This window comes from Nonomuraea sp. JJY05, assembly GCF_043496855.1.
Lineage (GTDB): Bacteria > Actinomycetota > Actinomycetes > Streptosporangiales > Streptosporangiaceae > Nonomuraea.
This window is the reverse complement of the sequence record NZ_JBIEIS010000045.1, coordinates 57,672-106,681: the sequence shown is the minus strand read 5'-3', so window position 1 is coordinate 106,681 and position 49,010 is coordinate 57,672. Positions and strand designations below refer to the sequence as shown.

Genomic DNA, 49,010 nt, shown 5'->3' with positions numbered 1-49,010 from the left:
TCCGGCCAGGACCTGGCGCATCCGCTCCAGCCCCGCCTGTGACAGGCCGGGCCGCTCGCGCTCTTCCCAGCGGCCCTTGGTGTCCCAAGCGCCCTTGGTGTCCCAGGTGCCCTTCATGTCCCAGCTCGTGCTCTTGGACATCAGTTATCTCCCCGCGCTGCGTACGGCGTTCCCTGCATGCGAACACTGTACTCACAGGGAACGGTGTACGCAAGAGAAGTACGCGGCGGGGGCGGTCAGGCGGTCCGGAGGCCCGCCGGGCTGAAGATCGACGCGGCGAGGCTCTGGATGAACCGTGCGAGCAGGGCCTCGAGGAGCATCATGGCGGCCTTGGCGAGCAGCGAGGCCAGGAATTCGGACAACTCTCTACCTCTTCATCGAAACTACGCTTCAAGTCAGATTTGGGTAGAAAGATGTATATACGGTGATAATTCGGATGTCCATAGGGTGAACAGCAGATGACTATCCCGGAGCGTTCGACCGCTCGATCCTGGCCGCCACCAGGGCCGTCGCCCCGGCGCAGCCGAGCGCGATGCCCCACGCCAGCGGCCCTACGGGCTGGCAGCCGAAGAGCTGGCTGAGGCCGGGCACGGAGACGATCACGCCCAGCGCCACCAGGGACGACACCGCGGCGAGCACCACCGTGCGATCCCGGCCGCCCAGTGCCAGGGTCTGCAGCAACTGCGCCGCCACGAGGCCGATGAGCCCCACCGTATCGGCCCGCCCCCGGGTGCCGGTCATCCGGGCCAGCACCCAGGACGCGCCCGCCGCCACGGCCGTCGTGATGGCGCGCAGGTAGATGTCCCTGGTCAGCGCGGCGCCCAGCGACGCCTCCGGGCCCTCGGTCAGCAGCTTCTCGGGGCTGCTCGCGGCGCTCGGCGGCCTGATGGCCACCGCCATCGCGGGCAGCATGTCCGTGAGCAGGTTGACCAGCAGCAGCTGGCGGGCGTTGAGCGCGCTGCGCCCGGTGAGCAGGCTGGACCCGAGGGTGAAGGCGATCTCACCGACGTTGCCGCCGAGCAGGATGCCCAGCGCGTCGCGCACGGAGGCCCACATGGCCCGGCCCTCCACGATCGCGTCGATGATCGTCTCGATGCGGTCGTCCACCACGACGATGTCGGCGGCGGCCCTGGTGGCCGGCGCGGCGCGCGACCCGAGGGCGACGCCCACGTCGGCGAGCCGGATCGCGGGCACGTCGTTGGCGCCGTCGCCGGTCACGGCCACGACCTTGCCGGCCTTGCGCCAGCAGGTGACGATCCGGGCCTTGTGCTCGGGCGTGACCCGGGCGAACACCGCCACCTTCGGCAGCTCCTCGGCCAGCGCGTCGTCGTCCAGCTGCTCCAGCTCCGGCCCGGTCATCACGCGCAGGCCGTTGAGGGCGCCGATCTCCGCGGCGATGGCCTCCGCCGTGCTGGGGTGGTCGCCGGTGAGCATGGCGACCCGTACGCCGGCCCGCATCAGGTCCTCCACGCTGCGCTTGGCCGTTGGGCGCACCGGGTCCGCCAGGCCCAGGAACCCGAGGAAGCGCAGGCTCTCGATGCGCGACTCGTCGAGGTCGGCGCGACTGGAGGCCGGGCGCTCGGCGACGGCGAGCACGCGGTAGCCGCGAAGGGCGAGCCGGTCCACCTCCTCCTCCAGCTGCCGCCTCATCCGATCGTCCAGCGGCACGGCCTCCCCGTCGATGACGATGCTCGTCGAACTGGTGAGCACGATCTCGGGAGCGCCCTTGACACTCAGCAGCTGTCCCGCCTCCGACCGGCCGAGCACGGCGTGGTAGCCGCGGGCTGGCTCGAAGGGCAGCTCGTCCACGCGGTGCCACGTACGCAGCCCGTACCTCGGGGTGACGCCGAGCTTGCCGGCGCCCTCCACGATCGCGCGGTCCGTGGGGTGCGGGATGGCCCGCCCGCCCTCGAACCTGGGCCCCGCGCGCAGCGCCGCGCCCACGATGGCGCGCAGCTGTGGCGTGGCCTCCTCCACCGACTGCTCGGTCCGTCCGTCCGACACCCGCCGCAGGCTGATGTGGCCTTCGGTGAGGGTCCCCGTCTTGTCGAAGCAGAGCACGTCCACGCGGCCGAGCGCCTCGATCGTGGACGGGTTGCGCACCAGCGTGTTGTGGGCCGACAGCCGCTTGGCCGAGGCCAGCTCGGCCGCGGTGGCGACGAACGGCAGGCCCTCGGGGACCGCCGCCACCATCATGCTCACCGCCGGGGCCAGCGCCTGCGACAGCGCCGACCCGCGTACCAGCTCGATGACCATCAGGAGGAGGCCGGAACCGAGAGCCGCCGGGAGGATCCGGCGGCTCAGCGCGCGCAGGCGCAGCTCGACCCCGCTCGGTGGCGGGCCCTCCTGGCTGAGCCTGGCGGTCCTGCCCGCCTCGGTGGCCGCTCCGGTGGCCACGACCACGGCGAACCCGTGGCCCGCCGCGACGGTCGTGCCCTCGTAGACCATCGAGGTGCGGTCCGCGACGGCGGGCGCCGCGGTCGGCGTGTCCGTCTTGGTGACGAGCTGCGACTCGCCGGTGAGGGTCGACTCGTCGATCTCCAGCCCGGCCGCCTGGATCAGCCGCCCGTCGGCCGGTACGGCGTCGCCGGCGCGCAGCTCGATCACGTCCCCGGGCACCAGGTCGTCGGCGAAGCCCGCCACGGAGCCCGTGGGACGGTGGATCCGTACCCGGACGGCGGTGGTCTCGGTGAGGCGGTGCAGCGCCCGCGCGACGTTGCGCCGTTGCGCGCCGCCGAGCAGGGCGTCCACCACCATCACGCCGCAGATGAGCACGGCGTCCAGCGCGGAGCCGACCCCGGCCGACACGCCCGCTCCCGCGGCCAGGACCGGGCTCAGCGGGTTGGCCAGCTCGTGCACCGTCGCGCTGACCAGGGATTCGGGGCCGGCCGCCGCGGGCCGCTCCGGGCCCGTCCTGCGGCGCGCGGCCTCCGCCTCGCTCAGCCCTTCGGGCGAGGTGCCGAGCCGGGCCAGGACGTCGCGGGCCGCCATGGCGTGCCAGGGCGTGTGGTCGGCGAGTATCGGCGCGGGCCTGTTCCCGGCGCCGCGTCCGGTCCACTCGCCGACCGTGAGGGCGACGAGCGCCGTGCAGTCGCGGGCCAGGTTGGCGCGTCCGACGGCGATCGCGGCCGGTCCGAGGAGCGCCAGTCCGGTGCCGGCGACCGAGCCGGCGGCCGCCACGAGCACCCCCCGGACGCTCGCCTTCCTGGCCGACGCCAGGCACTGCAGCAGCAGGTGCACGCCTTCGAGACCGCCCATCACATCGGCGTCCCACGGGACCCGCCGTGCCCCCTCGAGCACCCCGATGCCCAGGTCGGCCTGGCGCAGCCCGCTCCGCCCCCGCTGCGAGACCACGGCCACGCCGTGGCCCTCCGCCTGCAGCGCCCGCACGGACGCGCCCAGCCTCTGCCCGTTCTGGACCTCGCGGTCCACGCCCAGCCGCTTGGCGAGGGCGGGATCGCCGCCGGCCAGGACCACCTCACAGGCGCCCCGCGCCGCCGCGACCAGGGCCTCGGCGAGCGGATGCAGCTCGGGGACCAGGTGGACCAGGGCGATCGGAGTCCCGTCGCGTTTCACCATGACGGTGGCAGGGTCCTGGGGCTCGGCGGTCCATCCGTCGCGCTCGCGACGGGCCGAAGGGTCGGCGAGGTCGATCAGCGCGTAGAGCCGGGTGTACAGATCGTCCCTGTCCATGTCGGGGCCGAGCGAGGACACGGCGTCGATCGCCCACGCGCCCGTGGTGAGCAAGCCGGCGTCGAGGACCACGGTGTCGATGCGATCCATGCGGACGAGGACGTCGCGGTTGAGCACGATCATGCCGCGCCCCGCGAGAGCGCGGGCGACGGCGCTGGCGTAGGCCTCCCTGCCGAGGCTCGCGGCCTTGGGGATGCCGGCGATCAGCATGGACAGGCCGCGCTCGCGGTCGCTGCTGAGCACCGTGGTGAGGCCGAGCCCCGCCAGCGACATCGCGCTGGCGGCATCGGCGTAGCGCTCCACGGGCCCGTGGGGGAGCCGGGCCGGGCGCGGCGACGCGGCGGCCCTGGTGTGGCGGTACGCCCCCCTCACGGCCGCGAACTGCTCCTCGCGCTGTTCCCACGCCTTGAGCCCGGCACGCGAGTCGATGTACCGGCCGGCCGCGGCGACCGAGTCGACCAGCAGGGACATGGGCCGCATGGCCAGCGTGTGGGAGACGACCCGGGTCACCGCGACCACCGCGTCCGCGCCGGGCTTGCCGATGCGCTCCTCCAGCTCCCTGCGTACGCGGGGGGTGTGCTCGGCCAGCGTGAGGAGGCCGGGCACGGCCGTGGACAGCCGCGGGACGCCGGCCAGCCGGCCGGCCAGGGCGAGCCCGGTGCCGGCCAGGTGCAGGCCGAGGCTGATCAGGGCGCGGTCCCGCTGCTCGGCGCCGTCCCGGGCGGGGGCGGCGGCGCCGTCCCCGTCCTCGTCGAACTCCTCCACGACGGCCACGAGCTTGTCCATGTCGTCCGTCGTGACGTCGCAGGCCACGAAGACGCTGCCGAGCGCCCCGTTCACCTCGGCGCGCGGCGCTCCCACCGCTTTGAGGCGATCTTCCAGCTCGCGGGCGCGCCGCTCGGTGCGCGGGCCGCCGATGTTGCGCAACTCGATACGAGCTCCGCCCGGGCACGGCTGAACCCGGCGGGAGCGCGGGAGGACGCTCCGCACCGGCTCCGGGAACATGTTCAGCAGCGTGCCAGCGTTGAGCAGGCCGAACAACGCCATGTGGTCTCCCGTCTACGGCGTCGTGGTCACCTGCTCGGTGCGGTGCTCTTTCGCCTGCTTGTCGAGCTCGAGGTCGAGGTGGTCTTCCTGGTGGTGGCGCCGGAGGTCGCGGCCGGCTTGCGCGTGGTGCTTCCCGTGGTGCTTCTCGTGCTGCCGGTCGTGCGGCCGGTCGTGGACGCCGCCGGCTTGGCGGCCGTGCTTGCGGTGGTGCCGCTGGTCGTGCTCCTGCTCGTGCCGGTCGCGCCGCCGGTCGTGGCGGTCCTGCGCCTCGTGGTGGTTCCCGTCGTCGTGGACGGCTTGGCGGCGGTGCTTCTGGTCTTCCGGGTGCCGGTGGTGCCGGTGTCGCCCGCGGTGCCGCCGGTTGTGGCGGCCCTGCGCCTGCCGGTCGTGGTGCCGGTGGTCGTGGTCCCGGCCGTTCCCCGCCGCGTGGCGGTCGTGGCCCGCTTGGTCGTCCCGGTCGTGGTCCGCCTGCTCGGGGTCGTGGTCTCCCCGGCCGCGGGCTCCCTGGCCGGTGTGGTGGTCGGGCGCGGCCGGCCGTACGCGGTCCGCGGCAGTCCCCGCCGCGCGAGCATCGTCCCGGCGCCGATGGCGGCCGCGACGGGCCATTCGAGCACCCCGACCGCGGCGAGCGCGCCGAGCGCTCCGTAGTAGGCCATGCGTTCGGGTGGAGGGAGGAATGTCCGGGCGACGTCGACGTAGTGGCCGAGCTCCTGCTTGCTGACACGTGGCATCGGGATGTTCGGCATGGGGATGCGTGGCATCTGCATCTGCGGCATCTCGATGTGTGGCATTTCTATGTGCGGCATCCGCATTTCGGGCTGCCGGACCTGGATGCCGAGCATCGGCAGGTCCAGGCTGAACCGCTTGGTGCCATTCCCGTCGGGTCCGGCGGTCGTGCGCCCTCGCGGCTGGGTGACGGCCATGATCCCTCCTAGCAGGACGCGAATTCCTCTATATGTCCCTATCCACGGCTCGGGTCCTCTATTCCGGACTAGAGAGATTTGGGGATTTTTGCTGTCCCTTATTTATTCCTTTGGCAAAGCCCAGGTCAGGACGAGGATGATCGTGCGCCCGCGAATCCCTCGACCACGCGGCGGACCTTGCTCACGGCCTCGTGGTCGCCGAGGCGCAGCGCGGTGTTCGCCGCCATGAGCACCGCGTCGATCTGGAAGGCCGCGAGCTCGGCGTCCAGGCCGGCGATCTCGCCGGCGGCCACGGCGTCGCGCAGTTCGCCGGCGATGAGCGCCAGCCAGTCGCGGTGGTGGCCGACGAGCGCGTCGCGCACCGGCCCCGGCCGGCTGTCGAAGTCGGGGAGGTTGGCCGCCCAGAAGCAGCCGCCCGCGAACAGGGGCGTCTCGGCGTAGGAGATCCAGCGCTCGGTCAGCGCGCGCAGCCGGGCCACGCCGTGCGGCACGTCCGAGACGGGCCGGATGACGGCGTCGCGGAACGCCTCGCGCGCCGAGGCGACGGTGGCGAGCTGCAGCTTCTCCTTCGTCCCGAAGAGCGTCGCGACCCCGCTCTTGCTGAGCCCGAGGTCGGTGGCCAGCCGGCCGATGCTGAGCCCGTTTAGCCCTTCCAGCGACGCGACGTCCACGGCATGGCGGGTGATCGTCTGCCTGGCCCGCGCACCGCGCAGGAGGCGCTGGTCGGAGATCGCGGCCGCCGCGGGGGCGGGTTGCTCTAGCTCGCTCATGAGCCCTCATCATGTCACTTGCCTTTAAGTACGAACGATCGTACTTTTTGTTCGTGACTATGACAACAACGCCTCGCACCGTGGCCGCCACGCCATGGGGCGCCGTGTCGATCGTGCTGGTCGGCGCGTTCATGGCCCTTCTGGACTCGTACATCGTCATCGTCGCCGGACCCGCGATCCAGGCCGACCTGGGCGCCTCCGGCGGCGAGCTGCAGTGGATCCTGGTCGGCTACCAGCTCACCTACGCGGTGTTCCTCGTCACCGGAGGCCGGCTCGGCGACCTGTACGGCCGCAAGCGCACGTTCGTCGCCGGCATGGCCCTCTTCACGGTGGCGTCCGTCGCGTGCGCGCTCTCCCCGGTCGCGCCCGTCCTCATCGCGGCCCGTCTCGTCCAGGGCCTGGGCTCCGCGCTGATGCTCCCGCAGGTCTACGCGGTCATCACCGTGCTGGTCCCGGAGCAGGGCAGGCACCGCGCGTACGGGGTGCTCGGAGCCGTCATGGGGCTCGCCACCGTCGCCGGCCAGCTCGTCGGCGGCCTGCTGATCGGCGCCGACCTGCTCGGCTCCGGCTGGCGTCCCGTGTTCTGGATCAACGTCCCGATCGGGCTGGCCACGATCCTGCTAGCGGCCAGGCTCCTGCCGGAGTCACGGGCGCCGCTCGCGCGCCGGCTCGACCTGCCGGGGGTCGTCGTGCTCAGCGTCGCGCTGTTCCTCCTGGCCTTCCCGCTCATCCAGGGGCGCCAGGCGGGATGGCCGTGGTGGACCTGGGCCTGCCTGGCCGCGGCCGTACCCGCCTTCGCCCTCTTCGTCCTCGTCGAGCGCAGGACCGCCAACCCGCTGGTGCGGATCTCCCTGTTCCGCACGCGGTCGTTCGCCGTCGGCATCCCCCTCGTCCTGGCGATCTACGCGCTGCTCTCGTCGTACTACCTCGTGCTGTCGATCTCCCTGCAGGACGGGCTCGGCATGCCGGCTCTCGGGGCGGGGCTGGTGTACGCCCCGGCCGCCCTCACCTTCTTCGTCTTCAGCATGGTCGCCGGCCGGCTCGTGCCCAAGTACGGCCGTCGCGTCCTGGAGATCGGGGCCGTCGTGCTCGCCATCGGGTACGCGACCACCGCGGCCGTGCTGACCGGCGGCCCGCCGTTCACGCCGGCGGTCGTCATCCCGACGCTCATGCTGCAGAGCGTCGGGGGAGGGCTGCTCATCACGCCGTCACTCAACGCGGTGCTGGCCCGGACGGACCCCGCCGACGCGGGCATGGCCTCCGGCGTGCTGTCCAGCGCCCAGCAGGTCGGCAACGCGCTCGGCGTCGCGCTCATCGGAGTCGTGTTCTTCCACGCCTTCGATCCCGCCACCGGAGACCGGGCCGCCGCGGCCGCCCACGCCCTGGCGATGTCCTCGTTGTTCACCTTCGCGGTCGCGACCGTGGCGGCGGTCCTGGTGTACCTGCTGCCCGCGAGGAAGGGCTGACAGGCGTGCTTCGGGAGAGCCCCGAGCACGTCCTCGGCGCGCGTCCACAGCACCGCGCCGACGCGGACCGGGGGCTCCGTGGTCTGCCGCCGGAGCACGCCGGGCGTCACTACTCCGATGTCAGGCGGGCGGGGAAGCCGCCGGTCGCGATGGGGCCCCAGCGGTCGATGCGGATGCGGATCAGCGACTTGTCCTGGCGCCGCATGGCGGCCCGGTACTCGTCCCAGTCGGGGTGCTCGCCGGCGATGCACCGGTAGTACTCGACCAGGGCTTCGAGGGCCTCGGGCATGTCCAGCACCTCCGCCTGCCCGTCGACCTGGACGTAAGGGCCGTTCCAGTCGTCGGACAACACGCAGATGGACACCCGCTGGTCGCGACGGGCGTTGCGGGCCTTGACCCGGTCGGGATAGGTGGAGACCACGATGCGGCCCTCCTCGTCGACCCCGCAGCTGACGGGGGAGAGCTGCGGCCGGCCGTCCTTGCGGGTGGTCGAGAGCAGGCCGTGGTGCCTGGGGCGGAGGAACTCGAGCAGCTCGGGCAGGTCGACGTGGCGTGCGGTGGCGATGTTCGGAGCCATCTCATGTGCCTTTCGGTCATACGAAAACGCTTCGATCCTTTCATCCGGAGCGGCGCCCGCCGGAGCGGGAGGCGTCCCCCGGCGTGATAACCCGCCCGGGCGGGGCATCAGGGGGGCGTCGGGGGAAATCGGGGGGAGTCGGGCATGTGCGGCATCTGCGGCTGGGTGGACTTCGAGCGGGACCTGCTGGGCGAGAGGGCCACCGCGCAGGCCATGACGGACACGATGGCCTGCCGTGGCCCCGACGACCAGGGGCTCTGGATGGCGTCGCACGCCGCCATCGGCCACCGGAGGCTGGCCATCATCGACCTCCCCGGCGGCCGGCAGCCCATGGTCGCCGACGAGGACGGCAGGGAGCCGGCCGTCCTCACCTACAGCGGAGAGGTGTACAACTACCGCGAGCTGCGCGGGGAGCTGGCCGCGCGCGGGCACCGCTTCCGCACCCAGAGCGACACCGAGGTCGTCCTGCGCGCGTACGTCGAGTGGGGCGAGGACCTGGCCGCCCGCCTGAACGGCATGTACGCCTTCGCCGTCTGGGACGCCGAGCGCGAGGAGCTGCTGCTGGTCCGCGACCGCATGGGGATCAAGCCGCTGTACTACTACCCGACCTCCCACGGCGTGCTGTTCGGCTCGGAGCCCAAGGCGATCCTCGCCAACCCGCTCGCTCACCGGGTGCTCGACGCCGACGGGCTCCGCGAGCTGGTGGCGTACGTCAAGACGCCGGAGCACGGGATCTTCAAGGGCATGTACGAGGTGCGCCCCGGCCAGCTCGTCCGGGTGAGCCGCGACGGGTGCAGCAAGCGCCGCTACTGGCAGCTGGAGTCCCGCGAGCACCGGGACGACGTCGACTCCACCGTCAAGACGGTGCGCGACCTGCTGGAGGACATCGTCCACCGCCAGCTCATCAGCGACGTCCCGCTGTGCGCGCTGCTGTCGGGCGGCCTGGACTCCAGCACGATCACCGCGCTCGCCGCCAGGGGCCTGGCTGAGCAGGAGCTGGGGAGGGTCCGCTCGTTCGCCGTGGACTTCGCCGGCTACACCGAGCACTTCAAGCCCGATGCGACCCGTTCGACGCCCGACGCGCCGTACGTCCACGAGGTGGCCGAGCACATCGACGCCGAGCACACCGACATCGTGCTCGACTCGCGGGAGCTGATGAACCCGGCCGTGCGGGCCGCCGTGCTGCGCGCCCGCGACCTGCCGATCGGCATCGGCGACATGGACAGCTCGCTCTACCTGCTGTTCGAGGCGATCAGAGGGCACTCCACGGTGGCGCTGTCCGGGGAGTCGGCCGACGAGGTGTTCGGCGGCTACCGGTGGTTCCACGACCCGGCGGCGGTCGCGGCCGAGACGTTCCCGTGGTTCATCGGCGGCCTCACCGACCGCCTGGGGGTGGAGCAGCTGTTCAAGGAGGACCTGGAGCGCACGCTCGACGTCTGCGGCTATCAGGACGCCAGCTACCGCCAGGCCATGGCCGAGGTGCCCGAGCTGCCCGGCGAGACGGGGCACGAGCGGCGCATGCGCGAGATCAGCTATCTGCACCTCACCCGGTTCGTACAGATCCTGCTCGACCGCAAGGACCGGATGAGCATGGCCGTCGGGCTGGAGGTCCGGGTGCCGTTCTGCGACCACCGGCTGGTGGAGTACGTCTTCAACGCCCCCTGGGCGATGAAGACCTTCGACGGGCGGGAGAAGAGCCTGCTGCGCGCGGCCGCCGCCGACCTGCTGCCCGAGTCCGTGCTCCAGCGGGTCAAGAGCCCCTACCCGGCCACCCAGGATCCGGCCTACGAACAGGCCCTGCGCGACGAGGCCCGCGCCCTGCTCGAGCGCGACACGCCCTGTGCCCAGCTGCTCGATCTGGGCAAGGCGCGTGCGCTCATCGATCGCCCGGTGGGCGACTCCAGCTCCCTCGCCGCCCGCGCCTCGCTGGAGCGGCTGCTGCAGCTCGACGCGTGGCTCAGGGAGTACCGGGTGCACCTCGCCCTCTGACCACGTGCCCGGAGGGGAGGCGGCACGCCGTTCGACGCCCGAGTGAGAGGGGAGCCGCTCGGGACGAAGACGGCGCTACCGGCCGATCAGGAGGCCGGCGTGGGCGTCGGGGTAGGGGTCGGGGTCGGGGTCTCCGAGACCGATGACGTCGGATCGGGGGTCGGTGTCTCGGTGGGGGTTTCCGTCGGTGTCTCGGTCGGGGTCGTGGTCGGCGTCGTGGTCGGTGTCGGGCACGCGGTCGGGGTCTGCCACGCAGGCTGGCCTGGCCACCACTGCCATGCCTGCTTCCAGCCCCTGTACGACCAGATCCGCTTGATGGGCCGCGACAGGTCGTAGACGGTGGCCGCGGTGGCCGCCTGGTCGTCGCCGGTCGCGGTCACCGACACCCAGTCGTCCTGCTTGACCGCGCTGTTGCCGCGGCGCCCGGCGATGGTGTGCGTGTTGTCGTCGATCGCGTACGTGCGCTCGAAGCCGTCCTGGCTCCGCACGGTGATCGAGTCCTCCGCGACGGCGGTTGCCTGCCCGGTCTGGGCGAACAGGGTCACGGTGCCGCAGCCGTCCTTCGTCGCCACCATGAACTCGCCGTGCATGGTCCCGACGAACCCCAGCGGGTTGATCGGCGCGATCTCAGGAGGTGTCGTGGTGGGCGTTTCCGTAGGTGTGTCGGTCGGCGTGTCTGTCGGTGTCTCGGTCGGTGTCGTGGTCGGTGTCGTGGTCGGTGTCGTGGTCGGTGTCTCCGTGGGTGTCTCGCTGATCGTCGGCGTGGGGGTCGGCGTGCCCGTCGGCGTCGTTCCCGATGCCGCCGAGGCGACTCCGATCCCGCCCGTCGTCGCCAGCACGACGGCGGCGGCGACGATCAGCGGGCGTGGGACGCGCCTGCGCGGCCCGTCCGGTTCGAATGACAGTTCCTCGTGTGGTTGGTCAGTTGGTGGCACCTTGTCCTCCACATCGGGTTTGTCCGATTAGAACCCCGACGGACTAAGCCACGTGTAAGCCGGCGCCGGGGGATCCGCCCGCACAGCGCTGCCCACATCCGTTGCCTTCATGCGCCACATAGCGGACACCTCTTCAGATAGTTAGGCATGAAATGCGAATATCAGAGGCGTTTGTCCCTTAAGCGATAGGCGGGAGCATGGCAGACGAACACGGCAGGAAGGCGCTGGTGGTGCGCGGAGGCTGGGAGGGACACGCCCCGGTCGAGGCCACCGAGCTCTTCGTGCCCTTCCTCGAGAAGCACGGGTTCGAGGTGCATCGGGCGGAGTCTCCGGCGCCCTACGCGGACTCCGCGTTCATGTCCGAGATCGACCTCATCGTGCAGTGCTACACGATGGGCACCATCGAGAGAGAGGAGCTGAGCGGGCTGGAGGCCGCGATCCGCGCGGGCACCGGGATGGCCGGCTGGCACGGCGGCATCGCCGACTCCTACCGCAACTCCTCCGACTACCTGCATCTCATCGGCGGGCAGTTCGCCTGCCATCCGGGCAAGGACCCGGCCGAGCGGGAAGGCTCGCAGGCAGACAACTTCGTCCCTTACACCGTCAACATGCTGCCCGAGGCGGCCACGCACCCCATCACCGAGGGGATCGCCGACTTCGACCTCGTCACCGAGCAGTACTGGGTCCTGACCGACGACTACATCGACGTGCTGGCGACGACGACGCAGAAGGTCCGCCCGTGGGATCCCTGGCACCGGGAGGTCACCTCGCCGGCCATCTGGACCCGCCGGTGGGGGAACGGGAAGATCTTCGTCACCACCCCCGGACACAGCCTCGACGTCCTGCACAACGACAGCGTGCGCACCATCATCGAAAGGGGAATGTTGTGGGCCAGCCGGTGAACGTCGGCGTTGTGGGGTGCGGGGCGATCTCGGCCCAGTACTTCCAGACCATCGACCGGCTGCCGCAGCTGCGGCTGGTGGCCGTGGCCGATCTGGACCTTGACCGGGCCCGCGAGGCGGTGCGTCCCTACGCGGGGGTCGACGTGCTGAGCGTGGCGGAGCTGATGGCGGACCCGCGCGTGGACGTCGTGCTCAACCTCACGATCCCCGCCGCCCACGCCGAGGTCGCGCTGCAGGCCATAGCGGCCGGCAAGGACGTCTACTGCGAGAAGCCCCTCGCCGCGACGACCGCGGACGCCGCACGCGTGCTCGAGGCGGCCGACGCGGCGAACGTACGCGTGGGGTGCGCGCCCGACACGGTGCTGGGCACGGGCACGCAGACCGCGCGCAACGCGATCGACGACGGCCTGATCGGCAGGCCGATCGCGGCGACCGCGACGATGATGACACCCGGCCACGAACGCTGGCATCCCAATCCCGACTTCTACTACGTCCCCGGCGGCGGCCCGCTCCTCGACATGGGGCCGTACTACATCACCAGCCTGGTGACGCTGCTCGGGCCGGTGGCGAGCGTCATCGGCGCGGCCAGCCGTACGCGTCCCAAGCGCACGATCGGCTCGGGCCCCCGCCAGGGCGAGGAGATTCCGGTGCTGGTGGACACCCACGTCACCGGGGTGCTCGTGCATGCCTCGGGGGCGCTGTCCACGCTGGTGATGAGCTTCGACGGGGTGGCGACCAAGGCGCCCAACATCGAGGTGCACGGCGAGAAGGGCTCGCTCGTCGTGCCCGACCCCAACCGCTTCGACGGCCAGGTCCTGATCTCGGGCAAGGACGGCTGGCGCGAGCTTCCCGAGGCGGCCGGCTACGTCGGGGCCGGGCGCGGCGTGGGGCTGATCGACTTCGGGGCGACCTCCGCGGACAAGGAGCTCCGCGCGGGCGGCTCGCTGGCCTTCCACGTGCTCGACGTCATGGAGTCGCTGCTGGCCGCGGCGGATTCGGGCTCGGCGGTGAGCGTCGCGAGCACCTGCGAACGGCCTCGTCCCGTGGCTCTCCATCCGGGCGAGTCGTAACAAGAAGCGCCCGACCAGGCGCTCACCGCGAGAACGTGGGCCTCCGCACGTGGTTCGATCACTTCGTGCGGGTGGCCTTCGAGCCCAGCCAGGACACGAACCTGGGCACCGACTCGGCCGCCTGGCTGATCGCGTAGAACAGCCTCGGCGGCACGTGCGGGAGCAGCGCGGAGTGCCGGTGGCCGAGCAGCGTGAACATCTGCCGCGGCGACAGGTCGATGTAGCGCGGCAGGTTCTCGTACCACTGGGCGCTGCGGTGGGCCCCCTTCTGGGTGCCCAGGATCGCGGCCTTGCGGTCGCGCTCGTAGCGGGCGATGGCGGCCGGCAGCGTCGTCTCCTCGTGCAGCGCGTTGACCAGCCCGGCGGCGTCGCCGAGCGCGAGGGCGGTGCCCGCGCCGATGGAGTAGTGCGTGGTGTGCGCGGCGTCCCCGAGCAGGACGACGTTGTCGCGGTACCACGTCCGGCAGGTCAGGGTGCGGAAGTTCAGCCAGTGCGAGCTGCCGTCGGGGTGCGCCCGGCCGATCAGCGGGTGGCCGTCCAGGATCTCGGAGAAGAGCTTCTCCAGGAGGGCCAGGCTGTCGGCCTCGTTCGCCTCGTGGAGCCCGAGCCCTCGCCAGGTCGCGGGGGAGCACTCGACCACGCAGGTGCTGTGCGTCTGGCTGAACCCGTAGCCGTAGCACCAGATCCAGCCGTGCGGGGTGTTCGTGAAGGCGAAGGTGAAGGCCTTGAAGATCTGGGTGGTGCCGAGCCAGGTGTAGTAGTTGTCCCCGACCGCGAACTCGGGGCCGAAGTGGTCGGCGTGCCGCTCGCGCAGCACGCTCTTGACGCCGTCGCCGGCGACGATGAGATCGGCCTCGGGCAGCTCGTGCTCGCCGGTGATCTCGTGCTCGAACTCGACGCGTACGCCGAGCGCGCGGGCCCGTTCGGCGAGGATGTCGAGCAGCAGGTGCCGGCCGATGCCGAAACCCTCGTCCCCGTGATCCACCGTCACCGTCGCGCGGTCGCGGATGTGCGCGACCCAGCTGTCCCAGTGGACCGAGTTCGCGCGGATGGCGCTCGCGGACTCGGGGTCGGCGGCGAGGAGGTAGCCGAGCAGCTCGTCCCAGTAGGTCACACCCCAGCCGTACGTCGATCCGGCCCGGTTTCGCTCGTAGACGGTGATGTCGTGGGACGGGTCCACCCGCTTCATCAGGATGGAGAAGTACAGATTGGCGGGTCCGCCACCGACGCAGGCGACCTTCACAATAGCCCCCGAAATACACAAGGTAACCTATCTGTCACTAAGAGTAACAGGAGCTCGATCGGCTACCGGGGGGCGGGGGCGTTCCAGAGCCGGGCGAGGAACAGGACGAGCGTGTCCGCGACAGAGCTGTCGAGCTCGTCCGGGTGGTCGAGCGCCCATGCGTCGAGGGCGTCGAAGACGCCCGCGGTGGCGACGGCGACCAGCTCGGCGCTGGGGTCCGGGGCGATGAGGCCGATCTTCATGCCGTTCGCGACGAGGTCGCGGATCCACGGATCGCCGCCGGGGCGCGGCTGCCCGGCCAGCACCGCCCGGTCGTCCGGATGCTCGCGCAGGTGCGCCGCCAGCCGGGTCGTGCCCGCCACGAGCTGCCGCCACAACTCCTGCGCGGTCCCCACCTCGCTCCAGGGGCCGAGCGCGGTCAGCGTGCGGGCGGCCGCGTCGGCGACCACCGCGCCGAACAGGTCGTCCTTGCCGTCGAAGTAGTGGTACGCGGAGGTCTTCGAGATGCCCGCCTCGGCGATGATCTGGTTGAACGACGCGGCGTCCTTGCCGTCGCGGGCGAAGTGGGCGCGGGCGACCGCGAGGATGGCGGCCCGGGCGTCGGCCGGCAGCCGGTCGAAGCGGGGAAGTGGCATCGGGTTCCTAGAGGTTGTGGGCGGCCGGCTGCCGGATGGCCGGCGTGCGGCCGACCTGGACCGTCATGATCCAGTGTGCCGCCCACAATAGGAGGGCGATCGCCCCGCCGGCGTATCCGGCCGCCCCGGGGAAGAGGGACAGGATCTGGAACGCGCACCAGCCGTATCCGAGCACCGTCCACTTCCGGACAAATCCGCCCGAGGCGCGCCCGTCGGCGGCCAGCGAGGCGGAGACGGTGCGCACGATGAAGAAGTCCTCGACGAAGTTGTAGGGGATCGCGAACATCCACCACACCGAGGCGGGAGCGGCGGCCCGGGCCGACGGCCGTACGGCCGTCATCGTGCGCTGGAGGGCGCGGCAGTACAGCGCGACGAGGCCGAAGAAGACGGCGACGGCGATCAGGCCGCCGGGCATGCCCAGCGCGGCGATCTCGCCCAGGATGCCGCTTCCCCAGTGCGGCGCCCACAGCGGACAGGTCAGCAGGATCGAGACGAGGACGGTGCCCAGGACCTTGACGATGGCTCGCATGGCGAGAGTGTACTAGTGGTACACACCATCAGTCCACCTCAGAGGATCAGCTCGTACTCGATCTGCTCGATCGGGTTGCCGTCGCCGAAGTCGTGGCCGCGGACGGCGCCCGACTCCGTGAAGCCGCTCTTGGCGTAGAACCGGCGGGACTGGGGCGTGTCACGCAGCGTCCACAGGTGGACCCTCCCGAAGCGCTCCTCGCGGATCCTGTCCAGGGACGCGGCCATCAGGGCGCCCGCGACGCCGGTTCCCCAGCCGTCCGGATGACCGTAGAAGCCGAAGATCTCCGCCGACTCCGGGTGCGCCGGCGAGGAGCCGAAGTAGGAGAACGCCAGCGGTCGCCCGTCCAGCGTGGCCAGCAGGATGGTGTCCTTGGCGTCGGCGAGCACGCCGTGCCACTTGCCGCGCCGGTGGCTCACGGCGTGGTCGAAGAACTTTGTGGGGAAGAAACCGGCATAGGCGACTTTCCAGGACTCGGCGTGGATCTCGCCCACCGCATCCCCGTCGCCGGGAGCCGCCGGGAACACCTTGAATACTCCGTTCATGGAAGAACGGTATGCCTCAGAGGGCGATGAGCTGCTCGCCGCGTGCGACCCTGCGGATGGCGTCGATGAGCTCGTCCGCGGGGCCGTCCTTGGTCAGGAACGCCGACGCCCCGGCGGCCAGCGCGCGCTGCACGTTTCCCGGTCTGGGCAGGCCGGTCAGGATCAGCGTGCGGCAGGCGGGCAACCGCCGGCGTAGCTCGGCGGCGGTGGTGAGCCCGTCCACGTGGGGCAGGCCGATGTCGATCACCGCCACGTCCGGGCGGTGACGCAGGGCGGCGGGCACGACCCGGTCGCCGGAGGCCAGCTCGGCGACCACTTCGAGGTCGTCCTCCAGTTCGAGCAGGGCGACCAGCGTGTCACGCAGGTCGTCCACGTCCTCGGCGACCAGGATCCGCGTCACCGGCGCCCGGCTGGGGCCACCGCCACAGTCCATCGCGCCCTCCACCGGCCCGTGCCGCCCTTGCCCACGCTTCAGTGTTCGCGCATCGCGAGCTCCGCTGCCAGTGCGGCCCGGCACGACCCCGGCATGCGGAACGCATGGGCCGGACCGTGCAGAATGCATGCCGGCCCGGGTCCGGGGCTCACAGCCAGCCGGCCTCCTCGGCGATGCGCGCCGCGTCCACCCGGTTGCGCGCGCCCAGCTTGGTGACCGCCGCCGCGAGGTAGTTGCGTACGGTCCCGTACGACAAGTGCATGTCGGCGGCGATCTCGGCCGCCGAGGCGCCGGCCGCGTGGCGCTTGAGCACCTCGGCCTCCCGGGGCGAGAGCGGGTTGCCGGACGCCTCCAGCGCCGCCAGCGCCAGCTTCGCGTCGATCACGCGCTCGCCCGCGGCCACCCGCCGGATCGCGTCGACCAGCTCCTGCGACGGCGCGTCCTTGACGACGAACCCCGACACGCGCGCGGCCAGCGCCCGCCGCAGCGTCCCCGGCCTGCCCAGACCGGTCAGGATCAGGGTCCGGCACTCCGGCAGGAGGCGGTGCAGCTCCGCGGCCGCGGTGAGCCCGTCGGTGCCGGGCAGGTCGATGTCGATGATCGCCACGTCGGGGCGGTGCCGGAGCGCCGTGGGGACGATCCGGTCGCCGGCGGCCAGCTCGGCGACCACTTCCAGGTCGTCCTCCAGCCCGAGTAAGGCGACCAGGGTGTCACGCAGGATGCGCATGTCCTCGGCGATCAGAATCCGGATCATCTGTCCCTCCCGGAGCAACCACAGCGACCCGGCGCCCTCAACCTAACACTTGCCGCCTCTTGAAGATCGGCACGTGCAGAGTGCACGTCGGACGCGGTGCGAATCCCACGCCGACCTCGTGCCCGCGGCACTGGTCGCGTCCGCCCTGATCGGACGACACTCGGCAGCAGACGCCCTGGCGAGCCAGGCCAAAAGCGACAGGATGCCCGGCTATTCGGACAAGCCGGCCGGTCGCCGCTTGCCCGGTTTCCGGCCTCCGAGCTGAACTGGCACCGGTCGGCCAGGGCGCCACAACCCCCCGTCACGACGCTTAGGAGTCCGGCGATGACTGTTCACGAGCCACCCACCGGCAGGGCGCGCCTGGCCGGGCGATTCATCTGGCACTACATCGAGATGGTCATCGCGATGAGCGTCGGGATGCTGCTGCTCGGCCTGGTGTGGAGCGCGGTCCTGCCGGCGGACACCCGGTTCGACGTCAGCACGTTGCTCATGGCCGCCGACATGACCATCGGCATGGCCGTCTGGATGCGGGTGCGCCGCCACGGCTGGGCCGCCGTCGGCGAGATGAGCCTGGCGATGTTCGCGCCGTTTGTCGTGCTGCTCGTCCCGTACTGGTTCGGCGCGTTGCCGGGCGACCTGGTGACGTCGATCGGGCACACGCTGATGTTCGTCCTCATGGCCGTGGCCATGGTGTGGCGGCGCGCGGAGTACCTCCACCATCACCACCGGCTGCGCGTCCCGTGGAAGTGGGTCAGGAGGGTGGCCCTCGTGCCGGCCGTGCTGCTGATCCCCGCTTCGGTCTCCGCCGTGAACACCATCGGCAAGTTCGGCGACCTGTACCGGGCGCGCTCGGACGCGGTGTCGGCCGAGCCGGTGGCCAGGGCCCATGACCCGGCCAAGCCCACGGTGGCGTTCCTGGTCGGCGGCAAGGGCGCGAACGCGGCCGACCTGCTCGGGCCATACGAGGTGCTGGCGGGCACCGGCCGGGTGAACACCTACGTCGTCTCGGCAGGACCCCGGCTGGTGCCCCTGACCGGCGGCCTGGACATCGTGCCGGACCTGACGTTCGACGAGCTGACGCGGCTCATGGGCGAGCGGAACGACCGCGTCGACGCCGTGGTGATCCCGGCCCTGCAGACGCCCGAACCGGCGGAGTCCGCCTCGATCAGCGCCTGGCTGCGGCAGCAGTCGGCCGCCGGCGCGCTGACCGTCAGCGTCTGCACCGGGGCCCGTACGCTCGCCGCGAGCGGGCTGCTGGACGGCAGGCCCGCGACCTCCCACTGGCTGCGGCTGTCCGCACTGCGGAAGGACTTCGGCGCCGTCAAGTGGACGAGCGGCACGCGGTACGTCGACGACGGCAACGTGATCACCACCGCCGGCGTGCTGTCCGGAATGGACGGCGGCCTGCGGATCATCGAACGGCTGCTCGACGCGGACACCGCGCGTGCGGCGGCGCAGCGGGTCCACTGGCGCCACTACGTTCCCGGCCGCGCCGCGCGGATCCCCGAGTCCGGTCTGGAGCCGTCGGACGTGGTCGTCGCGCTCAACGCCTCCTACCAGACCGGCCCGTCGACCATCGGCGTACAGCTGAGCGAGGGCGTCGGGGAGCTGGAGCTCGCCTCCGCGTTCGTCTCCTACACCGAGCAGTCCATGGTCGGGCGCACCGTCGCGGTCGGCGACGGCGTGGTCCACTCCGAGCACGGCCTGACGTTCGTGCCGCGTTCGACGGTGGCGGCGGCCGGCCTCGACCGCCTCCTCGTGCCGGGGCTGGACGCGGCGCGCCGCCAGACGGCGGCCACCACGGGGCCGCGGCCCGAGTACCTCCACGTCAACCCGGAGTTCGCGTTCGACCCGGTGCTGCGCGACATCGCCCGCACCTACGACGTGCAGACCGCCCGGTTCACCGCCAAGACGCTGGAGTACCCGGTGCTCGACGTCAAGCTGACCGGCAGCGCCTGGCCGTGGTCCGCCACCCTCGTCTTCGTGCTGCTCACCCTGTTGGGCGGCGCCGTCGCCGGCGGGACCGGCATGGTGTTCCGCCGGATCCGGGCCGGCCGGCGCCCGGAACCACTCGACGCGCCGGCCCCCGAGGAGCCGCCGCTCATGACGGCCCCGGCCACACCCGAGCGCTGACCCCCTTTCCGTCCTGGCCGCCGCCGCACCCCGCCCGGCGGCCAGGACGCGTGACTTCGTCGCCGGACGTCACCTCGTTGATCTGTACGGAATTCATGGCCTTCGGCTAGGTTCCGGGTCATGGGGTCGGCGTTCAGGCTCGCGCGCCTTGTCGCGGTCGTCGTCAGTGTCGGGTTCTCCTACGGCGGGTTCATCGGCATCTTCCGGTCCGGCGACATCGCCGGCCAGAAGGCTCTCGGGTGCGGGCTGCTGGTCGGGCTGCTCCTGCTGCACCTCTACAACTGCGTCCGGGCCCCGGACGGGCGCCGGCCGACGGCGTGGCAGTGGACGCTCGCCCTGCAGGCGGTGCTGACCGGCGCCGGGCTGCACCTGTTCGCGAGCACGTGGTACGGCAACACCGGCTTCCTGGCCGCCGCCGTCCTCCTCCTGATCCGCCCGGCCGCGCTCGCCTGGGCGGGATTCGCGGTCATCGTGCTCGCGCAGTTCCTCTCGGGCCTGGAGGTACGCCCCACGGTCTGGGACGCGGCCTACCTGGCCGTCGGGCACACGGCCTTCGTGGGCCTGGCGCTCTACGGCGTCGCCCGGTTCGCCGACCTCGTCAGGGACATGGAGCGGACCAGGACGGCGCTGGCCGACGCCGAGGTCACCCGGGAGCGGCTGGCCTTCGCCCAGCTGCTCAACGAGCGGGTCGGGACGAGCATCGAGGAGGTGGTCCGCCACGGCGACGCCGTCAGGGAGTCGTCCGATCTGCCGGCCGTACGGGAGCGGCTGAGCGCGAGCCTGGCCACCGCCAGGTCGGCGCTGAACGAGACCCGGCTCGTCGCGCACTCCCACCGCGACGGCGCCCCCGCGGGACTGCGGGTGGCCGACGACCTGACCACCACCGTCGTGACCGGGCTCGGCGCGGCCGCCACGCTCCTGATGCTGCTCACCAACCCGGTCAAGTCCATCCTCAAGTCGGACGCGGCCGGCGGCGAGATCGTGCTGTACCTCGGGCTGCTGACCGTCTTCACCGCGCTGTTCCTGTGGTGCTGCCGGATCGGCGACGACGACGGGCGGCCACGCCATTGGCGGCTCGCCCTCGCCGCCGCGTTCGTCGTCGCGCTGGCTCCCGAGATCGTCTTCGAGCGGCCCTTCTGGTACCTCAGCATCTTCCTGCCCGCGCTCACGCTCGTCCTGCTGCGCGGGTGGCTGCGCTGGGCCGTGACGATCCCGCTGGTCGCCCAGGACTTGCTCACGTTCGTGATCTGGGACTTCACGCTCCAGGGCCCGACTCTCGCCGACCAGACGTACCAGATGGTGTGGACCGGCGAGCGCGCGCTCGTCGTCTACGGGTTCGTCCGGATGGCCCGGCTCGCGCGCGAGCTGCGGGCCGCGCGTGCGGAGCTGGCGCGTACGGAGATCGCCCGCGAGCGCCTGCGGTTCGCCCGCGACCTGCACGACCTCTTCGGGTTCAGCCTGTCGGTCATCGTGCTGAAGAGCGAGCTCGCCTTCCGCCTGCTCGGCAAGGACCGGGAGCGGGCCCGGCGGGAGCTGGACGAGGGCCTCGCGGCGGCCCGGCAGGTGCTCGCGGAAATCGGGACCGTCGCGGCGGGCTACCGCGAGATCTCCCTGGAGGACGAGGCCGCATCGGCCAGAGCCGCGCTGGAGACGGCGGGCTTCGCGGTGGACGGGACCGTGGAGGCCCGGCAGCTCACCGCCGAGCAGAACAGCGTCCTCGCGACCGTGCTGCGCGAGGGCGTCACCAACATCCTGCGGCACAGCGACGGCCGCAGCTGCACCCTCGACGCCAGGACCGTCGGCGGCAAGGTGGTGCTGCGTCTGCGGAACGACGGCGTCAGGACGAACGACGTCCCGCCCGGCGCCGGCCTCGACAACCTCAGGCACCGGCTGCGGGCCGTGGGAGGGCTGCTGAGCAGCGAGACCCTGGACGGCTCCTACGTGCTGACCGCGGAGATCCCCGCGGCCGGCTAGATCCAGCCCTCGTCGGTCGCGATGCGGATGGCGTCGACGCGGTTGCGGGCGCCGAGCCGCATGACGGCCGACGACAGATAGTTGCGTACGGTGCCGCGGCTGAGCGACAGCATCCCGGCGATCTCATCGGCCTCCGCCCCGGTCGCGGCCGCCTTCAGCACCTCGGCCTCGCGCTCGGAGAGGGGGCTCTCGGCCGTCTGGAGCGCGATCAGCGCGAGCTGCGGATCCACGACCCGCTCCCCGGCGATCACGCGGCGGATCGCGTCGATGAGCTCGTGGGTGGGCGCGTGCTTGAGCAGGAACCCGGCCGCGCCGGACGCCAGGGCGCGGCGCAGGTAGCCGGGCCGGGCCAGCCCGGACAGCATCACGACCTTGCACGAGGGGAGCTCCTGCCGCAGCCGGTCCGCCCCGGTGAGCCCGTCGAGGCCGGGCAGCTCGATGTCGAGCAGGGCCACGTCGGGCCGGTGCGCGACCGCCGCCGCGACGATCCGGTCGCCCCGCTCGACCTGGGCCACGACCTCGAGATCGTCCTCCAGGTCGAGGACTGCGGAGAGCGTCTCCCTGAGGATCCGCACGTCCTCCGCGATCATGATTCTGATCAATGTGAATCCTTCACACGGGACTCGTGAACCAGGCACTACCGGGCGTTTCCCCGGCACGCGAAGCTCATTACACACCAACCGGAGCCGTCGGATCCGACATCAGGCTCCCGCCCCCCGCAAATCACCAGGAGTCACCATGGGCAAGGTCGTTTCAGTCATCTTCATCTCGATGGACGGCGTCGTCGAGGAGCCCGCCTGGACCGCACCGTTCTGGACCGACGAGCACGGCAAGTTCCAGGCCGGTCAGCTGCACGGGTGCCGCGCCCTGCTGCTCGGCCGCGTCACCTACGACGGCATGTCCGTGGCCTGGCCGGCGATGGAGGAGGCCGGCGAGGACGTGGGCGAGGTGAACAGGATGCCGAAGTACGTGGCCTCCACCACGCTCAAGAACCCGACGTGGAACGCCACCGTCATCGACGGCGACGTCGCCGAGGCCGTGGCCAAGCTGAAGGCCGAGGACGACGGGGACCTCCTCGTCTACGGCAGCGGCGAGCTGGTCAACTGCCTCATCAAGCACGGGCTCCTCGACGAGCTCAAGCTCTTCCTCCACCCGGTCGTGGTGGGCAAGGGCAAGCGGCTGTTCGCCGACGGGATCGACACGACGGCCTGGTGCCTGGCCGGCACCCACACCTTCAGCGGCGGCGCCGTCGTCCTCGACTACCGCCCGGCCCAGCCGCCCGCGGCCTGAGCCGTTCCCGAGCCTGGCCCGCGCGGTCGCCCGAGGTCCAGCGGCACTGGGCGGCGGGCCGCCGTCACCACCCCGCGCTGCGAGTGGGGAACCGTGCGGGCCGGGCGGACCCGGCGGGCGCGGTCGAGGAGTCGCCGGGTGGCGCGCTGTTTCGGCGCGCCACCCGGCCTCAGTGATATCGGTTCAGGCCGAAACTACTGGCGGGCGAGCCGGAACAGCCGCTCGTTGATCTTGTAGTAGAGGTTGCCGAAGCCGTCCGCCGTCAGCCCCTCCACCCCCGACTCCGTCCGCAGCACGGTCACCGCCTTGGTCGCCTTGTCGATCGCGAAGATCTGGTCGCCGGCCGTGCCGTACACGCGGGCCGGGTCCTGGGGCACGGTCAGCAGCACCCCGTCCCGCCAGGCCATGCTGGATTTGGCCGCATAGTCGGGGTCGTCGAACAGCCGCTTGGCGGTGATCGCCTCGGGCCGCGCCGGATCGAGGGTGAGCAGCGTGCCGCCCGCCAGGCCCCACAGCTCGCCGTCCACCACAGCCAGGGCCGTGACGGCCTTGGGTTCCGTCAGCGGGAGCGGATGCGTGCGCACGGCGCCGGTGGCGGGGTCGTAGGAGAACAGCGTGGCCGACGCCCCCGGGGCGTAGACGGGGTCCACGCCCAGGGCGCCGCGCGTGGAGGTACCGCCGAACACCTTGCCGCCGGCGTAGGCCAGCGAGACGACGGCCTGGTCGGGCACGACGCACAGGGTTCGCCCGGCCGTGCCCGGCTTCCAGATGCTGAGTGCGCCGCTGCGTTTGCCGTACTTCGGCACCGTGCCCATGTAGATGGTGCCGTCCGGCCCGCCGGCCAGCGCGTACGGCCGGTCCTGCGGGGGCGGGCCCTTGCCCGGCTCGCAGTCGTCGGCCTTGTCGCCCGCCTCGCCGCCGGTGTACCTGAGCGTGGGCGGCCACGGGCCTCCGGGCTGGTAGCTGTAGAGCCGGGCCGAGGGATAGACGCCGATGTAGAGCAGGCCGTCGTGGGCCAGCAGGCTGTCGGTCTGGTTGAGCCCGTCGAGGGTGAGCCTGTCCGGCTGGTTGTCGTCGTTGTCGCCCCGCAGCGGGTCGTAGACGCCGGTGCCGCCGGTCAGGTAGCCGCCGGTGTAGACGCGGCCGTCGGGTCCCGCGCCGAGCGCGTTGATCGCGGCGGGCAGGATCGGGGTGCCGGCCACGAGGTTGCTGCTCCAGCGGCCGCCGGCGGGCTCGTACTTGAAGATCCTGGTGCCGTCCGTGGCCGCGCCGAGGCCGACCAGCGTGCTGCCCGACCAGGTGTAGCCGGTGACGTCGAGGCCGGGCCGCACGGAGGTGGCCTGCACGGTCCGGGTGGCGATGTCGTAGGAGTGCAGCAGGCCGTCCTTGACGAACCAGACCAGGCCGTCGCGCGCCGGGGAGTGGTGCAGGTCCACGTCGGTGATCGCGGCGTCGGTGGCGGCCGTGTAGGAGCCGTCGGCGTTGCGGATGACGCGCAGGACGAGCAGGGTGCGGTCGATCCAGGCGAACAGCCTGCCGCCCGTCCACGTGAGGCCGCCGACCATGGAGTTGTGGGCGTAGGCCGCGGGAAGGAGGCTGTCCACCCGCTTGGTGGCGTTGTCGTACCTGATCAGGGCCGCGTTCGTGCCGGTGCCGAGATAGGTGGCGTCGGCGGCCGGGTCGTGGGCGAGGCTGCGCACATTCTGGGCGCCGGCCACGACGGGCACGCTGCCGAGCGTGGTGAAAGTGCCGTTCTCGTACTGGAAGTAGCGGCCGTCGTTGTAGGTGCCGCCGTACACCTTCCCGCCCGCTCCCGGCTCCAGGTCCCAGATGAAGGAGTAGCCGCCCTCCGCCCGGCCGAGGTCGGTGATCGTGGACTGGCCGGGGACGTGCCGGTAGAGCTTGGAGTTGGGGTAGGTGCCGAGGTAGACACTGCCGTCGGTGGCGGTGGCCGCCGCCCAGCCGCCGACGGTGGGTGTGGCCACGCTGTCGGGGATGGTGAGCTTCCGGGTCACCTTCTCGGTGGCGACGTCGATGACGGCCAGCTGCGGGTTGACCTCGTAGGTGCCGGTGTAGACGGCGTACGCGCTGCCGCCCGAGAAGGTGGTGGCGTTGGGCACTCTGCTGTTGATCTGCACGCCCAGATCGGTCCGGTCCTTGGTGATCAGCACCTCGTCCCAGTAGGAGGTGGCCACGTCGGCCACGCCCGAGTAGATGAGGGCCGAGACGGTGGCCGTGCCGGCGGGTGCGACGCCCGAGGCCGTGACGCGGTTCCAGCGCCTGCCCGTCGCCGGGGCGTTGGCGCCGCCGGCCAGCAGCTTGCCGGAGGCGTCCCGGAAGCGCAGGTACAGGTACGCGGTGCCGCTTTCGGCCCACACCTGGGCCTGCAGGGTGTAGCGGGTGCCCGCGGTGGCGGGCAGGCCCGGCATGCTCTCCCTGCCGTAGGCGGCGCTCGGATCGGTGTCGGTGATGCGCGCCGTGGTGCGCTCGTCCCAGGTCACGGCCTCGACGCCGCCCGCGGTGTGCGAGCCGCTCCAGCCGTCCAGTCCTTTGTCGAAGCTGTCGTTGGCGATCCGCAGGTCGGCCGCGGTCGCGGGCGTTCCGAGCGGCGCCGCCAGCAGTGCCGTCAGGAGCGTCGCCGCCACCGCCGCGCGCAGGGCCCGCCCGCGCGTGAGCCGGGGCCGCTTCAAGTGAGCCTCCACGGGAATCCGCACGGCACCACCTCCGAGGTCGTGTTCGTTTGTGCTCAATTACGGTCCCGACCGTAACCTTGTGGACGGAGTCCGTCAATGGTGATCGGTGCGCCACGGTCTCAGCAAGGCTTAAGAGAGCGGGCCACAGTCCTCAGCAAGGCTTCATGGGCGCCTCAGCCCCGTCCCAGAGCGGCCCTCGATCGTCTCTGCCATGAGCACGATGACGGTGACAGCGCCTCGGGTTGAGGCGGCAAGGGGGACCCGCCTGGTCGAGGTCGTGGTCCCCGTCCACAACGAACAGCGGGTGCCGGCCGAGAACCGCGGGCTGCGGATCCACGAGGTCCCCGTGGACTGGGTGGACGATCCCGACAGCCGGGTCGACATCGTCAGGACCGCCGCGGACGACCTCAAGGGGATGTGGCGAGTGGCGCGGAACCGGGTGGCACGATGACCGCGGAGCTGCTGGAACGCCCGGTCGATCGCGCCGCGGCCGCCACGGCGCCGAAGGACCCGCGGTGGGCCCGCCCCGCCTTGTGGGGCGTGCTGGCCGTGTCCGCCCTCCTCTACACCTGGGCGCTCGGCCAGAACGGCTACGCCAACACCTACTACGCCGCCGCCGTCTACTCCGGCACCCAGAGCTGGAAGGCGTTCTTCTTCGGAGCCCTGGACTCCGGCTCCTTCATCACCGTCGACAAGCCGCCGCTGGCGCTGTGGGTGATGGGCCTGTCGGCCCGTGTCTTCGGGTTCGGGACGTGGAGCATGCTGCTTCCCCAGGCGATCGCCGGCGTCGCCGCCGTGGGGCTGGTCCATTCGGCGGTACGGCGGGCGCTCGGCTCGCCCGCCGGGGCCCTGATCGCGGCGGCGGTCATGGCGCTCACCCCGATCACCGTGGCCATCAACCGGGACAACAACCCCGACACGATCCTGGTCCTGCTGCTGGTCGCGGCGGCCTGGCTCTGCCTGGAGGCGATCCGCACCGGCCGGACGCGCACGCTGCTGGTCGCGGCCGTGCTGGTCGGGCTGGCGTTCAACACCAAGATGCTCCAGGCGTACCTGGTCGTCCCCGCCTTCGCCGTGGCCTACCTGGTGGCCGCGCCCGGCAGCCTGCAGTGGCGGGCCGGCCGCCTGCTCGCGGCAGGAGCGGCCCTCGTGGCCGCCAGCGGCTGGTGGATGGCGATCGTCGACCTGTGGCCGTCGGACAGCCGGCCGTACATCGGGGGCAGCGAGAACAACACTGTCTGGGACCTGGTCATCGGATACAACGGCCTCGGCCGGATCTTCGGCGCGAGCGGCAACGGCGGCGGCGCGAGCTTCGGCGGCGAGGCCGGGGCCACCCGGCTGTTCAACGACACGATGGCGGGCCAGATCTCGTGGCTGATCCCGTTCGCGGCCCTCGCGCTGGTCGTGGGGATCGCGCTGGTGGGCCGCCGTCCGCGAACCGAGCCGGTCCGGGCCTCCCTGCTGCTGTGGGGCGGCTGGCTCGCGATCCACTTCATGGTGTTCAGCTTCTCCGAGGGCACCTTCCACCCCTACTACGCCACCGCCATGGCCCCGGCGATCGCCGCCCTCACCGGGATCGGCGGGGTGCTGATGTGGCGCGCCCACCGGCGCTCGTCCGCCTGGCGGTGGGCGCTGCCGCTCGGCGTGGCCGTCACCGGGGGCTGGTCGTTCGTGGTGCTCAGCCGTAACGGCGACTTCCTGCCGTGGCTGCCCTGGGTGGTGCTGGGCCTGACCGCGGTGGCGGTGCCGGGGCTGCTGGCGGGCGCGTTCGGGGCCCGGCGGCTGGCCGCGGTGGCCCTGGTCGCCGGGCTGCTCGGCGGCCTGGCCGGGCCCGCGGCGTACGCGGTGACCCCGCTGACCTCGGCCGTCCAGGGCACCAACCCGACGGCGGGGCCGGTCGCGAGCGGCCCCGGCCGGCAGGCGCCCCCGTCCGCCGCGGGCCGTCCTGAAGGCGGCCGCGGGCCCGGTGGCGGGCAGGTGAGCAGCCAGATGATCGCCTACCTGAAGTCCCACCAGGGCGACGCGACGTGGCTGGTGGCCGTCGACAGCGCGCAGAGCGCGTCGTCGATCATCCTGTCCACCGGCGAGGCGGTCATCGCCATGGGCGGCTTCACCGGGAGCGATCCCGCCATGACCGTCGCCAAGCTGAAGGAGTACGTCTCCAGCGGTCAGCTGAAGTACATCCTGATCGGCGGCGACGACGGCCGGAGAGGCACCGACTCCTCGGTGACGGAGTGGGTGAAGGCCAACGGGACCCTGGTGGACGCCTCGGACTACAGCGGCACCGACGGCGGCACCGACGGCGGCGGCCAGGCCCTCTACCGGCTCGACTGATTACACAGGGTTATTTCCGCAGCTAGGGCGGGCACAACGTGAGGAAGTGCCCGCCTGGAGGAGCCCAATGCCGACCCTCGTCCGGTTCACCGCCACCGCTCTGCTGGTCGTGGTCGCCGCTGCCTGCGCCGACTCGCGTACCGCGCCGTCGACGCCTCTGTCGGCGGCGACGGACACGCTGCCACCCACGACGGACACGCCGCCGCCCACGCCGACCGCCTCCATGCGGCCCTCGGCGACCGGGCCGCACCCGGCAGACGGGAGCAGCCTGGCGTCCTGCAAGGACGCCGACTGCGAGGTGGAGGTCCGGGCCGGCGACCGGCTCAGGATCGACAAGCGGTTCGGCGTGCAGCGGCTCACCATCAGCTCACTCGATCCGGACGAGGTCACGATCGCGCTCCTGGGCTTCACCGGCGGGCTGCAGGTCGAGGGGGCGAACGTCAGCATCACCGGCAGCTGCGTCAACGGGCGCTGCCGCGACGAGGGCAAGCTGTCCCTGGCCCCCGGCAGATCCGCCCGCATCAACAACCTGCGGCTGGAGCTGCCCTACCTCTCCGGCGACCACGCCGTTCTGCGCCTCACCCCCAGATGATCGCCGGCCCAGGTCCGTGCCGTCGCGCGTCCCCGGTCGCAGGATGGGTTCCGGTCAGCGGGGCACGAAACCGCGGTAGACGACGCGCCGCCGCCGGAGCACCGGCCACTGCCGCTCGCTGATGCCGCCCAGCACGAGGGCGGTCACCGCGCCGGTGAGGAGAGCGCCCACGAGGACGCTCATGACGAGCATGAAGGCGATTGCCATGACGGACCCCTTCGCGAGGAGTTGAAGCTTAAACTTACCGGCGTGAACAGCGGCCCCACGCGGCCTATTCCCCCCGGGGCGGCCCCGACGAGCGGGCCCGGGCCCGCTCGTACCGCCGACCTGGCCAGGGTCGGGCCTTTCCTCTTTCAGCCTTTTCGGCTTTGGGCGCGCGTGCGTAATGAACGAGTGGCCGCCCCGAAGGCCCCCCGTGACCACCACCTGCCTGACCTGCGACCGGCTATTTCCGGCGGGCGATAATCAGCACCGAAAAGATGCCGCGAACGCCCGCCGGTGAAACTTTCAGTGACCGGGCCGACAAATGTTTGACAACAGATCCCGCACGGCTCACGATCACCTCGAAATGTCGTTCCATGACAAAAGGGGGATCGATGCGTTTTCTGCGGCGCTTATCGGGGATCGTCGTCGCCGGGCTCCTCCTGGCCGCCCTGCCCGCCGGAACGGCCCAGGCGGACGTGCCCCCCGGCTACGCCTGCGCGGTGACCTACGCCAGCACCGGGTGGGGCACCGGGTTCCAGGCCGACGTGACCATCAGCAACACGGGGACTCGTACGTTCAGCCCGTGGATCCTGCAGTTCGTCTTCCCCGGGAGCCAGACCCTCGCCGCCGGCTGGAACGGCACCTTCACCGCGACCCCGCCGAGCGTCCAGGTCACCGGCCCGAGCTATCACAAGAGCATCGATCCCGGCACGAGCTTCGGAATCGGCTTCAACGCGAACGGCGCGAACGACCAGCCCACCAGCTTCACGGTCAACGGCGTCCCCTGCACCGTGTCCTGATGAAAGGGCGATGAGACGCACCGCGCCCCGAGAACTGTGCGCTGTCAGGGCAGGCCGCAGGTCAGGTCGTGCTCCAGCGTGCGGGCGTAGGACTCGACGCCGGCCACGATGTCGATCGTGTCGGGGTCGAGCAGCCACTGGGTCTGCAGGCCGTCGAGTGTCGCGATGATCTCGGCGGCCTTGGCCATGGGGTCGATGTCCTGGCGGGTGAGGCCGGCGGCCTGGGCCGAGCGGATGCTGTCGGCGACGATGGCGCGCATCGCGCGGTAGCGGTCGACGAAGTGCTGATGGCCGGGCGCGCCGGGCTCCAGGCTCTCCGCGACCAGGACGGTGAACAGCTTGGCCAGCCCCGCCCGCTCCTTGTTGCGGCGCGCGAACTCCGGCATGGCCCGCAGCCGCCCGGAGGGCTCCATGCCCAGGAGCTCCATCGCGAACGCCTCGCTGTCGAGGTCACGCCGTTCGATCACGGCCAGGAGCAGCCCCGCCTTGCTGCCGAAGTGATGCAGGAGGCCGGGCTCGCTGATGCCCGCCCGGGCCGCGACGGCGGGGAGCGAGGTGCCTCGGAAGCCGTCGCGCGCGAACATCTCCGCGGCCACGGCGATGATCTCCTCTCGCCGTAAGCGGGCGCGCTCTTGTCTGCTGGGGTCTTGCCTCCTTCGGGCCACGATGTTAAATCTAACCCATCACTTACCGAGTGCTCAGTAAGTGAATTCCCCCAGAAGCAGCGAGGTGTGACTCATGTCTTCGAGGCGCCGACGCATCCCAGGGTTAGTGGCCGCGGGAATCCTGCTGGCCGGGCTGGGCACCTGCCAGCAGGTGCAGGCCGCGCAGCGGGAGCCGGTCATCCTGATTCACGGCTGGAACGGGTCGCCGACCGAGTTCGCCCAGATGGAGGCCGCGCTGGAGCAGGCCGGCCATCCCGCGTACCCGATCGACCTCCCGGGCGAGGAGAACATCGCCAACGCGGGAGCCATCAGGGACCTGGTGGCGCAGGTACGCCAGGAGAACGGCGGCGGGAAGGTCAGCCTCGTCGGGCACAGCATGGGAGGGCTGTCGGCGCGCTATTACCTGAAGTTCCTCGGCGGCGCCGATGCCACGCTGAGCTACGTCTCGATGGGCACCGGGCAGCGCGGCTACTGGCCGGCCTGCCTCCTGCCGGCGAACCAGGGCGGGCAGATGTGCCCCACCGGCACCTTCATCGGCCAGCTCAACAGCGGCGACCCGACGCCCGACCCCGTCCGGTACACGCTGCTGGTGAGCTCGCTCGACGAGACGCGCAACGACGTCATCGACGGCGTGTGGTGCAAGGCCGAGTTCCCCGGGGTGGCGCATGCCGACGAGCCGAAGTCGCAGGTGTTCATCGACGGGGTGATCAGCGCTCTGGACGGGAGCTGCCCGTCCTGACACCGGTACAGCTGGCTGTACCTGAACGCTCCAGCGCACGGGATCGATCAGGATGCCGTTCGCCGACAGGCTTGGTGATGTCCGAAGCGGACGACCCTCACCGAGAAATCAGGAGCGTTTCCCATGTCGCGTACCTCTTCCGAGCCGAAGTCCTCCCGGCGCGTGCGGGTTCTCGCGGCGGCGCTGACGGCGCTGTCGGGGCTGGTCGTGGCGGGGACGCCGGCAGCCGCCGCGGCCACCGGGCTCGACCGCACCGCGAACCTCGTGCGGCAGGGCCCGGACGAGAGCCTGTCCGCCGAGCTGGCCGAGGTGCGGGACGAGCTGAAGCGCAACCACCGGCCCGACGCCGTGCAGAGGAAGCTGGACGGGCTGGTGGAGAAGGACAGGTTCCCGGCGGCGCTGGCCGCGGTGCAGGACGGCAAGGGCCGGACCCGCCACTACACCGCCGGCGTCGCGGATCTGACGACCAAGGAGGAGGTCCCGGTCGACGGCCGGGTGCGGATCGCGAGCAACACCAAGATGTTCACCGCGGTGGCGGTGCTGCAGCTGGTCGGCGAGGGCAAGGTCGATCTGGACGAGCCGATCGAGACGTATCTGCCGAAGGTGGTGCGTGGCAAGGGCATCGACGGCAGGAGGATCACGGTGCGGCAGCTGCTGCAGCACACCAGCGGCCTGCCGAACTACACCCGCTGGATGCCGAGCATCTTCAAGACCCGTGACGTCTACCGCTCGCCCCAGGACCTCCTGGACATGGCGTTCGCGCACAAGGCGTCGTTCGCGCCGGGCACGAGCTGGGAGTACAGCAACACCAACTACGTGCTGGCGGGCCTGCTGATCGAGAAGGTCACCGGCCGTCCGGTGGCCGAGGTGATCACGGATCGCATCATCGAGCCGATCGGGCTGCGTGACACGTACTGGCCGGGCAAGAAGGACAGGACGATCCGCGGGCGTCACCCGCAGGGATACGGGTCGGAGAAGCCCGGCGGCAAGCTGAAGGACATCACGAACCTGGACCCGTCGTGGGGATGGGCGGCCGGCCAGCTGATCGGCACCCCGAGCGACCTCAACCGCTTCATGAGCGCCCTGATGGGCGGCAAGCTGCTCAAGCCGGAGCAGCTGGCGGCCATGAAGCACACGATGAAGGCGCCCGGGTTCCCGGCCGGTTGGGAGTACGGGCTGGGCCTGATGAAGATGCCGCTGAGCTGCGGCGGTGTCATCTGGGGCCACGGTGGCGACATCGACGGCTACGAGACCCGCAATGGAGTGACCGAGGACGGCCGCGCCGCCACCGTCGCCGTCACGGCGCTGCCTCCCACCGAGGAGGCCCATCAGCACGTGATCGAGGCCATGGACACCGCGCTGTGCGCCAAGCGGTAGCCGATCCCTGAGCCGGCCGCCCGGATCCCGTCCGGGCGGCTTTCGTATGCCGGGATTTACCATGGCCCGATCATTCGTGTCAAATTTACCGGCGAGTTTCGTCGGGCGCTGATGAAAGTTTCACGAACGCGAAACTTTACGGCCAGGACATTCGGGCAGGTTGTGCTTGTACAGCGCCTTTTGGACCGATCCTATGAGAAGTGCGACATTGACATACAGTTGAAATCTCAAGTATCTGTTTGGGAGCGCTCCCATATTTTTCAACAGCTAGAAAGGGCATTTGCCGTGGATCTGTTGGACAAGAATCAGGGGCTCTTCCTGGCCCTGTACCGGTTCGTGCTGGGACTGCTGTTCGCCTGCCATGGCGCGGCGACGCTCTTCGACGTGCTGGGCGGGCCGCAGGGCCCGGTGCCCGGCTTCGGGCAATGGCCCGGCTGGTGGGCCGCCGTCATCGAACTGGTCGGCGGCGTCCTGGTGCTGCTCGGGCTGGGCGCCCGAGCAGCCGCCGTCCTCTGCTCGGGCACCATGGCCTACGCCTACTTCGTCGTCCACCAACCTCAGGCGTTGTTCCCGATCGAGAACGGCGGCGAGAAGGCCGCGCTCTTCTGCTGGGGCTTCCTGCTCATCGCCGTCCTCGGACCCGGCCGCTGGGCGCTGTCCACGCTGCTGACGCCCGCGCGGCAGCTCGCCCACGACAGGGCCGAAGTCACTCGGTGAGGAACAGCTCCACGACGGGCACGGCGACGTCGGGGCGCTGCACGGGCAGGTCGAGGGTCAGGACGTCCGGCGTCAGGGCTCCCATCGTGGTGAGACCGGCCTGCTGGCCGGCCTCGATGACCCGAGTGCGGATCTCCGACGCGTCGTGCAGGAACTGGGCGTACTTGACGCGCCCGGCCAGCCCCGGCAGGTGGAGGTGGCCGAACGGCCAGGCGAACAGGTGCAGGTAGAGCCGGTCGCCGCGCTGGGTGTAGCGGCAGTCAGGAGGCGCCGTGAAGCCGCTGGGCCCGCAGCCGTAGATCGAGCGGGCGTTCGGCCGCATCCAGGCGCCGATGTCGGCGAGCGTCCGGCGCGCGCGGGGGTCGATCTGGCCCCGCCCGTCCGGGCCCACGTTGAGCAGCAGGTTGCCGCCCTTGGCGACGCTGTCGACCAGCATCCGTACGAGCAGGTCCGGAGATTTGTAGTCGAGGTTGTCCCGGTCGTATCCCCAGCTGCCGTTGAGCGTCTGGCACGCCTCCCACGGCACCTCCTGGCCGTCGACGACCATCGGCCCGGCGGGCTGGTACTGCTCGGGGGTGACGAAGTCGCCGGGGATGTCGAGCCGGTCGTTGACGATGACGTCCGGCTGGAGCTCTCTGACCATCGCGAGCAGTTCGTCCGAGCGCCAGTCGTCGGCGCCCTTACCACCCCAGTTGCCCGGTCTGCCCCGGTAGGAGAAGTCGAAGAACAGGTAGTCGATCGTGCCGTAACCGGTGAGCAGTTCCCGCACCTGGGCGTGCAGGTAGTCGGCGTACTTGGAGACGTCGCGGCCCGCGGCGGCGGCCTTGTACGCCTCGTCGTCACGCTGGGGGTGCAGCGAGTCGACCGGGAACTCGGGGTGGTGCCAGTCGATCAGCGAGTGGTAGAAGCCGACCTTCAGCCCCTCGGCGCGGACGGCCTCCACGAACGGCGCGATCAGGTCCTTGCCCCAGGGCGTGCGCGTCGCCTTGTAGTCGGTCTGCGCCGAGTCCCACAGGCAGAAGCCGTCGTGGTGCTTGGTCGTGAGGACGATGTAGCGCATGCCGGCCTCCTTGGCCAGCCGCGCCCATTGCACCGGGTCGTACAGGTCGGGGTCGAAGTGGTCGAAGTAGCGCTGGTAGTCCTCGTCGGTCAGGCGCTCGCGGTTCTTCACCCACTCGTGCCGGGCCGCCAGAGAGTAGAGACCCCAGTGCACGAACATGCCGAACCGGGATTCGGCGAACCAGGCGTGGTGCTGCACGATGTTCCTCTTCTTCGAAGATGTCTACCGTCCGCCGAGACCGCTGGTCGCGATCCCGCGTACGAGATGTTTCTGCAGGATGATGAGCAGCGCCGTGGTGGGCGCCATGGAGATCACGGCCGCGGCCATGATGAGGTTCCACTGGGTGCCCTGCTGCCCGAAGAAGAGCTGCAGGCCCAGCGGGACCGTGGCCTTCTCGTCCACCGAGTTGATGATGATCAGCGGCCACAGGAAGCTGTTCCAGTAGTTGATGAACGTGAAGACCGCCAGCACCGCGAGCGCGGGCCTGACCAGCGGCAGCATGATGCTGGTGAAGACGCGCACCGGCCCCGCGCCGTCGAGGCGGGCGCTCTCGGCGAGCTCCTCGGGGATGGTCAGGAAGAACTGGCGCAGCATGAACGTCCCGAAGGCGGTGAACGCCCAGGGGAAGATCAGCGCCTGGAACGAGTCCACCCATCCGAACCAGCGCATCAGCATGAACATCGGCACGACCAGCACTTCCTGGGGAATCATCAAGGTGGCCAGGAAGACCAGGAAGACGCCGTCGCGACCCCGCCAGCGCAACCGCGAGAAAGCGTACGCCGACATGCTCGACGCCACCAGCACCACGACGGTGCCGCAGACGGCGACGGCGAGCCCGTTGACCACGAAACGCGCGAACGGCAGGAACTCGAACGCCTCGGTGTAGTTCTCCCACCGGATCACCGATCCGAACAGGCTCGGCGGCGACCCGAACACCTCGTCGGCGCGCTTCAGCGACGTGGCCACCATGTACACCAGCGGCGAGACGAAGGCGGCGGCCACCAGGTAGAGGGCGGCGTGCGAGACCACCAGCCTGACCCGGCGCGCCCATGGGGAGACCGGGGCGGCGTGCACGTGCTCAGACATCGTAGGTGACCCATCTGCGCTGGCCGGCGAACTGCATCGCGGTCACGCCCAGGATCAGCACGAACAGGATCCAGGCCGCGGCGGAGGCGAGTCCGAACTGGTAGACGGAGAAGCCCTGGTTGTAGACGAACATCATGAGGGTCTCGGTGTCGATGCCGGGCCCGCCGCCGGTCATCAGGAACGGCTGGGTGAAGACCTGGAACGACGTGATGAGCGTCATGGTCGTGGCGAAGAACATCGCCGGAGAGATCATCGGCAGCGTGATGCGGAAGAACAGCCGCCACGGCCCCGCCCCGTCGATCTGCGCCGCCTCCAGGAGCTGGCGCGGGATGGCGTCCAGGGCGGCCGAGAAGACCAGCATGTTGTACCCGAACCCCTGCCACACGCTCATCGCGACGACGGCGAACATGGCCCAGCCCTGCTCGCCGAGGAAGTTCGGCGCGTGCACGCCGGTGGCGGCGTGCAGCGTGCCGTCGATGAACCCGTTGGGCTGGTAGATCATCCGCCAGACGATCGCGTTGGCCACCATGGGGGTGACGACGGGCAGGAAGAACACCACCCGCAGCGCCTGGCGGCCCTTGATCCGCGGTGAGATCCACACCGCCAGCCCCACCGACACGATGAGGTTGAGCGGCAGGTAGAGCACCACGAACAGCAACGTGTTGAACAGCGTCCGCCGGAACACGGGATCGCCGAACAGCGTCACGAAGTTCCCCAGCCCGGTGAAGACGTGCTCGCCCACCGCGGGCCATCGGAAGAAGGCGATCACCAGGGACATCACGATCGGGAAGAGCGTGAACAGCGTCAATCCGATCAGGCTGGGCGCGGCGAACAGGGCGGCGACCCTTCCGTCGCCGCGCAGGCGGCGGGCACGCTGTCCGCGTGCTACCGCCGCGCGCCGGGGTACGGCGTCGTTGTACACGTCACTCCCTGTGGGTGGTTGCGCATGCCCGCTACGCCGGTGCCTGCTGCTGGACCTGCTTGAGGACGTCCGCCGCCGTGCCCTGCCCGTTGAAGACCGGCACGCCGTACTGGGCCAGCAGCTTGGACACCTGATCCCAGTTGGAGGTCGTCCGGAACGGCGTCGCCGAGGCGTTGGCGGCGTCGAGGACCTCCTTGGCGCCCTCGAAGGCGTTCTCGTACCACGTGTTCTGGACGGACTTGCGCGCCGGGTAGGCGCGCCCGATCTTGCCGAGCTGCCCGAGCACGTCGGCGCTGGTCATCACGCTGATCGCCTTGAACGCCTCGTCGGGGTACTGGCACGACTGGGAGATGCCGAAGCCGGAGCCGGCCGAGTAGGTCTTGGACCCGTCGGGACCGGCGGGGATGGTGGCCAGGCCCACGTCGAACTTGGCCTGCTGCTTGAGCGACAGGACGGCCCAGGGCCCGTTCACCTGCATCGCCACGTTGCCGTTGAGGAACTGGGTGTCGGGGAAGTTGTTGTCCACGCCGGGCAGCTTGGGCGCGACCCCGGCCTTGGCGACCAGGTCCGCGTACCACTGGAAGCCGGTCGTCATCGCCTCGGAGGTGAGGGTGAGCTTGCCGGAGGCGTCCAGCGGCTCCGCGCCGGTCCGCGACAGGATCATCGAGAACATCGGCAGGTCGATGGGGTAGGCCACGAAGCCGTACTTGCCGCCGGTGGTCAGCTTCTTGGCCGCCGACTCGAAGTCGGCCATGCTCCAGCCGACCTTCGGCGCCGGCACGCCGGCCGCCTTGAACATGTCCTTGTTGTAGGTGACGATCAGCGAGCCGACGTCGTACGGCAGGGCGTACTGCTTGCCGCCGGAGGCCAGCCCGGCCATGATCGAGGAGTCGAAGTCGCCGGTGTCCAGGCTGTTCTTCTTGATGAGCTCGTCCAGCGGGAGCATTCCGTTGACGTAGCCGCCGGTGCGCAGGCTCTGCATGGAGACGATGCACGGCGCGCTGCCGCCGGCCAGGCGGGTGCCGAGCTTGGTGAAGTAGTCGTTGAACGGAGAGGTCTCCAGCGTGATCTTGATGTTCGGGTACTTCTTGGTGACCTCGTCGGCCACCTTCTGCCAGGCGTCGCGGTCCTCCGTGCCGGAGGCCCACATCGACCAGGTGAGCGTCACCGCTCCGTTGCTCGCCTTGCTGCCGCCTGATGACTGCTGACCGCCGTTGTCCCCGCAACCGGCGGTTAATCCCCCCGCGATGACCACCGCCACGACGACTGCCAATGATCGTCGCCCGCCATGCATCCGCCTGCCCATCGCAGCTCCACTCAATAAGCTCGGGGCCGAGTTAATAATTGTGAAACCTAGGCGTCGCACTCCGTAGTGTCAATGAGATCGAGGTGCAAATATCCGATGACTGCTCGTCGCATCGCCCCTCGTGGCGATCTGACCCGCGTCGAGATCCTGGCTCTGCTCGGCACCGCGGGCGCCCTGGACCGCCGCCAGATAGCGGCTCGCCTGCGGCTCGGCGACGCGACGGTGCACGAGCACACGCGACGGCTGCTGGCCTGCGGTTACCTGCGTACCCTCGCCCCGCAGGCAGGGGTCGTCGGCAGGCCCCGCATCCCGCTCCAGGTCGTGCCGGAGGCCGCCGCGACCCTCGGCGTACGCGTCGCCACCGACCACGTCGTCGCCGTCGTGGCGGGCCTGGACGGTCGTGTGATCACATCCGATGAATCACCCTTCGACTGCCACTCCGACCCCATCCCTCAGCTGCTCGCGGTGATCCACCACCGGCTGGCCGACCCCACCTTGGGGCCCAGGTTGAAGGCCGTGGGAGTGGTCACTCCGTCCTCTGTCGATTCGGCCACCGGCTATATACGGGTATGTCCCCGATTCGGCTGGAGCGAACTTCCTCTCGGCGAACGGCTGCGCGCCGAGCTGCCGATCCCGGTGCTGGTCGACAACGATCTGCGGGCGAGCACCACCGCCGAGCTCCTGTACCGGACGGGCCGCGACCACGACGACTTCCTGGTGCTCGGCATCGGCGACGGGGTGGGGCTCGGCGCGGTCCTGCAGCGGCGGGTGCACCGCGGCCCGAGCGGGCTGTCCGGCGAGTTCGGCCACACGTCGGTCGCCGCCACCGGGCCGCGCTGCGCCTGCGGTGCCCGGGGCTGCCTGGAGACCCTCACCAGCGACGACGGCATCCTGCGCGCCGCCCGCCGCGCGGGACTCGCCGACGCGGCCACCACCATCGAGGAGCTCCGCGCACGATGGGTCTCCGGAGGCGAGCCGGGGCTGGCGGACGTCCTCGCCGGAATCGGCACCGTACTGGGGCGGGCCGTCGCCGGTGTCGTCAACCTGCTCGGCACGCCCACCATCGCGGTCATCGGCGAGAACCACGTCCTCTGGCCGGGGCTGGAGCCAGGGTTCCTCGCCGCGATGCGGACCAGCCAGGTCGCCGCCGCCTACCGCGTTCAGGTGATCGTCCGTCCCTGGAGCGACGCGCAGCACGCGCTCGGCGCCGCCGGCCTGGCCCTCGCGGCCCCGGAAACCCTCGCCTGACCACGGCGAACGGTCAGGAATGGAGAAGCGCCGATCAGCGGGCCGCAACTAGCGTCGTCGCCATGGACTTCACCATTCACCAGACCTTCCTCCCGCACAACGACCCGGAGGCCTCCCTGGCCTTCTACCGCGACACCCTCGGCTTCGAGGTCCGCAACGACGTCGGCGACGGCACGATGCGCTGGATCACGGTCGGCCCCGCCGGCCAGCCCGGCACGTCCGTCGTCCTGCATCCGGCGGGCGCCGAACCCGGCATCACCGACGACGAGCGCCGCACCATCGTCGAGATGATGGCCAAGGGCACCTACGCCCGCATGATCGTGGCCACCGCCGACCTCGACGGCGCCTTCGCGCGGCTGCGGGACGGCGGCGCCGAGGTCGTCCAGGAGCCGACCGAGCAGCCGTGGGGGATCCGCGACTGCGCCTTCCGCGACCCCGCGGGCAACATGATCCGCGTCAACGAGCTGAGCTGAGGGTCGGCGATGACACAGAAGCAGCAGCGCAAGAGCGGTACGCCGGGGCGGATGTCGCGGTGGATCCAGCGGAGGATGAACGCCCGGATGAGCCGCAAGATCCGGCGCGGCCAGGGCTCGTTCATGGGCATGGACGTACTGATCCTGAACACGGTGGGCTGCCGGAGCGGGCAGCCGCGGGAGTCGCCCCTGGCGTGGTTCGCCGACGGCGAGGAGTCCTGGCTGATCGTCGCGTCGGGCGGCGGGAGCCGGCACCCGGACTGGCACGCGAACCTGATGGCGCACCCCGAGCGGGCGTCGGTCGAGTTCCCCGGCCGCGACGCCGTGCCGGTGACGCCGCACCAGCTCGACGGCGCCGACCGCGAGGAGGCCTGGCGGCGCATCACCGCCGCCCAGCCCCGCTACGCCAAGTACCAGGCCAAATCCGACCGGGAATACCCGGTGATCCGGCTCACCCCCCGGTGACCTCACCCTTTGAGGCCGGTGGCCGAGCTGGTTCGGTGATGCGCCGCTGGAAGATCAGGAAGAAGCCCAGGACGGGGATCAGCGACGGCCCCTTCACCGTAGGGAGCGACGGCCGCAAGGTGTCGTGGCGGACGCTGCCCGGCGGGGACGTCGAGCTCGACCTGCGCCGCGGCGAGGAGGTCCTGATCCAGGCCCGGGGCGACGCGGTGATCCGCCCGGTGACCCCGGCGACCCGGGCCCGCTGGGGCCTGCCGGCTTAGGGGCCGGGCCGGCCACATTCCGGGTGGTTCGCCCGTACAATCCCCCTCGGGGGTGGGCGATGGCGACACGTTCCAGGGGCACCACCGCGTTACTCGCCGTCGCGGCGGGAGGGGCTTGGCTGCTGGTCGCCGACGTTCTCGGGGCCGGTCAGGGCGCCATCTGGCGGCACGGCCCGATCATGATGCTCGGCGCGCTGGTCGGCATGTCGTTCCTCGCGGCCGGGGTCGTGGCCTGGCGGGAGCATCCGCGTAACCGGGTCGGTCCGCTCATGGCCGTGCTCGGGCTCGCCTGGATTCCCCAGCAGCTGCTGTTCCTGCCCGGCAGGGATCTGTGGGCGCTGGCGTTGTGCGGCGCGTGGGCGGGGGTCGCCTGCCACCTGTTCCTCGCCTTCCCCACCGGCAGGCTGGGCCTCGTGTCGTACCGGGTGGTGACCGGCCTGGCGTACGCCGCCGCTCTCCTGCTGCCCTCGGCCCAGGCCCTCACCTACCTCCCGCTGCCCCCGCCGCTCTGGCATTTCGCCGCCGCGCTCGATGCCTCGTCCTGGCAGGCGACCGTCCTGTTCGCCGGCACGGTGCTCGCCCTCACGGTCAAGCGCTGGCGTCGGGCGAGCGTGGCGCAGCGCCGGGCGGTCGCGCCGGTCACCGGCGCGTCGATGCTCGCCACGGCCGCCTTCGCCGCGGACCGCCTGGCCAACCTGGCCGATCCCAACCCGCTGCAGCTGCCCCTCGCGCTCGTCATGCTGATCGCCTTCGTGGCGGTCCCGCTGGCGTACCTGGCCGGCCTGATGCGCAGCCGGATGGACCACGGCCGCGTGGCCGACCTCGTGGTACGGCTGAGCAGGCGCGAACGGCCGGAAAAGCTGCGTGACGAGCTGGCCGCCACCCTGCGGGACCCGGGTCTGACCGTCGGCTACTGGGCGGCCGAGCAGGGCGGATACGTGGACGCCGACGGCCGCCCGGTCGACCTCGACCCGGGGCCGAGCAGGGTGGTCACCCGCGTCGACCAGGGCGAGGCGCCGCTCGCCGTACTCGTGCACGACGTCGCCCTCCTCGAACAGCCCCTTCTCGTCGAGGCCGCGTGCGCCGCCGCGGCGCTCACCCTGGAGAACGAGCGCCTCACCGCGGACCTGCGGGCCCGCCTGCGGCAGCTCGCGGCCTCGCGCCGGCGGATGTTGCAGTGGGGCGAGGCCGAGCGTCGCAGGCTCGAACGCGACCTGCACGACGGCGTGCAGCAGCGGCTGCTGTCGGTGGCGATGACGCTCGGGCTGGCCGAGGCCGGCACCGACCCCGGGCGGGCCGTGCCGCTGATCGGCGAGGCCAAGACGGCGGTGCTGGCCGCCCTGGACGACCTGCGCGCGGTCAGCCACGGCATCCACCCGCCGGTGCTGACCGAGCGCGGCCTGTCGGGCGCGGTCAAGGAGCTGGCCGCGGTCGCCCCCATGGCCGTCACCTGCGACCTGGCGCTGGACGAGCCGCTGCCGCAGGCCGTGGAGAGCGCGGCCTACTACATCGTCAACGAGGCCCTGGCCAACGTGACCAAGCACGCCGCCGCGTCGAAGGCGTGGGTACGGCTCGCCCAGGGCGACCGCCGCCTTTTGGTCGAGGTGGGCGACGACGGCGTGGGCGGGGCGCATCCCGCGCTCGGCTCGGGGCTGGCCGGGCTCGCCGACCGCGCCGAGGCCAACGGCGGCAGGCTCACGATCGACAGCCCACCGGGGAAGGGAACCGTGCTGAAGGTGGTCCTGCCGTGCGCGTAGCGATCTGCGAGGACTCCACGCTGTTCCGCGAGGGCCTGGCCCGGCTGCTGACCGAGGCCGGTTTCGCGGTGGTGGCGTGCGTCGAGCGCGCCGACGAGCTGCTCGCCCATGTGGCGAAGGACCCGCCCGACGTGGCCGTGCTCGACATCCGGCTGCCGCCCACGCACACCGACGAGGGGCTGCGCGCCGCGGTCACGCTGCGGGAGCGGCATCCGGAGGTGGGGGTGCTGGTGCTGTCGCAGTACGTACGGGTGAGCTACGCGGTCGAGCTGCTCGGCGGCCGCACGGAGGGCGTGGGCTACCTGCTGAAGGACCGGGTGTCCGACCTGGCCGAGTTCGCCGCGGCCATCCGCCGGGTGGGGTCGGGCGGGTCCGCGCTGGACCCGGTCGTGGTCGAGCAGCTCGTCGGCCGCCACCGGCAGCCCGGCGACCCGCTGCGCATGCTCACCGAGCGGGAGCGCACCGTGCTGCGGTTGATGGCCGAGGGGCGCACGAACATGGCGATCGCCGAGCTGCTGGTCATCGCCGAGCGCACCGTGGAGAAGCACTGCACGAGCATCTTCGCCAAGCTCGGTCTGGAGGCGAGCCCGCACGACCACCGGCGGGTGCTCGCGGTGCTGCGCTACTTGAACGCCTGAGGGGTGCGGGTAACCGTACCTCCCGTTGGGTGCCAGCCGGGTTCCGCTTGCGGCGGCCATCGCGAAGGATCGGATCGACGGAAGGAGCATGCTCATGGTGGCAGTGGACGCTGGGGTGCGGCGGCTGCTGGCGGACTCCGGGGAAGCACGCACATGGGTGAGCCCTCGGGCGGACCTGGTCATGGCGTTGCTCGGCGTCTGGTTCGGCGTCGGGCTGATGATCGACGCTTGGGCGCACAGCAACCTGGCCGAGCTGGAGACGTTCTTCACGCCGTGGCACGCGGCGTTCTACTCGGGGTTCGCGGCGGTGTCGGGGTGGATCATCTGGCAGGTCTACCGCAACGTGCGCGCGGGCCGGAGCGGGCTGGCCGCGGTGCCGAACGGGTACCTCGCGGGGTTGATCGCCATCCCGGGGTTCGCCGCGTTCGGGTTCGTCGACATGATGTGGCACACGTTCCTGGGCATCGAGCAGACCATCGACATCCTGTTCAGCCCGTCCCATCTGGGGCTGATCGTGACGATGATGCTCATCATCACGACCCCGCTCCGCTCGGCCTGGAACGCCCCGGACATCGGGGAGCGGCCCCGGCTGTCGCGGCTGCTGCCCGCGCTGGTCGGGCTCGGCTTCGGCACCACGCTGGTGTCGCTGTTCGTGTCGTACGGCAACGCCATGCAGCGCAGCGCGAACGGTATCGTCCGGGACTTCTCCGCACTGGAGGACGGCGGCGCCGGCATGCTGGCCGCATCGATGATCATCACGAACGTGGTGGTGCTCGCTCCCGTGCTGTTCCTCCAGCGGCGCTGGCAGCTGCCGTTCGGGAGCGTGACCGTGCTGTCCGTGGTGGGCATCCTGATGCCGGGCGCGCAGACGGGTTTCCGCAACCTGCCGATCCTGCTGACGTTCGTCGCCGCCGGGCTGGTCAGCGACCTGCTGATCCGGTGGCTGCGGCCCTCGCGGGAGCGCCGGGCCGCCTACTGGGCCTTCGCCGGCCTGTCGGCGTTCGCCACCTGGTCCCTGTACATCGCGGTCGCCTCCGTGGTCGCCGGGCGGCTGCCCGTCGTACCCGAGCTCTGGACCGGCGCCCCGATCGTGGCCGGTCTGGTCGGCCTGGCCCTCGGCGCCCTGTTCCTCCCGAACGCGATGCCCGCGGAGACCGGCGAGTCCGGCGCCCGGCAGGCATGATCCGGCTTCTCTGCCTGGTCGGCCTGCTGTTGGTGGTGCTGGCCTCGCCCGCGGCGGCGCACGACGTCAAGGCGGGGGCGGACCTGCGGATCGCGCAGACGATCGCGGGCGCTGAGCTGACCCTGGTGGTCAAGGCGACGACCCGGGTGCCGGGGCCGCTGCGCGTCGAGGTGATCGGGTTCCCGACCGCCCCGACGCTGGACCTGCGGCTCCGGTCGGTGACCGACGGACGCGTGGTGACCGGCACAGTGGCGCCGGGTCGCCCCGCCCAGCTAAGGGTCGAGGAGACCGGGCCGCACGAGCTGACCGTCGGCGCCGGGGGCGAGACCGCGGTGATCCCGTTCCGGGTCCTGGTGGAGCGGGGTTCCGGGTGGGAGTTCCTGATCTACGGCGGCCTGTTCGTGGCCGGTCTGCTGCTGGTGGGCGGCCTGCTCACCGGCGCTTTCAACCGGCGCGGCCGGTCGGCGTTCGTGGTGACCGCGGTCGCCGCCGCGGGGCTGGCGGTGGCCGCGTTGATCGTGGTCCTCGATCCCTGGCTGCCCGCCCGGTCACCGGACGGCGCCGAGCCGCGTCCCACGGACTCGCTGCTTGGCCGGCCGTACGTGCAGCGGGTGGTCACCACGGTCCCCGCCGGCCCGGCCGCGGGCGAGGAGTTCGTGGCGCGCGTGGAGCTGTTCGACGGGGCCACCGGGCGTCCCGCCGACGACCTCACCATCCACCACGAGGCCATGGCCCACCTGGTGGTCACCAGCGAGGACGGCCGCTACTTCCGCCACGTCCATCCGCTGCGCACCGCGCCCGGCCGCCTGGAGGTGCGGCTGCGCGCCGACCGCCCCGGTCGCTATCTCACCTACGTCGAGCTCGAACGCACCGACTCCGGCGGCCAGCTCCTCACCGGCGCCTTCACGGTCACCGGGCCGGCGAAGCCCGCGACCTCGTCCGACCCGGCGACCTTGTCGGACCCGGCGATCTCATCCGATCCGGCGATCCAGGACGCCGCCGCCGAGGCGGTCACGGTGACGCCCGCCGTACCTCAGGCAGGTCATGCGGCCACCGTCGAGGTGGCCACCACCGGCACGCCGCGGCCGTGGCTCGGGATGGCGGGTCACCTCATCGTGCGCGGCGCGGACGGCGAGTTCCTCGGCCACGTCCACGAGATGGGGACGCCCGGCAGCCGGTTGCGCTTCACGTTCAGCTTCCCCGCGCCGGGCCGCTACCTCGCCTGGGCGCAGTACGCGACGGACCGCGGCATCACCACCGTGCCCTTCACCGTGGAGGTCCCCCGATGAAGCAGGTCAAGGGCCTGAGGCTGCTGGTGCTCGCCGGGCTCGTGGCGGTCGTGGTGGCCGCGTTCGTCATCGCCCGCACCTCGGGCGCCGAACCGGTGACCACGGCGGGAGCCCGCTACGCCGTCACCGTCACGGCCGACCGGAACGCGGTCGACATCCGGGTGGACCGGGGCGAGGCCGACACGGTCACCGTCGCCGCCGTGATGCCCGCCATGGGTCACGCGGTGCCCGAGGCCACCGCCAGGAAGGCCGCCCCCGGCCACTTCGTCGCCGAGGGCGATCTGTTCCGCATGAACGGCGCATGGGAGCTGTCCGTCCGCCTCGCCGGTCACTCCGGCGAGGAGACGCTCACGCTCAACGCTCTCGTCACCGACTAGCTCTCCGGGACGTCCTTGACCCACACGATCCCGTCGTACCCGGACAGTTGGGCCGGGTCCAGCGGACCGTAGCCGAACCAGGGGGAGACGCGGGGGGCGGGCGGCGCGTCGCCGAGGGCGGCGGCCAGCCGGCGGGTGTCGACGACGTAACGGTCCTCCGGCAGCGCGTACAGGAGCCCTTCGAGGGTGTCCGGCGGCGGGACGTCCACTCCCTGGTGCCGGAGCGTGCCGAGCGCCGTGGCCAGGAAGGCGTAGTCCTCGCCCAGATGGGCGCTCACGATCGCGCCGGCGCTCCACCACCGCACCGGCCCCTGCCACATCTGCATCGTGGCCTTTTCCCGCTGAAGATGGAGGTTGTGGGAGCAGACCAGCGCCGGGCCCCGCTCGACGGCGGCGAGGAGGTTGGCGGCGATCATCGAGTCCCGCACGCTGCACAGCCGCACCAGGCGGTTCGGCGAGGTGTCGGCCATCGCGGCGTGGTAGCGCAGCAGGCCGTTGGCGGCGCGCCCGTACAGGCGCGCCCGGTCCCAGTCGTCCCGCGAGGTCGCCGCGATCAGGTGCGGGGTGTGCGCGTCGAGCAGCGCCACCAGGTCGTCGGCGAGCAGCCGCAGCTCCCCGGCCTCGGCCGACTGCCCCACGGACTCGGACGGCTCCATCATCACGGCGGGATTGGTCCACCGCTCGTCGGCGCCGATCAGGCGGTCGAGCGTCTCCGCGGTGCAGGGGAGCAGGCCCGCGTCCACCCAGTCCGCGAGGTAGCCGTGCAGCGCGGTGAGGGCCTGCCGGGGACTGGAGGCGGCGCTGATCTCGGTCGGGGCGTCGGCACCGACGAAGCGCACCTGCTCGGACGCGGGCCGGCCTTCGTTGTACGCGCGCATCCAGCGCACGAGCTCGCGGTTGCCCGCGTCCGCGCCCCACTCGTGGCTGAAGCCGCGCTCCATGACCTCGTCGAGGGTGCCCGTGCCCGAGGTGACGTAGTCGTCCACGACCAGGCCCATCAGGCAGTCGCTCTCGATCGCGATCGTCCTGTAGCCCTCCTGCTCGACAAGCTGGCGGAAGAGCTCGTTCCGCATCTTGAGCAGGAGGTCCGCGCGGTGGGTTGGCTCGCCCAGGCCGAGCAGCCGCGGCCGGGCCGGGAGCAGCCCCAGGATGGCGGCGGCCTCCAGGGCATGGGTGGTGTCCTTGATGTCGGTAACCATGCCTTAAACGGTATCGTTGAACCTTCGGTATAAGCTTTTCGCGAGATCCACAGTGGTTTTCGGCAAAACCCTCAAACGTCGGCTCAGGCGGCCACGCGGCGGTAGTGGGCCCGGTAGCCCTGCCAGGGGCCGTGGCGCTCGGCCGGCGCGCGCAGCTCGGGCTCGCCGTACGCCCGGCCGTAGACCCCGCAGGAAGGCGAGCGAGGCGGCGAAGTCGAAGGGCTCGCGCGGGGTGAGGATCACGGTTGTCCTCCGGCAAGTTGGCGCAGGACGGCGACGAGGCCGGCCGCGTCGGGCACGGCCTGGAAGAACTCGGCGTCGGCCCGCTCCACCTCCTCGACGGCCCGCCGGGCCAGGCCCGCGCCCTGATCGGTGACGCGCAGCAACCGGGCGCGGCTGTCGGCGGGGTCCGGCTCGCGGACGAGCAGGCCCTTTTCCTCCAGCTTGCGCACCACCTGGGAGGTCATCTTGACGTCGGTGTCGGCGAACGTGGCGACGGCGAGCTGATTGGGCAGCTCGCCGTGCCGGTTGAGCCACTCGGTGCTGGCCAGCAGCACGAACTGGACATGCGTCAGCTCGAAGGGCGCCAGCGCTGCGGCGATGGCCCGCTGCCAGCGCAACGTGGTCCGCCAGAGCAGCAAGCCCGGGCTGTCGTCGGGCGCGAGCGCCATCTCAGGACGCCTCGGCCAGCTTGATCAGGGCGGCCATGGCGTCGGGGACGTCGGAGGTGACCATCGGGCCGATCTCCTCGGCGCCCGGGCCGGTGATCTCGACGCGGTGGGTGACGCGGGTGCCGGTGCCGGTCTCCTCCAGCTTGTGGATGAAACGCAGGGTCAGCTCACCGACGACGGTCTCGTCGGTGAACAGCTCGCCGGTGACCAGCTCGACGATGCGGAAACGGACGGTGTCCTGGCCTTCGGGGGTCATGGTGCCCTCGGTGCCGACCTCGAAGGAGCCTTCCAGGTCGATCTGGAGGAGGCTGGTGTCCCACGCGGTCCAGCCGTTGACGTCGGCGTAGAGGGCCCAGACGGCCGGGGCGGGGGCGGTGGTGTCCATCGTGTGCTCGTAGGCGTACATGCCGCGTTCCTCCGAGGGGGTTAATCCGTGCGCAGACTATCTACGCGTAGACTATATCGCCTTGAGCTGACGGGTGATGGAGGGGTCGGTGATGGCGGTGTCGTTCGCCAGCAGGAAGGCCTTGCTGAGGATGAGCGCCAGCCGGCCGTCCTCCTCGAACGGAAGGAACAGCCCGGCCCGGGGGGCTCTGGCGGCGACGATGCACAGGTAGGCGTCGTTGGGTTCCATCAGGATGTTCGCCGACCCGAGATGGATCTTGTAGGTGCGCAGATCTCCCCGTACCACCAAGAAACGGTCGGTCACGGTGCAGCGGTCGGCGATGGCCGTACGCCCGATCAGTCGGGACAGCGCGTCGCGGCGGACCTCGGCGGAGGGCGGCAGCGCCGCGAACGAGCCCGTCCGCCAGTATTCCCGCAGGTGGTCCGGCCCCTGGTCGGCCCACTGAGGATCGCTCGTGATCGAGGCGACGGCCACGAACAGGTCCACGTCCCGCATCGCCTCGCTGAACACCAGCGCGGGGACCTCGGTCAAGCCTGCCTGCTGCCACCTGCCCCCGGTCAGCCGCTGGAAGTGGACCCCGTCGGTGCGCGCGTGGTGCTCGTCGTACAGACCGTGGCCCAAGGACACCCGCCACCTTCCGCTCGCCAGCACCCGGTGCGCCTCACCCGCGTAGCCGTCGTCCCAGTGCCCGAGGAAGGGCGACTGCCAGCCTCGCTGTTTGAACAGCGCCCGGAGCCTGCGGTAGTCCACCACGTGCCCGTCGAACCGGAAGGAGCGGGCCCCGCTCTCCTCCTCGGCGGGGGTGAGCAGGTAGACCTCGCGGAAGGCCTGCTTGAACGGCTGGCGCAGCTCCTTGCCCTGCACCACCTCCCGCCAGGCGCGGACCTCCTCCACCGGCGCGCGGGCCGGATGCCACAGCCGTACGGGCACGTCCGGCACGTTCATCCCCAGCTCGCTGCGCCACACGCCGGGCGAGACCTCGAACTCCCAGATCAGCCGGTCGGCGACCGGGCGGCCCTCCAACTGCCGGTAGGGCGCGGCCGTCTCGCCGGTGTATCCGGCTTCCAGCGCCCTGAACAGGGTCGCCTGCTGCTGCGTGGCCTGCTTGGCCAGCTCGCGCAGCCGCTTGACCTCGTCGGGGTGCTCCCGCTTGACCGCCGCCGGGACGGCCTTCAGCTTCTTGTCGCCGTGCCACCACGACAGCTCGACCTCGCCGTCGGTCGAGATCACCGCCGTGTGCTCGCCGAACGCCTGCCGTACGCGCCCGTCGGGCAGCCTGAACGCCACCTCCAGCCGCTCGGCCAGGGCGGGCTCGATGCGCTTGAACATGCGATCCAGCTGCTTGGGCACACCGGCGTGCCGGGTGACCTGGCGGGCGGCACGCAGCGCGGAGATCGCCTCGGGCGTCGGGTGGTCCTTCACCGCGCGGCCGATCTCGAACAGCAGTGCCTGGGAGGGCAGGGTCTTGGCCTGGGTGGGCGCCACCGCGATCCCGCGCAGCAGCGTGTCCAGCAGTGCGGGCAGCCAGGGCTCGTCCCGGAAGAGCGCCAGCCGTACGGCCCGGCCGAGGGCCTCCTTCTCCCCGTCGTCGAACGCCTTCTCCGCCTTGTAGGGGATCTCGCCGGCGTGGATCGCCGCGAC

General features: G+C 71.3%; 47 protein-coding genes and 1 pseudogene (1 of these 48 only partly in view). 25 read left to right on the top strand and 23 right to left on the bottom strand.

Translation table 11 applies throughout. The features are described from left to right. Positions 1-236: 236 nt before the first annotated feature. On the bottom strand, positions 237-362 hold the full coding sequence (locus ACFKCF_RS48375; RefSeq protein WP_394502331.1) for a hypothetical protein: 126 nt from the start codon (positions 360-362) through the stop codon (positions 237-239). A 100-nt stretch (positions 363-462) separates the two neighbouring features. After that, positions 463-4,740, bottom strand: a complete 4,278-nt coding sequence (locus ACFKCF_RS48370; protein WP_394502329.1) for an HAD-IC family P-type ATPase — start codon at positions 4,738-4,740, stop codon at positions 463-465. 42 nt (positions 4,741-4,782) lie between these two features. On the opposite strand from ACFKCF_RS48370, the gene ACFKCF_RS48365 reads away from it, so the two are divergent. After that, on the top strand, positions 4,783-5,388 hold the full coding sequence (locus tag ACFKCF_RS48365) for a hypothetical protein (protein ID WP_394502328.1): 606 nt from the start codon (positions 4,783-4,785) through the stop codon (positions 5,386-5,388). Positions 5,389-5,438: 50 nt separating this feature from the next. Then, on the top strand, positions 5,439-5,675 hold the full coding sequence (locus ACFKCF_RS48360) for a hypothetical protein (protein WP_394502326.1): 237 nt from the start codon (positions 5,439-5,441) through the stop codon (positions 5,673-5,675). 113 nt (positions 5,676-5,788) lie between these two features. Here the strand turns inward: ACFKCF_RS48360 and ACFKCF_RS48355 are convergent, their stop codons facing one another. After that, entirely contained in the window at positions 5,789-6,433 is a 645-nt protein-coding gene (locus ACFKCF_RS48355; RefSeq protein ID WP_394502324.1) for a TetR/AcrR family transcriptional regulator, read from the bottom strand. Positions 6,434-6,492: 59 nt separating this feature from the next. On the opposite strand from ACFKCF_RS48355, the gene ACFKCF_RS48350 reads away from it, so the two are divergent. Next, positions 6,493-7,899 carry an MFS transporter gene (locus ACFKCF_RS48350; RefSeq protein WP_394502333.1) on the top strand — a complete coding sequence of 469 codons (1,407 nt, stop codon included), beginning with the start codon at positions 6,493-6,495 and terminating at the stop codon, positions 7,897-7,899. A 109-nt stretch (positions 7,900-8,008) separates the two neighbouring features. Here the strand turns inward: ACFKCF_RS48350 and ACFKCF_RS48345 are convergent, their stop codons facing one another. Continuing rightward, positions 8,009-8,476 (bottom strand): PPOX class F420-dependent oxidoreductase, encoded by a 468-nt coding sequence (locus tag ACFKCF_RS48345; RefSeq protein ID WP_394502322.1) that lies wholly within the window; start codon positions 8,474-8,476, stop codon positions 8,009-8,011. Between the two features lie 144 nt (positions 8,477-8,620). Between ACFKCF_RS48345 and asnB the strand changes: the two genes are divergently transcribed. Further along, entirely contained in the window at positions 8,621-10,465 is a 1,845-nt protein-coding gene (gene asnB / locus ACFKCF_RS48340) for an asparagine synthase (glutamine-hydrolyzing) (RefSeq protein ID WP_394502321.1), read from the top strand. An 86-nt stretch (positions 10,466-10,551) separates the two neighbouring features. Here the strand turns inward: asnB and ACFKCF_RS48335 are convergent, their stop codons facing one another. Beyond that, positions 10,552-11,400 (bottom strand): hypothetical protein, encoded by an 849-nt coding sequence (locus ACFKCF_RS48335; protein WP_394502319.1) that lies wholly within the window; start codon positions 11,398-11,400, stop codon positions 10,552-10,554. A gap of 197 nt (positions 11,401-11,597) precedes the next feature. Here ACFKCF_RS48335 and ACFKCF_RS48330 point away from each other — a divergent pair, with 197 nt between their 5' ends. Together ACFKCF_RS48330 and ACFKCF_RS48325 are read left to right on the top strand one after the other, a co-directional pair. Continuing rightward, positions 11,598-12,302 (top strand): ThuA domain-containing protein, encoded by a 705-nt coding sequence (locus ACFKCF_RS48330; protein WP_394502317.1) that lies wholly within the window; start codon positions 11,598-11,600, stop codon positions 12,300-12,302. Continuing rightward, entirely contained in the window at positions 12,287-13,372 is a 1,086-nt protein-coding gene (locus ACFKCF_RS48325) for a Gfo/Idh/MocA family protein (protein ID WP_394502315.1), read from the top strand. The genes ACFKCF_RS48330 and ACFKCF_RS48325 overlap by 16 nt, the downstream gene beginning before the upstream one ends. A 58-nt stretch (positions 13,373-13,430) precedes the next feature. Here ACFKCF_RS48325 and ACFKCF_RS48320 read toward each other — a convergent pair whose 3' ends face one another. The 6 genes from ACFKCF_RS48320 to ACFKCF_RS48295 form a co-directional block, all read right to left on the bottom strand. Further along, entirely contained in the window at positions 13,431-14,615 is a 1,185-nt protein-coding gene (locus tag ACFKCF_RS48320; protein WP_394502313.1) for an FAD-dependent monooxygenase, read from the bottom strand. A gap of 62 nt (positions 14,616-14,677) precedes the next feature. Then, positions 14,678-15,250, bottom strand: a complete 573-nt coding sequence (locus ACFKCF_RS48315; protein WP_394502311.1) for a TetR/AcrR family transcriptional regulator — start codon at positions 15,248-15,250, stop codon at positions 14,678-14,680. 7 nt (positions 15,251-15,257) lie between these two features. Beyond that, positions 15,258-15,779, bottom strand: a complete 522-nt coding sequence (locus tag ACFKCF_RS48310; protein ID WP_394502309.1) for a hypothetical protein — start codon at positions 15,777-15,779, stop codon at positions 15,258-15,260. Between the two features lie 38 nt (positions 15,780-15,817). Beyond that, on the bottom strand, positions 15,818-16,324 hold the full coding sequence (locus ACFKCF_RS48305) for a GNAT family N-acetyltransferase (RefSeq protein ID WP_394502307.1): 507 nt from the start codon (positions 16,322-16,324) through the stop codon (positions 15,818-15,820). 16 nt (positions 16,325-16,340) lie between these two features. After that, positions 16,341-16,757 carry a response regulator gene (locus ACFKCF_RS48300; RefSeq protein ID WP_394502305.1) on the bottom strand — a complete coding sequence of 139 codons (417 nt, stop codon included), beginning with the start codon at positions 16,755-16,757 and terminating at the stop codon, positions 16,341-16,343. 148 nt (positions 16,758-16,905) lie between these two features. Continuing rightward, entirely contained in the window at positions 16,906-17,511 is a 606-nt protein-coding gene (locus ACFKCF_RS48295; protein WP_394502302.1) for a DNA-binding response regulator, read from the bottom strand. 324 nt (positions 17,512-17,835) lie between these two features. On the opposite strand from ACFKCF_RS48295, the gene ACFKCF_RS48290 reads away from it, so the two are divergent. Together ACFKCF_RS48290 and ACFKCF_RS48285 are read left to right on the top strand one after the other, a co-directional pair. Beyond that, on the top strand, positions 17,836-19,644 hold the full coding sequence (locus ACFKCF_RS48290) for a DJ-1/PfpI family protein (protein WP_394502300.1): 1,809 nt from the start codon (positions 17,836-17,838) through the stop codon (positions 19,642-19,644). 120 nt (positions 19,645-19,764) lie between these two features. Further along, positions 19,765-21,618 carry a sensor histidine kinase gene (locus ACFKCF_RS48285; RefSeq protein WP_394502298.1) on the top strand — a complete coding sequence of 618 codons (1,854 nt, stop codon included), beginning with the start codon at positions 19,765-19,767 and terminating at the stop codon, positions 21,616-21,618. Here the strand turns inward: ACFKCF_RS48285 and ACFKCF_RS48280 are convergent. After that, entirely contained in the window at positions 21,615-22,220 is a 606-nt protein-coding gene (locus tag ACFKCF_RS48280; RefSeq protein ID WP_394502295.1) for a response regulator, read from the bottom strand. The genes ACFKCF_RS48285 and ACFKCF_RS48280 overlap by 4 nt on opposite strands. Before the next feature lie 136 nt (positions 22,221-22,356). Here ACFKCF_RS48280 and ACFKCF_RS48275 point away from each other — a divergent pair, with 136 nt between their 5' ends. After that, positions 22,357-22,908, top strand: coding sequence for a dihydrofolate reductase family protein (locus ACFKCF_RS48275; protein WP_394502293.1), 552 nt, complete (start codon positions 22,357-22,359; stop codon positions 22,906-22,908). A gap of 194 nt (positions 22,909-23,102) precedes the next feature. Here the strand turns inward: ACFKCF_RS48275 and ACFKCF_RS48270 are convergent, their stop codons facing one another. After that, positions 23,103-25,598, bottom strand: a complete 2,496-nt coding sequence (locus ACFKCF_RS48270) for a hypothetical protein (RefSeq protein ID WP_394502291.1) — start codon at positions 25,596-25,598, stop codon at positions 23,103-23,105. 313 nt (positions 25,599-25,911) lie between these two features. Here ACFKCF_RS48270 and ACFKCF_RS48265 point away from each other — a divergent pair. The 3 genes and pseudogenes from ACFKCF_RS48265 to ACFKCF_RS48255 form a co-directional block, all read left to right on the top strand. Next, positions 25,912-26,034 (top strand): annotated as a pseudogene (locus tag ACFKCF_RS48265) (glycosyltransferase family 2 protein); the annotation flags it as partial. A 14-nt stretch (positions 26,035-26,048) separates the two neighbouring features. Beyond that, a complete protein-coding gene (locus ACFKCF_RS48260) occupies positions 26,049-27,935 on the top strand; it encodes a glycosyltransferase family 39 protein (RefSeq protein WP_394502290.1) in 1,887 nt (628 codons plus the stop codon). A gap of 67 nt (positions 27,936-28,002) precedes the next feature. Further along, positions 28,003-28,527, top strand: a complete 525-nt coding sequence (locus ACFKCF_RS48255) for a hypothetical protein (RefSeq protein WP_394502288.1) — start codon at positions 28,003-28,005, stop codon at positions 28,525-28,527. Between the two features lie 54 nt (positions 28,528-28,581). Here the strand turns inward: ACFKCF_RS48255 and ACFKCF_RS48250 are convergent, their stop codons facing one another. Then, a complete protein-coding gene (locus ACFKCF_RS48250) occupies positions 28,582-28,734 on the bottom strand; it encodes a hypothetical protein (protein WP_394502286.1) in 153 nt (50 codons plus the stop codon). A gap of 389 nt (positions 28,735-29,123) precedes the next feature. Between ACFKCF_RS48250 and ACFKCF_RS48245 the strand changes: the two genes are divergently transcribed. Beyond that, positions 29,124-29,531 (top strand): cellulose binding domain-containing protein, encoded by a 408-nt coding sequence (locus tag ACFKCF_RS48245; protein WP_394502284.1) that lies wholly within the window; start codon positions 29,124-29,126, stop codon positions 29,529-29,531. Between the two features lie 44 nt (positions 29,532-29,575). Here the strand turns inward: ACFKCF_RS48245 and ACFKCF_RS48240 are convergent, their stop codons facing one another. Continuing rightward, entirely contained in the window at positions 29,576-30,127 is a 552-nt protein-coding gene (locus ACFKCF_RS48240; protein ID WP_394502282.1) for a TetR/AcrR family transcriptional regulator, read from the bottom strand. A 175-nt stretch (positions 30,128-30,302) separates the two neighbouring features. On the opposite strand from ACFKCF_RS48240, the gene ACFKCF_RS48235 reads away from it, so the two are divergent. From ACFKCF_RS48235 to ACFKCF_RS48225, 3 genes are all read left to right on the top strand, one after another. Then, positions 30,303-30,935, top strand: coding sequence for an esterase/lipase family protein (locus ACFKCF_RS48235; RefSeq protein ID WP_394502280.1), 633 nt, complete (start codon positions 30,303-30,305; stop codon positions 30,933-30,935). 123 nt (positions 30,936-31,058) lie between these two features. Then, positions 31,059-32,312, top strand: a complete 1,254-nt coding sequence (locus tag ACFKCF_RS48230) for a serine hydrolase domain-containing protein (RefSeq protein WP_394502278.1) — start codon at positions 31,059-31,061, stop codon at positions 32,310-32,312. A gap of 285 nt (positions 32,313-32,597) precedes the next feature. Beyond that, positions 32,598-33,029, top strand: a complete 432-nt coding sequence (locus ACFKCF_RS48225; RefSeq protein WP_394502276.1) for a DoxX family protein — start codon at positions 32,598-32,600, stop codon at positions 33,027-33,029. Here the strand turns inward: ACFKCF_RS48225 and ACFKCF_RS48220 are convergent. From ACFKCF_RS48220 to ACFKCF_RS48205, 4 genes are read right to left on the bottom strand one after another with little or no spacing between them, the layout of a single operon-like run. Then, entirely contained in the window at positions 33,019-34,287 is a 1,269-nt protein-coding gene (locus ACFKCF_RS48220; RefSeq protein WP_394502275.1) for an alpha-L-fucosidase, read from the bottom strand. The two genes, ACFKCF_RS48225 and ACFKCF_RS48220, sit on opposite strands and share 11 nt — an antisense overlap. A gap of 24 nt (positions 34,288-34,311) precedes the next feature. After that, entirely contained in the window at positions 34,312-35,175 is an 864-nt protein-coding gene (locus ACFKCF_RS48215; protein WP_394502273.1) for a carbohydrate ABC transporter permease, read from the bottom strand. Then, positions 35,168-36,097, bottom strand: coding sequence for a carbohydrate ABC transporter permease (locus ACFKCF_RS48210; RefSeq protein ID WP_394502271.1), 930 nt, complete (start codon positions 36,095-36,097; stop codon positions 35,168-35,170). Before ACFKCF_RS48210 ends, ACFKCF_RS48215 begins: the two co-directional genes overlap by 8 nt. Before the next feature lie 31 nt (positions 36,098-36,128). Continuing rightward, positions 36,129-37,370, bottom strand: a complete 1,242-nt coding sequence (locus ACFKCF_RS48205; protein WP_394502269.1) for an ABC transporter substrate-binding protein — start codon at positions 37,368-37,370, stop codon at positions 36,129-36,131. A gap of 129 nt (positions 37,371-37,499) precedes the next feature. On the opposite strand from ACFKCF_RS48205, the gene ACFKCF_RS48200 reads away from it, so the two are divergent. From ACFKCF_RS48200 to ACFKCF_RS48160, 9 genes are all read left to right on the top strand, one after another. Beyond that, positions 37,500-38,651 carry an ROK family protein gene (locus ACFKCF_RS48200; RefSeq protein WP_394502267.1) on the top strand — a complete coding sequence of 384 codons (1,152 nt, stop codon included), beginning with the start codon at positions 37,500-37,502 and terminating at the stop codon, positions 38,649-38,651. A 62-nt stretch (positions 38,652-38,713) separates the two neighbouring features. Next, positions 38,714-39,124 carry a VOC family protein gene (locus ACFKCF_RS48195; RefSeq protein WP_394502265.1) on the top strand — a complete coding sequence of 137 codons (411 nt, stop codon included), beginning with the start codon at positions 38,714-38,716 and terminating at the stop codon, positions 39,122-39,124. 9 nt (positions 39,125-39,133) lie between these two features. Then, on the top strand, positions 39,134-39,589 hold the full coding sequence (locus ACFKCF_RS48190; protein ID WP_394502264.1) for a nitroreductase family deazaflavin-dependent oxidoreductase: 456 nt from the start codon (positions 39,134-39,136) through the stop codon (positions 39,587-39,589). Positions 39,590-39,627: 38 nt separating this feature from the next. Then, positions 39,628-39,849, top strand: a complete 222-nt coding sequence (locus ACFKCF_RS48185; protein WP_394502262.1) for a hypothetical protein — start codon at positions 39,628-39,630, stop codon at positions 39,847-39,849. A 59-nt stretch (positions 39,850-39,908) separates the two neighbouring features. Beyond that, positions 39,909-41,606: a sensor histidine kinase gene (locus ACFKCF_RS48180; RefSeq protein WP_394502260.1), complete on the top strand. Its 1,698-nt coding sequence runs from the start codon at positions 39,909-39,911 to the stop codon at positions 41,604-41,606. Continuing rightward, positions 41,597-42,244 (top strand): response regulator, encoded by a 648-nt coding sequence (locus ACFKCF_RS48175; RefSeq protein ID WP_394502258.1) that lies wholly within the window; start codon positions 41,597-41,599, stop codon positions 42,242-42,244. Before ACFKCF_RS48180 ends, ACFKCF_RS48175 begins: the two co-directional genes overlap by 10 nt. A 94-nt stretch (positions 42,245-42,338) precedes the next feature. Then, positions 42,339-43,427, top strand: coding sequence for a hypothetical protein (locus ACFKCF_RS48170; protein ID WP_394502256.1), 1,089 nt, complete (start codon positions 42,339-42,341; stop codon positions 43,425-43,427). Beyond that, positions 43,424-44,716: a hypothetical protein gene (locus ACFKCF_RS48165; protein WP_394502254.1), complete on the top strand. Its 1,293-nt coding sequence runs from the start codon at positions 43,424-43,426 to the stop codon at positions 44,714-44,716. Before ACFKCF_RS48170 ends, ACFKCF_RS48165 begins: the two co-directional genes overlap by 4 nt. Next, complete coding sequence (locus ACFKCF_RS48160) at positions 44,713-45,093, top strand: hypothetical protein (protein WP_394502253.1); 381 nt, start codon at positions 44,713-44,715, stop codon at positions 45,091-45,093. The genes ACFKCF_RS48165 and ACFKCF_RS48160 overlap by 4 nt, the downstream gene beginning before the upstream one ends. Here ACFKCF_RS48160 and ACFKCF_RS48155 read toward each other — a convergent pair. The 4 genes from ACFKCF_RS48155 to ACFKCF_RS48140 all read right to left on the bottom strand — a co-directional run. Beyond that, positions 45,090-46,292, bottom strand: coding sequence for an erythromycin esterase family protein (locus tag ACFKCF_RS48155; RefSeq protein ID WP_394502251.1), 1,203 nt, complete (start codon positions 46,290-46,292; stop codon positions 45,090-45,092). The genes ACFKCF_RS48160 and ACFKCF_RS48155 overlap by 4 nt on opposite strands. Before the next feature lie 239 nt (positions 46,293-46,531). After that, a complete protein-coding gene (locus ACFKCF_RS48150; RefSeq protein WP_394502249.1) occupies positions 46,532-46,963 on the bottom strand; it encodes a MarR family winged helix-turn-helix transcriptional regulator in 432 nt (143 codons plus the stop codon). 1 nt (position 46,964) lies between these two features. Next, positions 46,965-47,369: an SRPBCC family protein gene (locus ACFKCF_RS48145; RefSeq protein ID WP_394502247.1), complete on the bottom strand. Its 405-nt coding sequence runs from the start codon at positions 47,367-47,369 to the stop codon at positions 46,965-46,967. Between the two features lie 51 nt (positions 47,370-47,420). Continuing rightward, positions 47,421-49,010: the 3' portion of a DUF4132 domain-containing protein gene (locus tag ACFKCF_RS48140; protein ID WP_394502245.1), read on the bottom strand. The gene runs 489 nt beyond the window's last position; only the last 1,590 of its 2,079 coding nucleotides appear in the window; its start codon lies beyond the right edge, outside the window; it ends in the stop codon at positions 47,421-47,423.

Bases quoted from the DNA above. Each gene is read 5' to 3' on its own strand.
- ACFKCF_RS48355 (WP_394502324.1), bottom strand. From the start codon at position 6,433: ATGAGCGAGCTAGAGCAACCCGCCCCCGCGGCGGCCGCGATCTCCGAC.
- ACFKCF_RS48150 (WP_394502249.1), bottom strand. From the start codon at position 46,963: ATGGCGCTCGCGCCCGACGACAGCCCGGGCTTGCTGCTCTGGCGGACC.
- ACFKCF_RS48330 (WP_394502317.1), top strand. From the start codon at position 11,598: ATGGCAGACGAACACGGCAGGAAGGCGCTGGTGGTGCGCGGAGGCTGG.
- ACFKCF_RS48260 (WP_394502290.1), top strand. From the start codon at position 26,049: ATGACCGCGGAGCTGCTGGAACGCCCGGTCGATCGCGCCGCGGCCGCC.
- asnB (WP_394502321.1), top strand. From the start codon at position 8,621: ATGTGCGGCATCTGCGGCTGGGTGGACTTCGAGCGGGACCTGCTGGGC.
- ACFKCF_RS48300 (WP_394502305.1), bottom strand. From the start codon at position 16,757: ATGGACTGTGGCGGTGGCCCCAGCCGGGCGCCGGTGACGCGGATCCTG.
- ACFKCF_RS48185 (WP_394502262.1), top strand. From the start codon at position 39,628: ATGCGCCGCTGGAAGATCAGGAAGAAGCCCAGGACGGGGATCAGCGAC.
- ACFKCF_RS48180 (WP_394502260.1), top strand. From the start codon at position 39,909: ATGGCGACACGTTCCAGGGGCACCACCGCGTTACTCGCCGTCGCGGCG.
- ACFKCF_RS48200 (WP_394502267.1), top strand. From the start codon at position 37,500: ATGACTGCTCGTCGCATCGCCCCTCGTGGCGATCTGACCCGCGTCGAG.
- ACFKCF_RS48145 (WP_394502247.1), bottom strand. From the start codon at position 47,369: ATGTACGCCTACGAGCACACGATGGACACCACCGCCCCCGCCCCGGCC.
- ACFKCF_RS48295 (WP_394502302.1), bottom strand. From the start codon at position 17,511: ATGATCCGGATTCTGATCGCCGAGGACATGCGCATCCTGCGTGACACC.
- ACFKCF_RS48250 (WP_394502286.1), bottom strand. From the start codon at position 28,734: ATGGCAATCGCCTTCATGCTCGTCATGAGCGTCCTCGTGGGCGCTCTC.
- ACFKCF_RS48215 (WP_394502273.1), bottom strand. From the start codon at position 35,175: ATGTCTGAGCACGTGCACGCCGCCCCGGTCTCCCCATGGGCGCGCCGG.
- ACFKCF_RS48350 (WP_394502333.1), top strand. From the start codon at position 6,493: ATGACAACAACGCCTCGCACCGTGGCCGCCACGCCATGGGGCGCCGTG.
- ACFKCF_RS48370 (WP_394502329.1), bottom strand. From the start codon at position 4,740: ATGGCGTTGTTCGGCCTGCTCAACGCTGGCACGCTGCTGAACATGTTC.
- ACFKCF_RS48285 (WP_394502298.1), top strand. From the start codon at position 19,765: ATGGGGTCGGCGTTCAGGCTCGCGCGCCTTGTCGCGGTCGTCGTCAGT.
- ACFKCF_RS48255 (WP_394502288.1), top strand. From the start codon at position 28,003: ATGCCGACCCTCGTCCGGTTCACCGCCACCGCTCTGCTGGTCGTGGTC.
- ACFKCF_RS48310 (WP_394502309.1), bottom strand. From the start codon at position 15,779: ATGCGAGCCATCGTCAAGGTCCTGGGCACCGTCCTCGTCTCGATCCTG.
- ACFKCF_RS48170 (WP_394502256.1), top strand. From the start codon at position 42,339: ATGGTGGCAGTGGACGCTGGGGTGCGGCGGCTGCTGGCGGACTCCGGG.
- ACFKCF_RS48160 (WP_394502253.1), top strand. From the start codon at position 44,713: ATGAAGCAGGTCAAGGGCCTGAGGCTGCTGGTGCTCGCCGGGCTCGTG.
- ACFKCF_RS48345 (WP_394502322.1), bottom strand. From the start codon at position 8,476: ATGGCTCCGAACATCGCCACCGCACGCCACGTCGACCTGCCCGAGCTG.
- ACFKCF_RS48230 (WP_394502278.1), top strand. From the start codon at position 31,059: ATGTCGCGTACCTCTTCCGAGCCGAAGTCCTCCCGGCGCGTGCGGGTT.
- ACFKCF_RS48315 (WP_394502311.1), bottom strand. From the start codon at position 15,250: ATGCCACTTCCCCGCTTCGACCGGCTGCCGGCCGACGCCCGGGCCGCC.
- ACFKCF_RS48165 (WP_394502254.1), top strand. From the start codon at position 43,424: ATGATCCGGCTTCTCTGCCTGGTCGGCCTGCTGTTGGTGGTGCTGGCC.
- ACFKCF_RS48275 (WP_394502293.1), top strand. From the start codon at position 22,357: ATGGGCAAGGTCGTTTCAGTCATCTTCATCTCGATGGACGGCGTCGTC.
- ACFKCF_RS48305 (WP_394502307.1), bottom strand. From the start codon at position 16,324: ATGAACGGAGTATTCAAGGTGTTCCCGGCGGCTCCCGGCGACGGGGAT.
- ACFKCF_RS48245 (WP_394502284.1), top strand. From the start codon at position 29,124: ATGCGTTTTCTGCGGCGCTTATCGGGGATCGTCGTCGCCGGGCTCCTC.
- ACFKCF_RS48195 (WP_394502265.1), top strand. From the start codon at position 38,714: ATGGACTTCACCATTCACCAGACCTTCCTCCCGCACAACGACCCGGAG.
- ACFKCF_RS48155 (WP_394502251.1), bottom strand. From the start codon at position 46,292: ATGGTTACCGACATCAAGGACACCACCCATGCCCTGGAGGCCGCCGCC.
- ACFKCF_RS48190 (WP_394502264.1), top strand. From the start codon at position 39,134: ATGACACAGAAGCAGCAGCGCAAGAGCGGTACGCCGGGGCGGATGTCG.
- ACFKCF_RS48290 (WP_394502300.1), top strand. From the start codon at position 17,836: ATGACTGTTCACGAGCCACCCACCGGCAGGGCGCGCCTGGCCGGGCGA.